Raw genomic sequence first — 55,958 nt, forward strand, 5'->3', positions numbered from 1 at the left:
AATAGCACTGTGGCACCACCTGATCCCATTCCGAACTCAGAAGTGAAACGCAGTAGCGCCGATGGTAGTGTGGGAGTTCCCATGTGAGAGTAGGACATTGCTAGGCTCCTAATTAGAAAAACCCGATTCGAAAGAGTCGGGTTTTTTGCTTTCTGACGTTAAAAAAAGTCAAGATTCGCTAACTAGCATGCACTGATAAAAAGGAAGTCTGGCTTTTAATAAGCATGCTTGTTATAAACGAAACGTTTTTTGTATTTAAGTCTTTGTAAACTTGCTACTAACGCATGTTAAATATCATATCTTTCAGCTCAAAAGCTTATCTTATAACTGGCGATGCTTGTAATATCATATTTATTTTCAATGTAACGTGTGTATCAATGCGTAACTTGCTAAAATCTACACATTAATAAATTACTTAGTGTTGTTATGGCTATTAATTGGTTCCCTGGGCATATGCATAAAGCCCAAAAAGAAATAAAAGAGATTCTTCCACAAATAGATGTGGTCATAGAAGTGTGTGACGCTAGATTGCCGTTTAGCAGTGAAAATCCGATGATCACTGAGATCAGAGGTGATATCCCCCTTATTAAAATTCTCAATAAGTCAGATCTTGCCGATCCTGCTAAAACAAAAATTTGGCTAGAATATTTAGAGTCTCAAAAAAATGTCAAAGCAATTGCTCTAACCACAGATAACCCTTCTGTAGCGAAGACACTCCCTAGTCTTATTCGTAAATTAGTACCGAGTAAAAATGAAACGGGTAAACAGATTAACGTTGTTATCATGGGTATCCCTAACGTAGGTAAATCTACCTTATTAAATACTCTTGTTGGAAAAGCAAAAGCTAAAGTCGGTAATGAGCCTGCTGTGACTAAAGGTCAGCAGCGAATTCGTTTAGACGAAGGTCTTTACTTATATGATACCCCAGGTATGTTGTGGCCAAAAATTGTTAATGAAAACAGTGGTTATCGATTAGCGATTACCAGCGCAGTTAAAGATACCGCCTTTGACCATGAAGATATTGCTTCGTTTGCCGGTGAATATTTATTAGCGCATTACCCGCAACGATTAAAAGAACGTTATCAATTTGACGATACGCCACAAACCGAAGTAGAGTTACTTGAAGAAATAGGTCGTAGACGCGGCTGTGTTAAATCAGGTGGTCGTATTGATTATCATAAAGCCGCAGCAATATTAATCAATGAGATACGTGATAATACCCTGGGCGGCATTACTTTTGAAACACCTGATATGATAGAAATTGAAACACTACATTTTATCGAACTTGAGGCTAAAAAAGTAGCGGCTAGAGAAGCTAAGAAAACTGCCCGCGGTCGCGGTCGTAAAAATAAACGTTAAGAGAGTCTATATGTCTAATACATTTCAACTTCATGCGCTATTACAACGTGACACCATTGAGTTACTTGAGTTACCACTGTCAACACTATTACTAATGAATGATAGTAATTATCCGTGGTTTGTTTTAGTACCTAGGGTCGATGATATTCAAGATATTTATCAACTTGATTGGCAGCAACAACAGCAGTTTCTCAATGAATCAAGTTTGTTAAGTGAAATCTTAATGCAGTTATTTAATGGCACAAAAATGAATGTAGCGGCATTAGGTAATATTTGTCCACAACTTCATGTCCATCACATTGTTCGCTTTGCGGATGATATTGCTTGGCCGAAGCCTGTTTGGGGTGAGTTTGCAATGAAGGCTTATACAGACAGTGAATTAACCTTGTTAAAAGAAAAAGTACTGCCTGCGCTAACTAAAATTATAACGCAGGATTAATACTTTACGGGTAATTATACTTACTCGTTATAAACCGCTAAGTTAGGCAACTTGCTCTTGGCGGTTTTCTATTTGATCTAACGATTGCTTCAGATCGTCAAGTAAATCATTTACGTGTTCTAAACCAACAGATATTCGAATTAAACTATCACTGATACCTGCCGCTACTCTCTCTTCTGGTGTATAAGGTGAATGAGTCATCGAAGCAGGGTGCTGAATAAGAGACTCTGCATCTCCTAGGCTTACTGCGATTGAAAATAAACTCATCCGATTTATAAACTCTTCGCCACCTTTTAAGTCTGCATTTAATTCAAAAGCGATAACTCCACCGGCCGCTTTCATTTGCGTACCAATAAATTTATAACCGTCATGCGATTTAAGGCCAGGGTAATAAACTTTAGCTATCATTGGGTGACTTTCTAAAAACTCAGCGATTGTTTGTGCATTTGAACAGTGGCGTTCCATACGCAATGGTAAAGTTTTTAATCCTCTCATAATTAACCATGCATCATGAGGGCTCATTGTTGCGCCAATATCTTTAAGTGCTGTTAATTTGATGTGTTCTATCATTTCAGCATTACTACAGATAATACCTGCTACCACATCACCATGACCATTTAGATACTTAGTTGCACTGTGAACAACGATATCCGCACCAAATTTTCCAGGTTGCTGTAAAACAGGGGTTAAGAAAGTATTGTCAACGATTGATAGAATACTGTGTTTTTTTGATATCGCTAAAATACGTGCTAAATCTAAAACTACTAAATTTGGGTTTATTGGTGTTTCTAGGAATATAACTTTAGTATTTGGTTTTATCGCTTTTTCAATATTTTCAGGCACTTTCATATCAACAAATGAAACTTCAATCCCGAATTTGGTTAGCATATGACTGATCAATGCATATGAACAGCCATACAAGGCACTAGATGAAATAATATGATCACCACATTGCAAATTAGCTAATAAGGCGCCAGAAACAGCTGCCATGCCTGTTGCTGTGGCAGCGGCATCTTCCATTTCTTCCATGGCAGCAACACGCATTTCTAATTGTCTTACTGTAGGGTTACCTAATCGCCCATAGATGTATCCTTCAGCTTCACCCGCAAAACGGTCGGCGCCTTGTTTAGCGTTTTCAAAAATGAAAGTAGACGTTTGGTAAAGTGGTGTTGCTAAAGAGCCAAATTGCTCATCGTTAATACGTCCTGAATGGATTGCTTGTGTTTCAACATATTTACTATTTTTCATAAATTCTCTCTTTAATAAGCATTTCGATGAAGAAAATTAGCGGCGCACTTTGTTATTATTTATAGGTTAGCGCTGCTAATTTCTTTTATATTGATCCGTTTCTTTTTATGTTTGCAAAAACAGAGCCAGCAATATATAACGCAACTATATCAATGTGTTATGTGACTATTGGTGTGTAAGTCTATTGATTTGTAATTAAATTATTACAAATCGTTCGCTTATCAGTTATTCTGTAATATAATTAATACATTGTAATTAATCTATTACAATATGACTGTGTAACATTGAGATAAACTGATGCGAATTGAAATTAAAGTAAAAGATCGTATTGGCATAAGCCAAGAAATCTTGGCTATTTTTGCTGATAATCGTTGGAATATACGTTCACTTGAAGTGGTTAGTCACTTTATTTATGTCCACTTTATGTCCAATGAATTAGCATTGTCTGACGTGCAAAATTCTCTGTCGCACCGCGATGACATAGTTCATTGTTTATCTGTCGACTTATTACCGACACAAAGACGTGAGGCTCATTTAAAAACCTTATTAGACACTATTCCAGACCCTATACTGGATATCGACCAAAATGGTATTATTGTTATTATTAATACGGCCGCTCAGTCGTTATTAAAAGATTTAGTTATAAAAATTGAGGGACAGCATATCGATCAATATATAGATCAGTCCTTTCAAGACATGCTTAATTCTTCAATGAGTAATTTTTCACTCTCATTCCTCGAACATTCTTATTTAGCTGATATCACGCCAATATTTTCAGAACATAGTTCATCAGGTGTTATTCTCACCTTACGTTCAATGAACCGCGTTGGTCAGCATATCGCATTAATACAGAGTCGAGAGCAAGCTGAATTTGATAATATTATTGGTGAGAACTCAGCTATTCGACTCTTAAAGTCTCAAACACTCAGGTTTTCAGAATTAGAATTACCGGTACTTATCAGTGGTGAAACAGGTACAGGTAAAGAGTTATTAGCTCGTGCTTTGCATAATGCCAGTCGACGTGCCGACGCGCCTTTTTTAGCGCTTAATTGTGCAGCATTACCCGAAAACTTATTAGAAAGTGAACTGTTTGGCTATGCGCCAGGTGCTTTTACCGGGGCTCAAAAAGGGGGGAAACCTGGGCTATTTGAACTGGCAGAAACAGGGACTATCTTTTTAGATGAAATTGCAGAAATGTCAGTATATTTACAAGCTAAGTTATTACGATTCTTACAGGATTATAAATATCGTCGTCTAGGTGGCACGAAAGAGTTAACGGCGAATGTGCGTATAATCAGTGCCAGTCACCAACACTTACCGCAACAGATTGAACGACAATTATTTAGAGAAGACCTATTCTATCGCCTAAATGTATTGAATTTGTCGATACCTCCACTGCGTGAACGACCTGATGATATTATTTTATTAGCGGCACACTTTATTAAAATGGCGGCGCTTCAAGTTGCACGAAAAGTACCTACTTTAACAGAGCAAGCACTTGCGGCCCTTAAGATATGCCAGTGGCCAGGTAATATTCGCCAGTTACAAAATATTTTATTTAGAGCTGTGGCCCTTAATGATAGCGGTGTTATTGAAAAGTCTGATATTGATGGTGCGTTATCACAATTTTCAGCAGTCGATTTACCGATAAGTCATAATATTGCTGGTTCTGCTAGCGATGGTGAAAATTTTGCTGAGCAGCCTCAATGGTCCGACTGGAATAGTGCTCAAGAAAAATTTGAAGGCGATTTGCTTAAAACCTTGTATCCGCTTTACCCAACAACGAGAAAACTAGCAGAGCGGTTAAAGGTTTCACACAATAAAATAGCAATGAAATTACGAAAGTACGATATAAGTTAGCCTGTTAGATGTTTGCTGACTAGCCGCCAACAAACTTTACCTTAAAGCCATTGCTCTCAAGGACCTGTTTTATTTGCTCTCTTTTATCGCCTTGCACTTCGATGACTTCACCGACAACACTGCCACCGGTGCCACAGGTTTTCTTCAATTTTGTAGCAAGCTCTTTTAGCGCTTTTGCATCTAAGCCTAATCCGCTAATGGTGATGACACCTTTACCTTTTCTGCCTTTAGTTTCACGCCTAACTTTAGCAAAGCCATCACTGGCTGTTATTGTTTGGGTGTTATTGTCTTGTTTGATACGGCCACTATCTGTTGAATATACTAATGAACTATCGGCTGGTTGCTGTTTGGCCGAATGCTCAGCTGTAGCACTCTCTCTACCAAATGCACCAGCAAGATCGCTAAGACTAGAAAGTTTATTTTTCATGATGTGGTACCCGAGTGTTAATTGACTGAGTGGTTAAATAAAAGATAAAAATAAAGCCACTATTAAAGTGGCTTTATTATACCTAGAAAATAAGTCTGAAAACGTTATAGTTTACAGTTTACCTTCAAGCTCTGGTAATACTTCAAATAAATCACCAACAATACCGTAATCAGCTACTTGAAAAATAGGCGCTTCGGCATCCTTGTTGATCGCAACAATGATTTTAGAATCTTTCATACCAGCTAAATGCTGTATTGCACCACTTATACCTACAGCTATGTATAGGTCAGGAGCTACAATTTTACCTGTTTGACCGACTTGCATGTCATTAGGTACAAAGCCAGCATCTACAGCGGCGCGTGAAGCACCAATAGCAGCGCCAAGTTTATCTGCAATACCTTCAAGTAACTTGAAGTTATCGCCGTTTTGCATGCCACGACCACCTGAAATAACGATACTTGCTGCGCCTAAGTCAGGACGTTCTGATACAGAAAGTTCATCATTTACATGCGTTGAAATTCCAGCGTCTGTTACTGAGTCTACTGCTACAATCTCAGCACTACCATCAGTGGCAACTGGGTCAAAACCCGTAGGACGAACCGTAATTATTTTTTTACTGTCTAAGCTTTGCACTGTGGCAATAGCATTACCTGCATAAATAGGACGAACAAAAGTATCACTACTTTCTACAGCAATAATATCTGATATTTGTGCAACATCTAATAAAGCGGCAACGCGAGGCATAAAGTTCTTACCTGTTGTTAAAGCTGTTGCTAAGACGTGTTCGTAATCAGCAGCAAGTTCTGTTACCAATAAGCTAATGTTTTCAGCTAACTGATGTTCATAAGCTGGATTATCAGCAACAAGTACTTTACTTACACCGTTAACTTTAGCGGCTTCTTGTGCAACACTCTGACAATTACTACCAGCAACTAATATATGAATGTCACCACCAATTGCTTGAGCTGCAGCAACTGTTTTAAGCGTGTCAGCTTTTAATGTGCTGTTATCATGTTCAGCAAATACTAGAATACTCATGAAATCACCTTCGCTTCATTTTTCAGTTTTTCAATTAATGTATCTACACCATCAACAATAATACCGGCTTTACGTGTTGCAGGTGGTACAACTTTTATTAATTTTGAACGTGGGCTTAAATCAATGCCAAAATCTGCAGCGGGTTTAACCACTAATGGTTTACGCTTTGCTTTCATGATATTAGGTAATGAAGCATAACGAGGTTCATTTAAACGCAGATCGGTAGTAACAATTGCAGGTAGGTTAAGTGATACAGTTTGTAAGCCGCTATCAACTTCACGTGTTACATTAACTTTATCGCCTTCAACTTTTACCACTGATGCGAAAGTACCTTGCGGCATACCTGTTAAGGCAGCGAGCATTTGACCTGTTTGATTATTATCACTGTCAATAGATTGCTTACCTAGAATAACCAATTGTGGCTGTTCTTCTTCAACAATCTTTTGTAAAAGTTTGGCGATATTAAGAGCGTCTAACTTCTCATCAGTTTCGATTTGAATAGCGCGGTCTGCGCCTAATGCTAAAGCCGTTCTTAATTGTTCTTGGCAAGATTTGTCACCAACGGATACCACAATAACTTCAGTGGCAACGCCAGCTTCTTTTAAACGAACCGCTTCTTCTACAGCGATTTCACAAAAAGGGTTAATTGCCATTTTTACATTAGCAAGATCAACATTTGAATTGTCTGCTTTTACGCGAACTTTGACGTTATAGTCAATTACACGTTTAATAGGTACTAATACTTTCATCGTAGCCTCTGATTGCGTTTGTTGTGTTTGTATTTATAGTGTAAAGCTAAGGTTTGATTAATTAAACTAACATTAGCAAGTATTTCTCATTATTGCTCGACAGACTAATACTAGACTACGTGAACGTCAACGTAATACGGTGCTTGTCTCGATAAATTGAGCTTAAATAGCTTTTGTCGCAATATCTTTCAATAGAAGATAGTATTTATCAACAAAATATCTATAATGAGTGATATTATCAAACAGGTGTTTGAAAATCAAACGAGTGTTTGATTTTATTTAAATGAATATTTTTTGGGGAAATTTATGGAACGCGAATCGATGGATTTTGACGTTGTTATTGTTGGTGCTGGTCCGTCTGGCTTAGCAACAGCTTGTCGTTTGATGCAGTTAGCAAAAGAAAAAGATCAAGAACTCTTAGTCTGCGTTGTTGAAAAAGGCTCAGAAGTTGGAGCACATATTTTATCGGGGGCTGTTTTTGAGCCAAGAGCGCTAAATGAATTATTCCCAGATTGGCAAGAAAAAGGCGCGCCACTGAATACAAAAGTTACCGGCGATGATCTTTACTTACTTAACAGTGAAAGCAACTCGATAAAATTACCTAATATATCTGTACCAAAAACTATGCATAACGATGGAAACTATATTGTTAGCATGGGTAACGTATGTCGTTGGTTAGCAGAGCAAGCGGAAGAGTTAGGGGTTGAAATTTTTCCTGGTTTCCCTGCACATGAAGTACTTTATAACGATGATGGTAGTGTTGCGGGTATTATTACCGGTGACATGGGTCTAGATGTTAACGGTAAAGAAAAAGATTCGTTTGTTCCTGGAATGGAACTTCGCGCTAAGTATACTGTTTTTGCTGAAGGTTGCCGTGGTCACTTAGGTAAAGAACTGATCAGTAAATTTAATTTAGATGAAGGTGTCTCTCCACAGCATTACGGTTTAGGTTTTAAAGAAATTTGGGACATTGATCCCGCTAAGCACCAAGAAGGTCTCGTAGTACATACGGCTGGTTGGCCATTAGATCAAGGCGCAACAGGTGGTGGCTATTTATACCATGCAGAAAATAATCAAGTATTTGTAGGTCTTATTGTAGATTTAAATTATAGCAACCCGCATTTAAGTCCATTTGATGAATTTCAACGTTATAAACATCATCCAAAAATTAGTCAGTACCTTGAAGGCGGTAAACGTGTTTCTTATGGAGCACGAGCAATGGCAAAGGGTGGTTTTAACTCATTACCTAAAATGACAATGCCAGGTGGTATTATAGTTGGTTGTGATGCTGGAACGATAAATTTTGCTAAAATCAAAGGTAATCACACCGCAATGAAATCGGGTATGTTAGCCGCTGAAAGTATTTTTCAAGTGATTGTTTCCGGTGATGAAGGCGGTAAAGACCTTGCTGATTATACTGAAAGGTTTAAAGACTCTTGGTTATATGACGAACTTTATAGCTCTCGCAATTTTGGCCCGGCTATGCATAAGTTTGGTATGACCTTGGGTGGTGCTTACAACACCATAGATCAAAACCTATTTAATGGTAAATTACCGTTTAACCTTAAGGACGACACGCTTGACCATGACCAGCTTAAATTAGCCTCGGAGTCGGCGGTTATCAATTATCCAAAACCAGATAATAAACTAAGTTTTGATAAATTAACCTCAGTGTTTTTGTCAAATACTAACCATGAAGAAGAACAACCTTGTCACTTAAGACTGACTGACGTCGATGTTCCAATTACGGTTAATTTAGCTAAGTATGCAGAGCCTGCTCAGCGTTATTGTCCGGCTGGCGTATACGAAATTGAATCGACAGAGCAGGGTGATAAATTAGTGATCAATGCACAAAACTGTATTCACTGTAAAACCTGTGATATTAAAGACCCAAGCCAAAATATAACTTGGGTAACACCAGAAGGCACCGGTGGTCCGAATTATCCAAATATGTAAGTTACTATTTGTGCGATTTTAATTATAAAAACCTGCTGATGCAGGTTTTTTTATGTTTAGGATTAAGTCGTTGTGTTGATGATAGTGATGGTTTCAGAGAGTCGGTGAGCGTTAAGTCCTTTAGTCGTCATGCTGAATTCATTTCAGTATCTGGTTTTTGTGGTTGCAAGTACAGATCCTGAAACAAGTTCAGGATGACGGTTGCTTGTTTCAGGATGATGGAGTTGTGTTCAGGTGATTGTGCTTGTTTTAGGATGATGGCGTTGTGTTCAGAATGGCAGTGATGACATCAGGGAGTCGTGATCATTTAGTCCTTTTGTCGTCATGCTGAATTCATTTCAGTATCTGGTTTTTGTGGTTGTAAGTACAGATCCTGAAACAAGTTCAGGATGACGGTGCTTGTTTCAGGATGACGGTGTTGTGTTCAGGATGACGGAGTTATGTTCAGGTTGGCGCTTTGTTCACTATGACGTTGCTCTTTGGGAGCAACGGAATTACTTTGTCTGTATCAAATCAAATTCACTCAGTGCAGTGATACTTTGCTGTAACTTCGACTCTAGTTGATCTAACTTCTTTAAGCTTTTACAAAACTGCGCAGCTTTTAATTTAACTTCTTGTGCGCGGGGTTCAATGTCAAGCTGCAAATCCTTTTCCATACCTTTGATACGTTGGTCAAAGGTTTCTACGCGCTGTTCACTACTGCTTGCTTCGTTGGTGGTCATTGCTTCACCAACGGCCATTAAAATAGTGCCAATTGATTCGGTTACGATACTTTCAATTTCTTGTTCAAAGGCGCCAGCAAAAATTTCATCAAAATCAGCAAAATCTTGCGAAGCAATATAATAATTAGTATCGCTATGGTTAAAACGTTCTCTTAAACGGTATTGCATCTCATCGAAGCGCTCTTGAATTTTTTGATGTGAGGCGCTATTTTCACCCGTTAAACCCGCAATAACTTTGTTTACTGCTTTTAAATCAATATCAACACCTTCAATCGCTATCGCCACTATTTCAGGGATTTGTTTACGAATGCCTTGGCTGTATTGCGTGAGTAATTGTCTTTGTTCTTCATTGAGGGCTATCTCACGCCCACGAATAAATAATTGTTGATCATTATTAATCTGAACGTAGGTTTGGCTTTCTTTCAAAATACGTACATGAGAAGGGTTGATTACCACACCATGATTAAAGTTTATATCGCATTGCTGTGCTGAAGCTGTACCAGCAATTAAGCTCGTTGCAATTAAAGCAAGAGTATTAATTTTCATCGTTTTCCTAATGTAACTAAAATGATATTGATGGAAAATGTTCAGTAATATTCTATGTATTAACGATAGGATTAAAATGAATTTTTCTTTCTTTATAATTCACCTTAGTTGGTCCATATTCACGGCGAGATCTATCTTGGAAGTCGCCAACAATCATTTGTACACCGTGATAAAGTTTCTCTGTTGCTTCTATATAGACACTTGCCATATAGGTTTGTATTTGCTCTTCAAAAGCTTCTTTTTCGTTAAGGATCTCACCTACGCGATGAGCATGAAACTTATAAGTAGAAACCAGTTTACTGAGCATCTCAGGGTTTACTTTATCGCTAGGCAACTTTTTGAGTTTATTAACGGCTAATTGTAATTCTGTTGATTTATCAGAATCAACTTTTAATTTAAATTCAATGTCTTCTAACTGTTCTTTCATTAGATCCACTTTTTTGGAAAAGCTTATAATGGTGCTGCTTCCTGCTGTTGCGCCTACAATACCGGCATGAACAGATTTTCCCGCTTTTATGTAACCAGCGATAAGCTTACCATTAGCTTTTTCTTCAGTGCCTAACCAAAGTGTCTCTTCAACATCAATAATGCTGTGCATCATTTGGTTTTCAATACGTAAGGAGTGACAAGATATTTCAGCATATTGAGCATATTTTGCGAAAATATCACCTTTAGCAGATATATAAGCACTCATTTTAATATTATCGAGAGATTGACCTTCAACGTCTTGTTTTTTACCAATAATGCCACTACCAATAGTAATGTCACCACCAGCTTCTAAGGTTGCTGACTCAACAAAACCACCAATTGTGATATCGCCGGTTGCCGTTACTTTCATACCCTCACAAATATCACCATCAATAATAACACTGCCTTCAAATTTGATATGCCCAGTACTGATATCAACATTTTTTATGCGATAAACCGGATCAACTTCCATGCCGTTATCAATAATTCTTGGTAAGCCGACCAGTGTCGAGATTAAGACTTTATCATTCTTAGGGCTTATTGTTGTACCTTCGCCAGCGGTTAGCGTGATGTCATCTCCTGGTAAAGGATCTAGGGCAGAGCCAGTCACAGTAAAACCTTTAACACCTTCGGTAAGCATAATTTTTTTCGCGAGCGGATCGCCAACTTTCACACAAATTATGTCACCTAAATCGCGCATATCGACACTTCCATCTTCGCGATCTTTAGGACGTAAAATTCTATCTTGGGCGCTTTGCACTAACCATTTTATTTTTGAATTTTTACCATTAATGGCAATTTTACCGTGGGCAATTTCGCCGGTAATTATAGAGCCAGCAGGTTCTTTCGCGGCTTGATGAGCAAGTTTTAATAATTGCTCTTTGGTAAAACCTTTGCTAACACCAGCTTCTTGAGCAGAGTTGAGAATGGCCTTAGCGGTTAAATGTTTACCACCAAGCGCTGTTGAAATCTCAGCTGTTGCAGACATTTCATCTTTATCAATGGTAATTGAAATAGTCGCGTCTCTGCGCTCAAGCACTTGATAACTAATTTCTCGGCCAGATTTATTCGTTTGAAGGGGTTTTAGGACACTATTAAGTTCGGCGATGGCATTTTTTATATTACCATTATCAACATATAAATCTTTAAATTCAGAATTTTCTATTAGTTCATGGACGCTGGCTTCTGTTACCTGTGTATCATCTTTAACCGGTTGCAAAACAAGGTCAATATTATTTTTTTTATTTGTTACTAAGCTTGCTTGAGTCACGCTAGATTTACTCCAATATTACCACTTAAAATATCGATTAAATGTAGTTTTCCTGGTGAATTTTAATGAAAGAGCCAGTATTTACTTTTGAATAATCAATTTTATATTCTTTGTTATCTAATGCTTGTATAAAAATTAATGTTTTATTCTCTCCAAAAACGTCTGTTGCACTAACATCAACAACATCTTGATAGGCTTTCTTAGCGTCAGCTTTCTTATTTGGAACTTCACCTTTGTAAATACCTATACCACGGTTACTTACAATCACTACAGGGTGACCGCCATTTATAATCAATAAATCAAATTTTCTCATCTTATGGATAATGGTATTACGACCACTCGTGATGAAGTTTTTTTCTATCAAAATATGCTCCTATTTCTACTAAAACGTCTAGCAATATTAGTTACCCAAATAACGAATATGCAGCTTTATAATTCTATTCTAGTTTATTCTGCCTATAAATATATAAAGATTTGATTTATGGCGCAATAAAAATGACATTTCTTTCAATATTATTATAGTTAATACCTAACGTTAACATGCATACAACATATTAAGGCTATATATTAAAAATAAAGTGGTGTTTGACTACTCTCAATTAATAACCGTCTTATTAAATCAAGAGATCTTGCTGCTACCGTACGTTGAAAGTTTTCCCTATTTGCCTTTATACAAAAATATTTGGTGTGTATTTTATCTTTATTACCCCAAGCTATCCAAACTGAGCCAACGGGTTTTTCTTTACTGCCACCCGTTGGGCCAGCTATACCTGAAACGGCAATAACTAAATCAGCTCCTGCTATGGCTAATGCACCTTCTGCCATCGCTATTACTGTCTGTTCACTAACCGCGCCATGTTGTTCAAGTATATTTTCATTAACATGCAATAGTTTGCTTTTCATATTATTTGAGTAAGTTACAAAGCCAGCCTCAAACGAAGATGATGACCCTGAAACTTTGGTTATTTCGCTGGCGATTAAACCGCCGGTACAAGACTCTGCTGTTGTTATTTTAAGATTTTTTTGTTGGCATAACTGCAATACTAGTTCGGCTAAAGAATAAGGTTTATCTTTAATCTCTTCAATGATGTGATCATTTAATAAGGTTTTAATTTTTTGAATAAGATCGATTTTTATTGATAAATGCTCATTTTTTTCAACGGTTAACTTTAATTCTATTAATGGCGAAGATGCACGAAAACCGACTTCAACTTCTTTAGGCCAATCGGGAAAGTTTTTTACCAACATTGACTGAAGGGTTGACTCGCCAATACCAAATAATTGTAAGCGAGTAATATCCATTTCCGCAGTGAAGTTAGATTGTGAGGCCAATTCAGGAATGATTACTTCATCAAGCATTATGTTAAGTTCACTAGGGACCCCCGGCGTACAAAAAATTTGGCAATCATTCAGTGTTAAGGAAAAACCTACTGCGCTGCCTACTCGGTTGGCAATAATATTACAATTTTCCGGCAGCAGGGCTTGCTTTAAATTAGCCTTACCTAAATGAGCATTACGTTGTTCACACCAGGTTTTTAGGTGGGCCAATGCTATAGGATGTTGCTTTAAAAAGCGTTGTGACGCCATCGCTAATGCTTGCGCGGTTAAATCATCTGTTGTTGGACCAAGCCCGCCATTAATAATTAATACATCGGCATCTTTTGTTAAGTGTTCTATTTCCTTTGCAAGTAAATCAAGATCGTCAGCTAAGGTCACTTTTCGACTAATTTTTATGCCAATGGCTTTACATTGTTGAGCGATCATTGCTGAATTACTGTCGACAATATCTCCCGTCATCAATTCATTGCCAGTAAGAAGTAAGTGCACGTTAGCGATGGTCATTTATAAATCCTGTTAATAGGTAAAAATTACCGTTAGGTTACTGTAAAAGTTGAATTGTTGTTAGTTATTAAGAGCAGGAAAGGTCATTTAAAAAAGTAAAATAAAATTTAAACCTTTTCAATGCCATTGTGTACTTAACCATTATAGTCATTAAAATAGTTAATAAAACTCAAGGAAATTTCATGAAACAGTCATTTAAGAAACAACTTACTTTAGCCACAATTTTATCACTTGCTAGTATTAGCACCGTATATGCAGAGGTTAAAGATACCATTGAAAAATCATTTGTTGTTAATGAACAAACAAGTTTACGTTTAGCTAATATAAATGGTGGTGTTGATATTCAAGGTTGGAGTAACGATGAAATTAGAATAACAGCAACAGTGACCGCGGAAAATCAAACTGATAGAGACCGTATAAACCTTGATTTTTCTGAAAGTTCTAGTGGCGTTAGTGTTGAAACTATATACCAAAAACAATCATCTTGGGGGCATAATAATAGCTCTGGCAAAGTTGATTATATTGTAATGGTTCCGTTTGGCGCGGCATTAACCGATATTGAATTAGTAAACGGTTCATTGGTGATTGATAAAGTACGAGGTGACATAAAAGCGAATACAGTCAATGGTACTATTAGTGTGCAAGGCTTAGCTGCAAACCTTGAATTAAATTCAGTTAATGGCAGTATTAATGCGACCTACCAGCAAGTTGGTAACAACATCGACAGCGTGGAGCTAACAACGGTCAACGGCAGTATTAAACTTTATATGCCTGGTGAGCTCAATGCCACGATTAATGCCGAAACCATGCACGGTAGTATCGACACGGCATTTGGGCTTTCAAGTGAGAAAAAAATGTTTAGTGGTCGTCACTTATCTGGGACAGTCGGCAGCGGCGATATTACGATTAATTTAGAAAGTGTCAATGGCAGCATTAAGGTATTAAAAAACTAATTTTTAATAAAACGTCAAGCGCTTTATTTAACCACAACAATCAATGTTGTGGTTTTTTTTATTTGGTTGTCGGTGAAAATAATGCACAATAGTATTTATATCTGACAGAGTTATTAAGGCGTGTTTTAAGTGAGTGAACAATATAACCGAGCATTATTAGCCGGCCGTTGGTATCGTATGGAAATGAACGACGTCGGTCACCAACTTGTTGAGTATGCTGAGCTTTGCCTTGATGGTAGTTTTGAATTTTCTTTTGTTGAACAAACGTCTCAGGGCGAAATTGTTAGCCAAATTATTGAGTTAGGCGATTGGGGATTAGTGGGAGATATTCACTTTACTATCACACAAGAAGAAGTTGTTGACGGTGAGCATTATCGAGCCGATTTAAATGATGAAAATAACTATCAGGCTTATAAAGTTTTAGCCTTAGACAGTCAAATTTTCAAATATCAGCACATTGTTAGTAATGAAGTGTTTATCCTGCGCCGAGTTGTTGATAAAATCGGTCATTGTTAAATTCAGTTATTCTTCAAAAATAAGAAAAATTACCCTTTTACCTAATATGTAGTTGAGAAAAAATGAAAAATATAAAGGCAGCAAGTTTAATTACTGCGATAAAAACCCCTTACAACGCACAGGGTGAAATTGACCTTGTTACTTATGACAAGCTGGTTGCAAAGCAAATAGCGGCGGGTGTTGACGGTATTGTTGTCGGTGGTACTACAGGTGAAGGACACTTATTAAGTTGGGAAGAGCATTTAATGTTAATCGCTCATACCGTTCATCAATATAGTGACAAACTTATTATTGTTGGTAATACCGGTAGTAATAATACCCGAGAGGCAATTAAAGCCACACAAAATGGGTTTGCCATGGGTATGGATGCAGCATTGCAAATTAATCCTTATTACGGGCGAACCTCAATGGCGGGTGTTGCAGCGCATTTTAACAAAGTCTTAGATATTGGTCCTGCGTTTATCTATAACGTACCAGGAAGAACGGGCCAAGACCTTACGCCTGATTTGATCGAACCTTTGTCAAAGCATAAAAACTTTATTGGCGTGAAAGAATGTGGCGGCAATGACCGTATTGCTTATTATGAAAAACAAGGTATTGCTTGTTGGTCAGGTAATGATGATGAATGTTATGTTGGTCGCCACCAATTTGGCTCTCACGGTGTTATTTCTGTAACCTCGAATCTAGTGCCGGGCCTAATGAGAACATTAATGGACAGTGAAGATGACGAACTAAATGAACGTTTACAAAGCCTGATGAAATGGTTGTTTTGTGAGCCTAACCCTATTGCCATAAATACCACGTTAATGATGACAGGTGCCGTTCAAGCTAACTTTAGATTGCCTTATTTAGCGTTGACACTAGAGCAACGTCAAATCGGTTTTGATCTGTTAGCAAAACTTGATGCGGCTGAAATTGTTGGTGATAAATTAGCTCTGCTTAATGATAGTGATTTTAATTACTGTTCATAAACAACACTTAGCCAAGAACATTTAATGAGGGCATTAAATGTTCAGGCACTTTAAACGACCTCTGCTCTGCGGTTAGTGGGCAAATAAAATTAAGTGCCACGGCGCACAGCTGTAAGTTAATACTTTCTTCAATGCTGGCGTCGCCAACTTCCCCGTGTAATCTATCGCCAACCACCGGCATATTAATACTTGCAGCATGACTTCTTATTTGGTGTTTTCTCCCCGTATCAATAATAACTTGCACCAACGAGGTGTTATTTTTTTCATTATAAGCAAGATGGCTAAAATGGCTGCTGGCGCTTTTACCATCGACATCACAGGTTAATGTGTCAGGTTGTGGTCGTAAACGATGATCGCCGTGAATAATAATATGATAAATTTTCTCTAAGTCATGTTTTTCAAACATCGCACTTAATGCGCGCGCTGCTTTTTTACTATGGGCAATTAGAATTAATCCGGTGGCTGCTCTATCTAAACGGTGAACAATAAATGCGGGGCGCTCAGGGGTTAAATGTGTTTGAGCCCAACGGGCAATCGTGCAGTGATCACTCCACTTTGAACCTTGGGATAACATACCGTAAGGTTTATACCATACGCTATAATCAACATCGTCATTAATTAATAACGCTTCATTAGGCTGTTGGCTTAATACTTGTTCGTCATAATAAAAGTGTAGGGTATCGGTTACTTGTAATGGCTTTTTTATGCGTCGCAAACGCTGTGTGCTTTTACCACGGGTTAACCATAACGCACCTCGTTGAATAGCCTGTTTTAATTGAGCATTACTTAATGAGCATGCTTGGTTAAGTTCGCCAATAATGCTGCTGTTTTCTGTATTAACATCAATGTGAAGCTCAAATTTATGTAAGGCTATATTCAAGGTGAGTGATTCGTTGGTAAGTTATATCGCTAGTTTACCAAAAATAATCGCTAACTGAATTGGTATTATGTTTTTCATCAGATAAAATAGCGAATTAATGCCTACAAAGATAAGATGAAAAATAATGAACCGTGATTTAGCCCTATTTCCACAAGACAATGTTGGTGATGCCTTATGGCAAATGATGATTGATGGTGATGATTTAAACCAAGCCCGTGAAATTGAGTTTTCAGTGATATTTCCTAACGAAGAAGCCGCTTTGAAATTTGGTCAGTTACTTTTAGAAAACAATCAAAAACTCTCTTTTTGTCCTTATGAAGGCAATGATGATTTTCCTTGGGAAATTACCGCTTATCCTTTTGTTGGCGCCAGTTATGAAAATATTAGTTCCTACCAAAATTTATTGATTTCAAGCGCTGAGCCGTTAGGTGGTCAATATGACGGGTTTTATTGCGCCGCTGTTTAATTTAGCGCTCTTATATTAATAAAAGTGCAGATCCATTGACTATTACCCAGATGCTGAAGGCTATTTAGCATTAATAAGGCAGCTTTATGCTTGATATAACACAGTTTGACCTATTAAAAAAAAGCAGTGCAAAGTCATTTAACGATCAAAAAGCATTGATTAAAAAAGTGATGGCGGGCCGTGAAATGAAATGTGAAACTTGCGGCAGTATACTGCGTTTAATTGTCCCTGAAGATAAAAGTACTCCGGGTGTTTATTGTGGCAAAGGCTGTACCGATATCTGTTTAGACTTTATTTAAGCGATAAAGTAAATTTAACTCACTGGAGCAGAGCGACAATTTTCTTTTATTAATTTATTATTTTCTATCGGTATTTATACGGTCGCTTCAGTTTCTAAGATTGCTTGCCAATCAGGGAGTATTGAAGCACCAATGCCAGTACAGACTTATTACCAAGCGTATTCAATAGTTTGATATTCACCGGTGGCTAAAACCTTATTGATTCATCGACCATAACCACTTTTAATTTATCGAGTGCATCACAAGGTGCTCGATTGATAAAGGGCATGATTTGTTCTTTCGCAATATAAATTGAAGGTTGCTGAGCAATAAGCCAAGATTTTTCGCAGTAAGTTGATGGTTGTATTGTCAGATAATAGTCTTGTCAGATAGCAAAGACGTTTTTGTAGTTTTCAACTGAATGAGCTGGAATAACACGCCTGTCACAAGGCTTTTGTGAGTCAATCAAGGTTAACTGGATATGATCAATCTCTTCGGTGATTTTATCAATAAATCGGGATTTTCAGAAAACAGAGGGTGAATAGACTTGACGTTGTCAGCGATTTCTTATGCTTTTACCGGTAAAGAAAAAATAGTTAAAGTAAAAAGTGCTTATCATGGCGCTTATGATTATGCTGAGGTCAGTTAGATCGCAGCACCAATAAACTCAAAAGAGAATATATACATGAGTGCCTTTTCAACAAAAACTGAAAACAGCGGACAAAATGAAGTCTTTATTTGTGATGCAATTAGAACTCCCATTGGCCGTTATGGCGGCTCGCTAGCGACTATAAGGGCTGATGACCTAGCCGCCTTACCCTTAAAAGCATTAATGGCACGAAATCCAACTCTAGATTTTAGCCAAGTAGACGATGTTATTTTAGGTTGTGCTAACCAAGCAGGGGAAGACAACCGTAATATTGCTCGTATGGCAACGTTATTAGCCGGCTTACCTTACCAAGTACCCGCAACAACGCTAAACCGTTTATGTGGCTCAGGGTTGAATGCTGTCGGCATTGCTATGCAGGCGATTAAGTCAGGTGAAGCTGAAATGATTATTGCCGGTGGTGTTGAAAGTATGACTCGGGCGCCTTTTGTGATCGGCAAAGCGGAAAGTAATTTTTCGCGTACTCAAGAAATGTTCGATACGACTATGGGCTGGCGCTTTGTTAACAAAGCACTCGATAGCGCTTATGGTACTGAAAGTATGCCACAAACAGCAGAAAACCTTGCCGAAGAGTTTAACATTAGCCGAGCAGACCAAGACAAGTTTGCTTTTGCTAGCCAGCAAAAAGCGGCGAGTGCCCAACAAGCTGGATTTTTTGCCGAAGAAATAATGCCTGTCAGTGTTATAAAAGGTAAAGAAGAGCCGATTATTTTCTCTCAAGATGAGCATCTTCGCCTAACAAGCTTAGAAAAAATGTTAGCACTCAAACCTTTTGTTCATGCCAAAGGCAGTATTACCGCGGGTAATGCCTCAGGGATTAATGATGGCGCTGCCGCAATATTATTGGCGTCAAGTCAATCGGTACAAAAAAACAACTTAACCCCGATAGCTAAAGTGTTAGGTATGGCTGTCACTGGTGTACCGCCACGTATTATGGGGATTGGCCCAGTACCGGCAACACAAAAACTATTAAAACGTTTAAACTTATCGCTTGAAGATATCGACCTTATTGAACTGAACGAAGCTTTTGCAGTACAAGCTTTAGCTTGTATTCGAGAATTAGGTTTACAAGATGACGATCCGCGTATTAACCCACAAGGTGGCGCTATTGCCTTGGGGCATCCTTTGGGCATGAGTGGTGCGCGTTTAATAACGTCTGCGGCTCGACAGCTACAACGTACCAACAAGCGTTATGCACTGTGTACTATGTGCATAGGTGTCGGCCAAGGCATAGCCTTAATTATTGAGAGAGTTTAAGTCATTTAAAAGCCGAATAGCTGAAAAAGGGCGTAGGGTATACTCCCTTTTTTGTCTGTGCTAACAAATAGCGATCACTAGTTTAGCGATATTATCTCGAGCTAAATGATAACTTATTTTCTATTTTTAAGTAGATAGTGATTTTTACCAAAGGTTTATACCAAAGGTTTATACAAAGAAGATGACAGCAATGACCCGATCCCATTTACTTTTATTTTTACTTACTGCCTGTGGCTTTATGGTGAGTATTTTTTTTAAGCCTTATCCGCTGAGCTGGTTAGTAAAAATTTTGCCGATATTAGTGTTATTGCATTTTTCATGGCAAAACAGTAGAGGTACTAAAGAACGCGCTAATAAGTTATTTATGATCGGTTTGGTTTTCTCTATTTTTGGCGATTTCTTTTTAGATTATGACCGAGTTAATTGGTTTGTACTCGGTTTAGCGGCTTTCTTAGTAGCTCATCTTTTTTACATCTTTAGCTTAAAGCCCTTAGTAGCCAAGCCTATTATCAGTAAACGTTTACCACTTATTGGGCTCTATTGTATCTATGGCGTTGGCGTGTTTTTGGTCATATACGCTGGCTTAGGCGAGTTATTTATCCCTGTATTGGTTTATATGACCATACTGCTATTAATGGGGATCACCACCTTACTTTCACAAAAAGCTAATATTTGGCTAATTATCGGCGGGCTCAGTTTTATTCTTTCTGATTCATTAATTGGGCTTAATCAGTTTTATCATCAAATACCTTATGCCAGTGTTTGGATCATGATTAGCTATTACTTCGCCCAACTGGCATTAGTTAACGGCATGTTTACTCAGGATAATAATTTAGCGTAGTTGTGGTTAACTATCGCCTAACTTATCGACAATAAAGTCGATAAAGCATTTCACTTTAGCTGGCATATTTTTTCTGCTGGGATAAACCAAGTAAACACCAATGTTTATTGGCATAAAGTCTTCAAATAAGGGCACTAATTTCCCTGTTGCCACTTCTTCACGTAAATTAAATAATGGCATACGAATAATACCTTGTCCTGCTAAGCATAACGAAATCATCATTTCTGAGTTATTACATGATACTCGACTGGTTACATGTGTTTGCGTTACTTGGCCATTCTGGGAGCTGTACTGCCAAGTTTCGGGCGTTTTTAAGTTACGGTAACTGATCATGTGATGATCGACCAATTCATCGGGATGTTTAGGTCGACCATATTGTGTTAAATACTCAGGAGAAGCGAGTGTTAAGCTAGTTGAGTTCATAAAACGTCGGCTAATTAAGCTTGAGTCTTCAAGTTGCATAGCGGCTCTTATCACAATATCAAAGCCATCAGCAATCAAATCAACTTTATGATCGTTTAAGTCGATATCTAAGGTTACTTTCGGATACTTAGCCATAAATTCAGCGAGGATCGGCCGAATACGAGAAACACCTATACCAATAGGACAGCTTAACTTTAATCGACCTTGCGGTATTTGCTGACGTCCAGAAAGGCTATTTTCAACGTGTAAAGCATCTTCAATGATCTGTTGGCATTGCTGATAATAGACTTCGCCTTCCGATGTTAAACTTAAAGTTCGGGTCGTGCGGTGTAGCAAGCGGACGCCTAAACGGGTTTCTAGCTTACTAACCTCCTTGCTGATATAAGACGTAGAGTGCTGCATTTTTTCAGCGGCATTGACAAAACTTTTGCTTTGCACAACTTGGACAAAAACAGCTATACCATCAAGTAAGTTACTTTGACTTTGTGAAGAAGAAAATAGTGTATTAGCTTTCATATGGAAATAATGTATCTGTAAGTAAGTTATTAATCTTATATAGGAAACAAATTACACTATCTTCACTGAAATACCTATTGTTACCTTTTCTTACCTTTGGAGTTTATATGAAAATTATCGCTTTTGCTGCCAGTAGTAGTCGTCAATCTATTAATAAACAGTTAGTGAGCTATGCCGCTAGTCTCGTTGAGAATGCACAAGTTGAAGTACTCGATATTAATGATTATGAAATGCCTTTATATAGTGCTGATAGAGAAGCTGAACTCGGTAAACCGCAGTTAGCACAAGACTTTCTTGATAAAATAGCCACTGCAGATGCTTTGGTCATAGGTTTTGCCGAGCATAATGGTTCTTATACGGCCGCCTATAAAAACTTATTTGACTGGAGCTCTCGCACGCTACAAAAAGTCTATCAGCATAAACCTATGGTTTTATTAGCGACGTCACCAGGACCTGGTGGAGCTGCAACTGTTCTTGCCGCCGCTGTAGGATCGGCACCCTTTTTTGATGGCGAGGTAAAAGCCCATTTATCTATACCTAGTTTTTATGACAATTTTGATGCCGACAAAGGACAGTTAAAAAAGGGTGAGTTAGCTGAAAAGCTCGCTTCAGCTATGGCTATGCTCAGCCAATAATTTTGCTAATATCTGGTATTGTTCTTGATCAGGTATGCCAAAACGCAAAGCATTTTTTTCGTCGCACAAGCGCACGTAAAGTCCTTGGCAACAGAATTTTTGATAAAGTTCTGTAGCTTGGGGATGAAAGAGAGTTTTAAATAAACCACACCCAGTGATGGTTATGCTTGGGTCATCGCTTTTATTTTGGTTAGGTAAAAAAGTTTTCGCTAATAACGCTTCTAACTTTATTGATAAAGCGATTAACTGCTGTCGTTGTGCTACTTGCCAGACTTTATTCTTTAAGGCTTGCTCAGTAATAAATTGAGCCGGGCCATTAACTTCCCAAGGTGAAGATAACTGCTGTAGTTTATTTATCCAAGAAGGGTGTGCACTTACAAAGCCGATTCTGATCCCCGCTAAGCCAAAAAATTTACCAATTGAACGTAACACAAAAAGATGTTTATTAGCCGTTAAGTGGATCAGCGATTGACTCGGTGTTATGACATCCATAAAAGCTTCATCAACAATTAACCAACCTGACAATGATTCAAGCGTCGTTAACAGTGTGGTTAATGTTTGCTGTTGCTGTAATTCACCGGTTGGATTATTAGGGTTAATCACCACAACAATCGCGTAGCGAGATAGCGCTTCGCAAGTGGGTAACTGCTGATAATTTTTTATGGTAAAACCAGCATCATGCCATGCTCGTTCATGCTCTTTATAGCCCACTTCCGGTAACCATACCTCTACCCCGTTTGCTGGCTGATTGATATGATTAAGATAGAGTGCAGGTAAACGAGCAATAACCGCTTGGCTGCCGCTCGTTACGCTAATATTCTGTGTACCATAATAATTTTTAGCCGCAGATAGCATTGCTTGGTTTGGCTGTGGTAACTGTTGCCAGATATTTGTAGGAATAGTGGGGATCGGGTAATTAATTGGGCTAATACCTGTTGACAAGTCTAGCCATTTTTCGAAAGGAATTTGATAGTGTTGGGCAACTTCATTGAGCTGACCACCGTGTACTAACAGGGGCGAACTTTCATTAGCTTTATTGTCCATCACAAATTTACACTATAAAAATAATGCAGGAATTGATAGCAAAAATAAGTAAAAATCAAAATAATAACCGCTTTATTGACCAGGTTTATACTACGAAAAATATCATTTTTAACAACGCTATTACCGCAACCTAATGGTATCGACGTTACTGCCTTGCCATGATAAGTCGCTGTTCCACCCAGCGTGAAGTTTAGAACGCTGGCGCCCGTCGCCATTACCCAACCGCCATTTAGGCTTTTATAATGCTGGCCTTGTCGATAACCATTATGTAGCGCACTGATCATTTTTGAGTAAGACAAATTTGTTTGGCAAGCATAAAGTAATGCGGTAATTTTTGCACTTGGCCAACCGAGTAAGTCGTCCATGCGGGCAGCACACCAACCAAAATTGATAAAACGTTGATTTTTATAGCCCCACATTGCATCTAATGTATTGGCGAGTCGATGTAAAATCACCAGTGGAATACCACCAATAATAAACCAAAAGAAACTAGCAACAGCCGCGTCATGACCATTTTCTAGGACAGACTCAACGGTTGCACGGGAAATTTCTTGTTCGGATAGGTCTGCTGTATTTCGGCTAACTAAATAACCACAAAAATATCGTGCGGTGGCTAAGTCATTTTTATTAAGGGGATTAAATATTTGTAAAGCATGTAATTTTAGACTTTTTAAACCGATAGCGAAATAAAGGACTAAGGCATCTAAGCACCAAAAAAACAGCTGGTTTTGGTGGAAGTAATAATAAAGAATAGGTAAAGGTAAACATAAGATAAGCCACGATAAAATCCCCAATAATCGAGGCAAAAATATGGAGGTTGTTTTCGGTGTCGCATGCTGAAAGTTAAAGGTATGCTCTATTACGGTACTTAACCAACCAAAGCCTACTAAAGGATGAAATCGTTTTACTTCGCCGAGCCAACGATCTAGTAGGTATGCCATCACCATGATCACAGAACTTGTCATCGCGGCATTATCACTGCTGAAGGTTTAGTGATGTCGTGTGTCGCTATAAGGGTAAATACTTTAGTTTTACACTGGTAGGCAAGCTGAAAAATGCAGCCATTATCAAAGGCTTTTTGTTGACTGTTAATTGCTTGTTTATCAGAAAAATTTTCAACAAACAAAGATAAAAAACAGCGTAATATATCGCCGTGACTAACCACAAGAATACTCTTAATCGCTATGTTGTTGGGCTTAGTGGTCGTTTTATCTTGTGGCGTTTTTTGATCATCACTAGTATTAGCAATCTCAATTAATGCTTGTTGAAAGCGAAGTGCGCAGTCAATACCCGATTCTCCACTCGGCGGTGCGGAGGCGTTTACTTGATGAAAAATAGCATGGAAGTTTTTTTCTAATTTAACTTCGTCAATAACTTTTCCTTGCCAGAGGCCAAAATCTCGCTCGATTAAGGCCGGCGCAAAGTTAAGTGGACAATCTACTGTCACCTGACAAATTTCAGCGGTACTTTTTGCTCTTGGTAATGTTGAGCTTACAATAAGGTCTATCTTGTGATCAACTAGTTGCCTAGCAATTCCATCAGCTTGTCGATAGCCTTTATGGGTTAAAGGGCTATCTAACTGTCCTTGAAACTTCCCTATTTTATTCCACTGTGTTTCGCCGTGGCGCGTAAGATAAAAATTAATAACCGTCATTTATGCTAATACTTACTCATGCATTGATAATATTACAAAATATTTTAGCATAGCTTGATGACGGAATTAGAGAACTTATTGATTAAAAGAAGCTAACTCTAAGGTCACTTGGTCAATGCCACTCTTTTGGATCCGTTGGCTTATTTCAGCTTCTTTACTACTGAGTAAAGAGATACCTTCGATGATCATATCGTAAGCTTTCCATTGACTTGTTTGTCTGTCTTGGCGCATTTGAAAAGTAATGTTAATTTCAGGCGCATTGGCATTACGAATAACTGAATTTACACCAACAATTCTAGCGCCATTTGTTGATTTATGAGATTCAAATGCAACGTCTTGTTGTTTATATTGTTTTAACGCTATTGCGTAAGTTCTTACTAAGTAACTGCGCATAGAAACAACAAATTTTTCACGCTGTTCTGGGGTCATCGTTCTCAAATTTCTACCTAAAACCTTGAATGCGGCGTATTTGTAATCTATTGATGGCATTAACTCTTCTTCAACAATATCACGCATCAGTTCAGGGAATTTTTTCAGTGACTCTTGATCTTTAGCAATACGAGAAAACAAACGTTCTCCTGTTTCAGCAATTACTGTGTATGGAGAGTTTTCAATACTGTAGGCATTGCTGGAAAAGCTTGCCAATGAAGTCATGAATAAGAGAGTAAATATTGCCATTAAGTGTTTCATGTTTTTGTCCGTATTTGAGAGAGCGTATTAAGTGCTGAGTTCATTGTTAATTCATTAGGGGTATTTTACATACCGACCATGCGGTATGTAAATACTTTATTGATATTTTTTATTACTATTTGCTATATCGGCTGTGAAAAGCCAAGGAGATAAGTGAAAAGAGTGGCGTTAATGACTTCTAAGATTTCTAATATAGTTGCACAGTTCTTTGATGACTTTTTCAAAGAGGTCTTTGTTTTTAGAACTTTTACTTAAACTAGAAGAACCATGAAAAGTTGAGACAATAAAATAGGCAACTTGGCTAAAATCAATGTCGTCACGAAGCTGGTTAGCGACACGTTGTAAGTTAATGGCGATAAGTTGATTGAGTTGTTGCTGCATGTTTAAAATACGTAAGCGAAAGCCTTCATCTACGCCAGACATCTCTTGGCAAAGGTTGTTTAAAGGACAACCACAAACAATCTCGTCACAAGATGAGTTGGTATACATAGCGGTAAAAAAGTCGCACAAACCTTCAATAGGATCATCTACCTCTACTGCTGGCTGCCATAACTCTAAAAACATGGGTGTATAAATTTCTTCAAAAACAGCGTAGCCCAGCTCCATTTTATTTTTAAAATGATGATACAAGGCACCTTTTGAAACTTCACAGCGCACTAAAATACAAGATAAGCTTGTTGCGATGAAACCCTTTTTATGAATTTCATCTGCACTTATTTCTAGTATTTTTTGACGAGTTAGCTCTGCGTCTCTCATATTCACGACTTAATTAACTATTAATGATAATTCATTCTAACCGACCGGTGGGTAGGTTGTAAACCCAGCTTTTTTATTGATGAAATATTTGAAGTTGAATAAGAATGTTTTGTGTCATTAAATCATTATTATTTTCACCATAACTATGACAACAAATTTCTTTAGTCTTATGCAAGTTGGTCGTGAAATATTTATTACACTATTAAGGTCCTTTGCTATGCTTGTAGATAATACTCTAGATCTTATCTATGACATTTTTCGTCATTTGAACTATTGAAATAATCACTCTAAGGAAACCAATGAAACATAATCTCATTACCTCAAGTATTAGTGCTTTGTTTCTTATCACTACTGCTACAGCAACATCGAACGCTGCAGCCAATGATAAAGAAGTTGTCGCCAATGATTTTGTTGAAATATTTGAAAAATTGGGTGGGAAACATCCTGGCTATAGAAAAGCACATGCTAAAGGTTTGTGTGCATCAGGTACTTTTGTACCAACACCCAATCAACATTTTACTGGAGCTGCTTTGTTATCGAACGGCGAACTACCGGTATCTATTCGATTTTCCGTTGGCGGTTCAAATCCCAATAGTGATGAAAAAGCGGCTGGCACACGCGGCATGGGCATGCAAATAAAGTTACCTGATGGCTCTTTTCACACTTTTACTGGTAATAACTTTCCGGTGTTTGCCGGTAAAAATCCAGAAGTTTTTCATGGTTTTTTATCGACCTTACTTCCTGATGAAAATGGTAAAACTGATCCCGCTAAAACCATGGCATATATTCAGCAACATCCGAGTGTTCAAGCTAATGCTATGTGGAATAAAACAGCTAAAACAGCCGCTTCATTTGCCAACACTGAGTTCTTTGGTTTGCACACTTTTTACTTTGACCAACCTAATCAACAGAAAACTAAATTTCGCTGGACCATTGAGCCTAATTTAGGGGTTAAAACATTAGAAAAAGCTGAGGCTGCTAAAATGCCTACTGAGTTTTTAGCAGATACCTTTGCGCAACAGCTTAAAAATGAAACGGTTAATTTTAACATTATGGCAAGTTTAGGTGAAGCACAAGACAGTGATATTGACCCATCACAACAATGGCCAAGTGAGCGTCCTCAAGTAATGCTAGGCACAGTGACCGTTAATACCAGTGGCAGCGATGCATGTAAAAATACTAATTTTGATCCTAATATGATGTCTGCAGGCTTTACGCCAAGTGATGATCCGGTATTAAGAATGCGCTCACCAGCTTATGCTATATCTTTTGGCAAAAGGTTGAGTGGTCAATAAGTGACTCGCTAGTAGGTATAAATCAGCATTGCTTTTATGAAATGGGGGGTCAGTAAAACTGACCCCATGTGTCATTGATTTGACAATACATGGTTAGCAAAGGGCAATTGTTTCTTGTTTTATGGTGAATGTTAACAAGTTTAATAATTAATCGCTTCTGGTAAAGTCTTTATGCAGAACAGCTTTATTTACTGTTTACTTCAAACATTATTTTTAGCCATCTTAAGTCTTTAGGCTCAAGACCCGCTTTTTTGTGCAGAGATGGCGTTTGATAAACTTCCTTGTAAACATGACAAATAGCGACCTCAGTTAGTTCTCGCCATCTTTCTCCATCAAGTTCAGGAATACTGCCATCAGCTAAATTGGCGTCAGTTATCGGGTCATGCTGCAATTCTGTGGTACGTAGTGTCAACTCTAATTCTTGTAATATAGGATTAATAACCTGCAGTGTACTTGCATCGGCAAATTCTTTTGCAATATGTGCATCAGCTTCTTCTATAGATTTATTCAGCTGATGTTGGGAAAGTTTCTCTCCCGTAGGACGCAAGCCGTACTTGTTAATTATACCGCCAACACTGGGTAACAACGCTTTTGCCGCAATACCTACGCCCAATAATGGATTTACCACAGCGGCCAAACCACCCACTAATAGCATGCTATATGTGAGTTTTTTATCTAGCGCGTCAATTTGATCAGCCAAAGACTCAATACTGTTTGGATTACTTGCGCTTTTATTTCTTACCATTTCTTCTGCTGATTGGCGCATATAATCTTTAAGCATTTCTTCTGAATGTTGATTGGGAAAGTGAAAAACACGCCTTTTAGGCAGGTTGTTAATTTCTGGAACAGCATTCGGGAGACACCGCATGGTGTGTAAGGCAAATTTATATTCTGATAGTTGGAAAGGTATAACAAAATAGTGTTTTTCGTCATACTGGATATCGTTATATTTGTCTGACTTCTCTGCGGAAATAAAGACGGGTAAGCCATTCACTTTTTCTTTAACAATGGAATAATTAGCCGCTAACTCTTCTGTAGCTTTGTCTGCAACTGAGCGAACGACATTGAGTCCTTTTTTAAAAAAATTTTGCATAAGTTTTGCAATTCCCTTGGTATGTTGTCAGTAACACGATAATGTTTTTTACTATAAGAGTACTAATACCCAATATTTTAGCTTCAGCATAATAATTATGGTCGTTTTGCGCGACAGTAACATTTTTTATATTGGCAAGGTTTCAAAGGCTAGGGAAATTAAAAATATAAGTGTACGCCTTCCTGTTGGCTGTTACTGCTTAGAATACGTTAATTATCTCCAGTTATCAATTTGGCCTAGGTCTGCTTGAACCGCTAGAAAATAAGGACTTTCTTTAACTTTTTATCCTGAAAAATTAACAGTAATTGCGCTTTATTGGGCAGATACAAATCAAAAAGCAGTGCTAATTAGCACTGCTTTTGTTGTTAATGATAAACATCAAACATCAAACATCTCAAATTTTAAGGTGATGTCGAGGCAATATTTACCCGTTTATTGTGTGCCAGTATTAATAAGATAAGTGAGATAACACCGACCACAGCCCCGATTAATTTGCCATATTCACTGGGTAAGTTTAAGCCTATTCCTGCCGTCATAATATAAGAGACACTAACACTAGTACCAACAATGGCAGGTAAACTGACAATCCAATGGAAAGTGCCACGGTCAAACAAAAATTTAGTGGCTAGCCATAATACACTGGTAGAAAGTAGCATGTTTGAAAAAGCAAAATAACGCCATATTATTGAAAAATCTAATTTTGTCATAAAATAAGCAATAATCAAAATAGGCACGGCTAACAAGAGTCGGTTGCGTAAACTTTGTGGGATATTAAATGCATCCACTAAGGTTAGACGCAAGGACCGAAAAGCGGTATCTCCAGAAGTGATAGGGAATATCGCAACGGCTATAATAGCCATAATGCCACCGAGTGCGCCAAGGTAGCTGTTTGCTATATGGTTAACCACTAAGCCAGGACCGCCTTGGTCAAGCAATGCTTTAAGCTCTGAGTAACCTTCAGGAAATGCTGCTATGCCAGCTAAGGCCCAAACACAACCTACAATGCCTTCGCACATCATCGCGCCATAATAGACTGGGCGTACATATTTTTCATTGGTTAAACAACGCGCGATAATCGGTGCTTGTGTCGAATGGAAACCACTAATTGCGCCACAGGTAATTGTTATAAATAATAATGGCCAGACAGGGAGACCGTCAGCATTAGGCTCTAAAAAGTCATGACTGTAATGGTCTGAGTTAAAATACCCCAAAAAATCACCAGCGACAGGTAAGTGTGGCGCATTCATAAGTAATGATACCGCGATAAGCGAGGTCATCACTATCATGAGTAAACCAAAAAGGGGGTAGAGCTTGGTTATTATCTTATCTATGGGTAATAGTGTTGCCATTAAATAGTAGCCTAAAATAACTAAAACCCAAAAGGTATTACCGGCTAAAAATGTGCCTTCAAAATAACTTAAATTACTTAATAATCCGGCAGGACTCATGATAAAAACAACACCAACAAAAAACAGTAGCATGGTGGTGAATATCAACATTATCCCTTTAAAGTAAACGTTGTAATAGTGGCCTGCAATTTCAGGCAAACTTTTACCATCTTCTTTAATACTCATGACCCCAGAAAAGTAATCATGTACTGCGCCACCTAAAATATTACCAAGTACAATCCAAATAAGTGCAACCGGTCCATAGAGTGCACCAAGGATAGGACCAAAAATAGGACCTACCCCAGCAATATTTAAAAACTGAATAAGAAAGGCTTTAACCGGGTGGATGGCAACGTAATCAACCCCTTCTTCAAAACGTGCTTGAGGTGTTTTGATCGTTTCATCAATGCCCGCTTGTTTTTCAATGAAAGGGCTATAAAACTTATAACCCAATATTAATAGAGTGATACAGATAAAAAAGATAATCATGATTGTTTATTACTCCGTTCTAGTGAATAGATCCATTCAGGGGGAGCACAGATTTGTGCAAGCGAATATTTGCTAAGTATTACCTATATATACTGAGTATCAAAGGAGAATTTATGTTTATTCCCCACTTTATTTAGCGCTGGGCAATACTTTATGATCTCTGTTTGGTTATTTTTTTTGGCTTTACATCAAATTTACAAAGTCATACTCAGTATGAAAAATTATTTTGGCGATATATTGATTTTATATTAGGTGAGCAGCGTCGATAAAATGCATACATTCAATGCAACAGTGATTGACTTTAACGGATATCAACTTTCCAACTAAAGCCGATAAGACACAGAATTAATAACGTAAAGCGACCTTACTATAGCTTATAAATAGGCATTACAGTCGTCTACGCTAGCAGGCGACTGTATCATTTTAGGTGGTAACTAGATTATTGATCAAAGCTAAATAAAGTCACTCGCTGGCTGATGAGTTATTTAGTAAGGACTCGATACTTCAGTTTTTAACGCTTCTAATAAATCATGAATTTCAGCTTTTAATTCTTTGTCGACAATTTTATTACAGCTGATTTTTGCTTTTTCTAAGTTTTCAATCGCCTGCTCTTTTTCACCGAGTTCAACTTGTAGTGATGCAACGGAGAAGCCAATTGATGAACGAAAATCTTTTGAATTAATCTCTTCTGCTTTAAGTAATGCTTTCTCGTAAATTGAAATAGCTAAGGGTAAATCGTCGGTAAAGTCAGCCAGTGTTTCCCACTGTACAGGATGGTCTTTATCGGTATTTTCGTTATCATCACAGAGTTGTTTTAATTCACTGTAGCAATTGTCAAAGTTGATTTGATTTCTTTCCTGAGCAGCAAGCATTAACTCTCCAGCCAAAGCAAATACGCGCTTGTAGATTTTTGTATTCATGGTTTTTAGTACTCTTAAGTTGTTTGAGGTCTAGGTGCTAGCGGTTGACTTACAAGGTTTATTCTTGATTTGTGGTTTTTGATGCTATCAAGCCTTATTGTGTCATTATTGAAACCTAAATGGGCTGTTTGATATTTTAACACCAGTTTTAACTTTAGACTAGTTTAGACCTGAAAATTGAAGAGTTATGACTCAGTAATAAACCTAATCACTTTTTAATGGAAGTCAGTCGATAACAACGTTTTGCTTGAACTCACTCAATGGCAATCTTGTGGCGGGTAATCAATTCTTGCTAAAGAACTAAACGCGAATTAATTCATCATTAATTCGCGTTACTATTATTTTATCGATTAAGCGTTAATTATGCGCTTAATCCCAATCATCATAGTAATCTTGAGTGAACCTTCTCAGTTGTCGTTCTTCTTGCAGCTGTTCAATTTTTTTCTTGGCTAAATAGTTACGTTTGTTACTGTGTCTTGATTTTTTTACATCGCTAGGTGAGGTATGTAACTCAAATTCAGCAATGTTATTGTCACTATCGTTATCATTATCATCATCATTGTTATTATCATCTCCTTCGTTTGAAGATAGATCATAGTTAAAACTTATTTCATCAGAAGCTGATAACTCATAATTAGAATTGATATTCATTGTTATATCACCAAAGGATACTCAAGTAAAAACAGCATAATCTACGCTTTTTGCTAACAAGAAAAGTAAAATATTTTTACGTTAACGATAAATCATTTTTACTGAAAATATTTTGAATTTACTGTACTAGTTCGCTATAAATTGCATCTGTTTTTCACGTTACTGGGGGCTCATAATAGCGGGGGCTTCTGGTTCATCTTTTCTCAGTAAATTTTTAATATCAATAATTCGTTCTTCATTCTCATTTTCTTTATGAAAGGCAATAAATAATTCACGTTCAAAAATAGGCAGGGCATTGATTTTAAATAACTTACCTTGCTCGATAAAAGGTTTCGCTAGCATGTCTGGTAGATAGGCACTCCCGCCACATTGCAGCATTAAATCAAGTGCAATACGCGCTGTACTCGTTCTAATTGCAGGAATTGATATGTCAGAAAATTCTTTAGCATGCCAGTGAGTAAAGCTAGTTCCCCAATCAATCATAATATAACGTTGTAAGTCTGCGGGGCTTGTTACTTTGTTATTAAAAGTCGTCACGGGAATTAAATTAAACATATGTAAAGATTCAATTTTTAGTTCTTCTACTTTTGGGGGATCAAATAGAATCGCAACATCTAAAGTACGCTCAAGTAATTGTCTGGTTAATTGCTCTCGCGATAATATTTCAGCGATTAAACTGATTTGTGGTTCATTGCTATATATCTTTGAAATGGCATCATGTATATAAACATCCCAAGTATTAGGTGTGCCGGCAATATAAATGTGCGCAACTTTTTCAGTGCTTATGGCAATATCTTGTTTTGCCATTCGAAGGGTATTGATCATAAGCTCCGCGTAGGGGACAAGCTTTTCTCCTGCGGGTGTTAATTGAATGTTGTTTCTGGTGCGCTGAAACAAGGTCACATTAAAGTATTTCTCTAACTGACGAACTCTAGTACTAACCGCCGCTTGGGTCAGATATAGGTTTTCTGCCGCTTTACCAAAGTGACGACAATCCTTAACTTCTAAGAAGGTTTTAATTAACTCAATATCCATACTGCAATCTCTTATCGATACGATAATTATTATTTGTTTTACAGCCTTGCTTGTTAGCCGCATAATCCGCTAAAACCTATACCCTGTCAATAGAGGCGCAAATGACTTTAATACATGGATTTATTGCTGCAACACAATTTTACGATGATGTACATTTTCCACGTGGTTTCAGAAAATCTGGAGATTTCAATATCGCCGAAGCAGAATTATTAACACAGGTAGGCAAACGTTTACTGATGTTAGAAAAAGCTATTTGTTCGCCAGAAAATGAAGTTGAAATACAGTTTGTAAACATGTGTGAATCACAACTTGAAGGTCAAACTAAAGTTGAACTGTTGTGGAAAAAATACATAAAAATAACCAGGCATAAGTCGTTTCACTGTTTAAATGGCAGCATATTTACTCAAGCAGCAGCCAGTTAGTCGATAAAATAATTAATATGCAGTAGATTTAAGGATAAACTTACCGATAAGTTTATCCTCTTCTTAACAAATTCTCAGTTGAGACTTTTAAAATTATCCTATTTGTCCTCAGGTAATAACGTCGGCTTAGTTTTGCGCTGAAATGTTAGCCAATTTACCCAACCAAAAGCCATACACAGTACCCATATAAAATAATCAATCAGCAGTAGTTCGTTTCTTTCTATACCGACTTTGCGGATCAGTGTTGACCATTTTAAAAAACCATAGCCTTCTTTAAATTTAAATATTTTATCATCCTGCTTCGCCCATAAATAATTATACTCAAAGCAAAAGTCATGCAAAATAACCGGGATGAGTAATAACCCTGTTGGCGAGAAGAAAAGCCAGACTATTGCCGGGTACGAACTACCATCAAAAATAAAGCCTTTCGGAATTATAACGATTCTTTTGTTAGGTAAGGTATAATGCCAATCTTCGATAAGTTGCCATTGCCGCTTCTTAAAAAGTAATCGCCACAATTTGGAATAAAATGAAAACTTTTGCGTTTTTATAGCAAAAGGCTGTAACTTTGGCATTTTCATTAGTTGTCTAGTTTAATGATTAGAGAATAATGCGATTCTATAGTTAAATAACCCATAAAATAAAACGCAAAATTTTACTTAGTTTGATTCAAAAAATTTGTTGAAATCTTTATTAGGAAATTAAATGTCCCTAGAACTACTCCCTACTTATATTGAAAAAATCGAAGAACTATTAGCCAACGATCTTCAATTAAATGAATTAGCTGCTGAAATTGAAGATACGCTCATGCCAGAGCACGTAGCAATTCTTTTAGAAGCTTTTCCTATCAAACCTCGATTAAGTCTTTGGGCGTTGTTGAGCGCAGATTATCAACAAAATATTTTTCTAGAGATGAAAAATGAATCTCGGCAGATGTTATTAAATGCAATGGATGACGATGCCTGTTTTCCTTTATTTGATAAATTAGATGCCAACAGTTTAATAGAACTTACTGAAGATTTAAGCGATCGCTTCATTGAATATGCTGTCACAAAAATGACAGCTAAACAAAGAGAGTATTTAAAAAAGGCTCAAGATTATTCTGAAGATGAAGTAGGGCGCTGGCAAAGCTTTGACGAAAAAAGAATTTCGCAAAAATTGAAAGTAGCAGCAGCAAAGAAAGTGTGTGCAAAAAATTTATTACCATTAACTGAAGTTATTTATGTTGTTGATAATAATGCCCAATTACTTGGTGAGATCCCCATCAATAAACTATTGCTTTTAGATGGGGATACTCCCTTAGCCAGTGTAGAGTATCAAGATGTTCAAGTTTTAGAAGCCAGTAAAGATATAGATGAATCAATTGACGAAGTGATCCTTTCTGGAAAATCAGCATTACCTATCGTTGATGAAAATGGCCATTTAACCGGCCGTTTAGATTTGCACTCTGCTTATAGATACAAAGACCAGCATAAAGATAATCAATTAATGCAATCGGCTGGTTTGAGTGATGAAGAAGATTTATTTGCCAGTGTTTGGTTAAGTAGTAAAAACCGAGCGATTTGGCTGGGTATTAACCTAGTGACTGCATTTTTAGCTTCTTGGTTTATTGGTTTATTTGAAGCGACCTTACAACAAGTTGTTGCACTTGCCGTGCTTATGCCGGTGGTTGCATCGATGGGCGGTATTTCCGGTAGTCAAACGTTAACCTTGATTATACGTGGTTTAGCGTTAGGGCAAATTAGTGATGCTAATAGGCAGGCTATCGTTAAAAAAGAGCTTAAAGTTGGCGCAATTAATGGCATGTTATGGGCGACGGTCATCGGCATCATCACTTTTTACTGGTTTGAAAATCCAATGCTATCAGTCACCATTTGTATCGCTATTTTAGGTAATATTTTAGTTGCTTCGTTATCAGGGGTATGGATACCTTGGATATTAAATAAATTTAACATCGACCCAGCATTATCTGGAGCTGTTATTTTAACAACCGTAACAGATATATTTGGTTTTATAGCCTTTCTTGGCTGCGGTACCTTATTACTGCTTTAGAAAAATCAGCTTAATTAACGTTTTTATTGTTATTTTAGCGATAAAAATAGTGGCTATTCTCAGCGCTGAAAAGAATAATGTTGCTGCTTCTTGCAGACCAATTTAATTTTTTAAGCCGCTGGGAATTATTTTATTGTTAACAAATAATCGATTTAAATAATCTGTTTTAAATATAACCTCTTGTTTTCAATGGGTTTGTTGTTTTTTTTATTCTCTCCCCGTCACGCTTTAATCTTCCAGTACTCACACTCATTATATCAAGGGTTAGCTATTTTCCTTGTTTAACAAAAAAAATTGATTAGTTAAACGAAAATATTTTGCTTTTCAATTCTCAAATAGTGGAACATTATCCATCCAGAATCTAATTATGATTTTTTTGAAGGCAAAAAATGAATATTGATACATACGAAAGTACTGGCATAGGTAGCAATTTGAATTTCAATCCTGGTATCTCCGGATTCGAAGTAACGAGTGGCTCTGCAAATAAAAAAGAAATTAGCAATATCGCCAAACAGAAATATCTGGTTAAAGAAAGATTAGATATTTTAAATGAAAAAAGGTTCCTTGACCGTCAACTTAATTCATTAAGTGACTATTGGGATATGTAAGTAATTTTAATGTAAAGAGAATATTTATGAAAAAAACAATTTTAGCTATCGCTTTATTAGCCCTAACTTCAGGCATAGCGCACAGTGAAGAAGCAGAACCTGCTTTAATGGATGCACCTAGTGACTACGTATCAAGTCTTTTAAGTCAATGTAAAGAATACGCTATTGAAGATGAAATAGCAGAAACTGATATGAAAACTTATTTATTAAATTGTATCAATGATGAATTAAAAGAAGGCGATTACAAAGCAATAAAGGTTTTACCTAAAGACGAGTAATCGTTTTGTATTACCAGCTTGTCTAAGTCACTCAAATTATTTAGACCACTTAATATAAGTGGTTTTTATAATTTGAGTTCACTTACTTCACTTCATCTATTCGTAAATAAACACAGCTATTGATTATTCTCAACAAACTTCCCCCTCATTTTTTGTTCTAAAACTCTACCAGTATTGCCATTTTAAAAATCATATACAAAATAATCTGCCATTATTCATTTAAGCCATTTTTCCTGGGAAAATCACAGTTTAGTCCAATGTTGTAGAGCCCATAAATTTGTCTAAACAAGTAAAATTTGCTCAGTGATTTATCCTAATAAATTTTAATCGTTATTTTTTCAACTATTGACGTAAAATATTCTATAATAACGACTTTATAATTATATAAATCGCCGTCTAATCATTTTATTTGATTAAACGTATCGAAATATAGCGCTTTATTATTTAATGAGCTAGCTATACACTCGATATTACTTATTACCTCACTCTTTAACCTTAAATAAAGGTGAGCACTACAGGACTTATTATGAAAGTTGCTATCTTATCTAGAAACAAAAATCTTTACTCTACGCGCCGTTTAAAAGAAGCCGGCGAAGCTATGGGACATGAAGTTGATATTATCGATACATTACACTGTTATATGGATATCACGAGTACTCGTTCAGCTGTGCGTTACAAGGGTAAAGAATTGCCAAAGTATGATGCAATTATTCCTCGTATCGGCGCCTCTGTAACTTTTTACGGCACGGCTGTGGCAAGACAATTTGAAATGATGGGTACCTTCAATATTAATGAGTCTGTCGCTATCAGCCGCTCACGCGATAAATTGCGGTCATTACAGTTGCTATCGCGTAAAGGTTTGGGTTTACCGCGAACGGGTTTTGCAAACAAGCCTGATAATGCCAAAGATCTGATTAAAAATGTTGGCGGCGCGCCGGTGGTTATTAAATTGCTCGAAGGCACGCAGGGCATAGGCGTAGTATTAGCCGATACCGCTAAATCGGCTGAAGCCATCATCGAAGCATTCATGGGCTTAAAAGCGAACATCTTAGTACAAGAATTTGTTAAAGAAGCCGGTGGTGCTGACATTCGCTGTTTAGTCATTGGCGGTAAAGTGGTTGCGGCGATGAAACGTCAAGGCGCTGAAGGTGAATTTCGTTCTAATTTACATCGCGGCGGCTCTGCTACTGTGGTTAAATTATCGAAAGAAGAGCGTGACACAGCAGTTAAAGCGGCAAAGGCGATGGGCTTGAACATGTGTGGCGTTGATTTACTGCGTTCACAAAATGGTCCTATGGTCATGGAAGTTAATTCATCTCCTGGCCTTGAAGGTATTGAAAAAGCGACGGGTAAAAATGTTGCCGGGATGGTGTTTGAGTTTTTAGAAAAAAATGCAAAACCTCATGATACTAAGACACGTGGCAAAGGATAATTAAAGAGAGTTTTATGGACATATTACGTATAGGTGAGTTCGAAATTTTACCTGGAGAGCAGCGCAAAATAGAGTTGCCGGTTGCTAAGTTATATACCGATGCAGACGTTTCTTTGCCCGTTCATATTATTCGCGCTAAAAAACCAGGGCCCACTATTTTTTTGAGTGCGGCGGTACATGGCGACGAATTAAATGGTATTGAAATTATTCGACGCTTGATCCACGAAAAGAAACTTAAAATAACGCGAGGCACGGTTATTGCTGTTCCTATGGTTAATGTTTATGGCGTAGTCAATCAAAGTCGCTATATGCCTGACCGTCGTGATCTAAATCGCTGTTTTCCCGGCTCTGCGAAAGGCTCTTTAGCAGGACGCGTTGCTTATATATTTCTCAATGAAATCGTTAAGCATTGTGATTACGGTATCGATTTACATACCGGGGCCATTCATCGTTCAAACCTGCCACAAATTAGGGCGGATATGTCTGATCCCGATACCAAAGCCTTGGCGGAAGTGTTTGGCGTGCCGGTTGTGTTGAATTCTACTTTAGTTGACGGCTCGTTAAGAGAATCAGCCGTTAAAAACGAAACGAAAATACTCTTATATGAAGCGGGTGAAGCGCTGCGTTTTGATGAGTTTTCAATTCGAGCGGGCATGAAAGGTATCTTAAATGTATTACAGCATTTAGGTATGACCAGAAAAGTTGTCCGCACCAAGAAGAAAAAACGTATGCCGTTTATTGCTAATGGCAGCCAATGGGTACGCGCTAACGCTAGTGGTATTGTTCATAATATTGTAAATTTGGGCGATCAGATTACTAAAGGTCAAGTATTAGCCGAAATTGGTAGTCCATACGGTGCAATATTTGATTCGGTTAAAGCAACACGCTCAGGCATTTTAATTGGTAAGCAAAACATACCTTTAGTTCAAGAAGGTGAAGCCATGTTTCATGTCGCTTATTTTAGTGAAGATGATGAAGAAATTGCAGGTCATATTGAAAATGTGCAAGAGCAGCTTTTACCTGAAAATGACGACAGTTAGAGAAGCGTATGAAAAAAGCGAATAAAGTTGTTATCGGGCGTTTAGAGTCAATAGCTTTGCCAGACTTAGCTATTGATGACTTACAAGTACGAGTTGATACCGGCGCAAAAACGTCGTCGTTACATGTTGATAATATTAAAAAATTAATTATTGATGGCGTACATAGTGTGACGTTTGATCTACACCCTGATATGCATAATGTGGATGCCATGCAGAAATGTACGGCGCCCATTAGCGATATGCGTAAAGTTAAATCTTCAAATGGCACTACAGAGCAACGCTACGTTATAGAAACACCCATCGTACTTGGCGAAGACAGGTGGTCAATTGAAATAACCTTAACGGACCGCTCTGATATGAGTTATTTAATGCTGTTAGGAAGAGAAGCACTGGGTAAACGCTTTCTCGTTGACCCATCAAAAGTCTTTTTAGGATCAAAATAAAAAGTCGTTAAATTAAGGGATTTTATGGATTTTACACAAATAAAAGAAATCTTATCTACTAAGGTTATTACTATTGCTGAGCAACCGGTAACATTGGGTGGGTTACTGTTAATTCCGCTAATTATTTACCTTGGGTTGTTACTCACTAAGTGGGGCGTAAGGTTTATAACCAAGCGTTTAACGACCAAAAAAACTGATCCAAATATTATACACTTATTGCAGCGTGTTTTTTATGTGATTGCGATAGTTATATTGTTGATCACCACCTTAGATTTGATTAATGTGCCGATCACCGCTTTTGCCTTTTTATCGGGTGCAATCGCGATTGGTTTTGGTTTTGGCGCGCAAAACATTATTAACAACTTTATCAGTGGTTGGATTTTAATGTGGGAACGACCTATTAAAATTGGTGACTTTTTAGAAGTTGAAAATGCCAAAGGTGTCGTAGAAGAAATTAACACCCGTTCAACCCGTATTAGACGTGTTGATGGTGTTCATCTGCTTATTCCTAACAGTAAACTACTTGAAAATACGGTAGTGAATTGGACGCTTCGAGACAGTTTAGTGAGAACAAGTGTTTCTGTTGGGGTTGCTTATGGTACTCGGGCTAGAAAAGTAGCGGATCTTATTTTAGAAGCGACACTGGCACAAAAAGAAGTATTGACCGCGCCAATGCCCGTCGTTGTTTTTGAAGACTTTGGTGATAATTCATTAGTGTTTTATGTAAATTTTTGGATAAACTCAACTGGAGAAACGGCTTTAAGAGTGACTAGAAGTAATATTCGATTTCGATTAGAGGAATTGTTTGAAGAGAATAATATTGTTGTTGCTTTTCCGCAACGCGATGTGCACCTCGATGGCACGCTTACTTTATTGAATAACGATAAAAAATAATTTAATTTATCAAAATGTTAGCGTCTAAAAAGTCACTCAGTCAAGAAGTAAATCGTGACTGAGTGACTTAATAATTAGTGATATTACATTAGTTTGATAAAGTTGACGAAACCATTTTTTGCTTAAACCACAATGTCATAAAATCAGCAGTTAACTTCTGCTCTATTTCTAATGCTATCTCTGTTGGGCAAAATATAGTAAAAAATATTTGCGTATCTCCAACCTCAGAAGTTGCTACTTGAATATGTGGCTCAGGGCCTGTGATGTTAACCTCTAAACGGTTTTCAATCAGTTGGTTATAGCGGATTGCAACTTCTTTAAAGTCACTACAATATAAACTTGCTCTAGTATACAACTCATCAATAAACTCGAAGGGATTAACACTGTCATCTCTGACAATGGTAAAATGATGCATTGCATATCGTTTTAAAAAGTTAAGGTTTTTAATAACCGAAGTAATTAGCTGGCTATTGGGTAGGTATAGCGTTTTACCTGTGTATTGATAATCATCTACATTTACCTCTAACAGTGTTAGTTTTGCCCAGTCTGTTGAATGCACTTCGCCGTAATGATTGCCAACTTGTACCCAATCACCAATACGAAATGGTCGACTTGACAGGATATAAACAAAACCAATAAAACATTGAATAAACTCTCTGGTTGCTAAGACAATTGCTACAATAAAAGCAGCAATCGAAAAAGCAAATTTTTGAATTTCTTCAGACCAAATATTAAAAACCATCACGATTATTAATACCGTAAATATATTATTGACTACATTGATTTGTAATCTTTTATCTTGTTTTGATTTTCGTTTTATTCTTCTTACAATGAGATATTTAATCATATAAAAAATAGAAATAAACAATAGCGCAATAACAAATTTATTATTAGCGAGTACTGCTGAAAGTGCTTTGAAATTATTCGTATGATTAAGCCATTCCATTAGAACGATTGTACCTACCTTGATTTTTATAAAGAAGTGAGACTTCTTTGATTTATATTTTTTAGATGTAACAGTGTACCTTCAACACCTAACTTACTGAAACTTGAATTTATTTCTTTTTGCTTTGCATCTAATAAACTAATGCCTTCAATGATGATATCAAAGAACTGCCAAGTGCCTTCTTTTGATATCAGTAACTTTACTACCGCTTTGTTGACTTTACTTTCACCGGTAATCGTTATGTTGACCATCGACATTTTACCACTTTTTGATAATGACCCTGTACCGATGGTCATTGACTCACCACTATATTTACTTAATAAGTTGGTATAAGTATTTATTAATTGATTTGATAACTCAGTCACAAACTCAGTCCTAAGTTCGGCAGATAGTTTGGGCAAATTTTGATTAATAACTTTATAACTAAAATATTGAATATCTACCTCAGGCAGAAGGTATTGGGTTAATACACTTCTGATATTGCTTTTAGTGAATTGATTGTTACTTTTTAAAATTAATAAAGCCGATTCTATTTGACCAAAAACTGCTTTAGTCTTCATCTCTGGGGTATCTGTTTTCGCTACCGCTAAATAGGAAATACAAAGACTTAGCAACAAAAAAATGACAAGATATATATTTACGTTTTTTTTGTAAGATTTTTTCATTTATATTGTGGTTAGTTATATAATAATTATGCGGATTATAGACTTACGAGAGAAACAATCAAGCGTAATAAATCACAACCTTTAATCAAAATAAGTGATTAAACTTAGAATTATCAAATAATATATTCTCTTTGTAGGAAAGTTATGGTGAACATTGAACATTGAACATTGAACATTGAATATGAGGCAGTGGCGGTTTTGTCGACCAATAAGATGGGCATTCATTAAGTAATATTATTAAAAAAGTAACAATAATTCATCATTGCTCTGGGCTATTAAAATAGAGACTGTTTACTCAGAGGCATTCACTGTATAATAATTTTTTAAGCAGGCTAGTTATACTGACTTGCTTCTCCTGTAAAATGATAGCCTGTTGGCATTATCAGATAATATTATAAGAGCTAAATAATTTAATGAAACCATATTCAGATATTGCCGAATTAATAGAAATGTTAGGATCGGAAATAACATTACTTACCAATACTATTGCTACTTTAAAGCAAGAACCACAAAGTTTTAATGAACAAATTATTTTTAAGTATATTGATACGGGTAGTACAGGTAAAACAAAAGATTTTGTAAGATCATTAGGCGTAAAAGCTGAGCGTGGCTCATTCTTTTCATCCGGTGATGTGAGTAAACTAATAAAAGATGGTGCTGAAGATGTTTCACCTGAATTACTTGATATAGCTCGAAAAGTAGTCAATATGAAAAAGAAAGGTGGCGCGCACCGTTAATTATAAATACAGTCTATAATGTTAAATATAGTTTGTATTAATAAGATTCAAATCCTGACTTGTAATGGTGATAGCAAGTTAGGTTTATATTTTTCACCAATGATAAAGAGAGTGTTATGAGTAAAGGTATAGTTAAGTGGTTTAATGCGGATAAAGGTTTCGGATTTATTACTCCAGAAGACGGCAGTAAAGATTTGTTTGTTCATCATTCAGAAATCCAATCTGGCGGTGAATACGCTACATTGGCTGACGGCCAAGCTGTTGAGTTTGAAGTTGGACAAGGACAAAAAGGTCCATGTGCAAATAAAGTTGTTGCTATCTAAGCAATAATATATAACAAATGGGTAAGATGGGAGGGCTATGTTCACCCACTTACCTATGCGTTATAGATATTTTTCTACGCGTTATCCCCATGTGAAATGATACATCTACCCAGCCTTCTTTGATCTTTGGCACTACCAAGGGTTAAGTCATCCAGCCTCTATATTTAGTACTTAAAACTCCTATATTAATAATAAGCGCCCTTAGGTGATTTTCTATTATAACTTTGTGATATAACATCTGAGCATTTAAGTGAAAATAGCTTGAAATTTAACCTGTCTCTCAAACAATTAAGAGCAAAATAACAATGAATGTAGACATACTACCAGCCTTAACTATTTTTGCCTTTGTGTCTTCAATAACACCAGGGCCAAATAACTTAATGTTAATGAATTCTGGTGCAAATTATGGTTTCAAAAAAACAACCCCTCACTTATTAGGAGTTGGCATTGGATTTACACTGATGATTGCTTTAGTTGGGCTAGGTGTTATTCAATTATTTGATCGTTTCCCGGTGAGTTATCAAATACTAAAAGTGGTCAGCATTGTTTATTTACTCTACTTAGCATTCAAAATAGCTAGCTCTACCAGTCATGTCGAACAACAAACGTCAAATCATAAACCTTTTAGCTTTATTCAAGCTGTTTTATTTCAATGGGTTAACCCTAAAGCTTGGACAATGGCGCTAACGTCAATAAGCCTTTATGCTCCATCTAAGAGTTTTACCTCGGTGTTGTTAGTGGCGATTGTCTTTGGGCTAATCAATTTACCCTGCATCAGTTCTTGGGTTGTTTTAGGGCAGAAAATACAAGTGTTGTTAACTAACCAAAAACGCTTGAGAGTTTTTAATATTACCATGGCACTTTTATTGGTTATTTCATTGTATCCTGCGTTATAAAAACAGGAGGAGTAAGGAAGATCCGTTACTCCTTTTTTTTAGGATAAAGTGAAGCCACTGTTACTGATGAGTTTGCTAAAAAACAGTCTACTGTAGATTATAAATAGTGTGTTAAGCGAGTTTAGCAAGCTTACCTAACGGAGAATCTAGCGAGTCTGGGGGAATAGTAAACCACTGTGGGCCTTTATCGGTCATGTAAATACAGTCTTCAAGTCTTACACCAAATTCGCCAGGTATATAAATGCCAGGCTCATTAGAAAAACACATACCAGCTGTTAACTTTTCTTGTTCACCATGAACAAAATTAACGCTTTCATGACCTTCCATACCTATGCCATGACCAGTTCTGTGCGACAAACCTGGTAATTTATAATCAGGACCGAATCCTTGTGCTTGATAGTATTTTCGTACCGCATCGTCAACAGTACCCGCAGCATTACCTATTTGCGCTTGCTCAAAGGCTATTTTTTGGCCGGTACGTACCGTTTGCCAAACATCACGTTGACGCTTTGTTGGCTCACCCATCACAAAGGTTCGGCTAATGTCTGACTGATAACCATGGACATTACAGCCACAGTCCATTAATACAATAGAACCTTCTTTAATTAGATGCTTCTTTTTACTGCCATGAGGGAAAGCACTTGCTTGATCTATTAAGGCCATATTCCACGCGCCTTTTCCCCCTAACGTAGCTTGTGCATTACTCATCAAGCTTTTAACCTGTGCAGAAGTCATACCCACTTCTAACTTTGAATATACCTCGCTATAGGCTAATAGTGTTACCTCATTAGCTTTATGCATCAGTTGCAATTCATGGTGACTTTTAATAATGCGACAACCACGCGTAACGGGTTCTGCGCTGACATGTTGAAGAGTTGATAATAAACTCATTACACCGTGTTGAACAAAATAACGTACCGAGTTTTCAAAACCAATCGTCCCTTTGGTAAGGCTAATACCTCGGTCTGCTAGTATTTGTTTGATACGCTCGAACGGGCTTTCATGCTCTTGCCAAACACGAATGTCGCCATCAATAGCTAAACTTTCTTGAATACTAGGCTCTTCAAAAAAGGGACAAACTACCGCCACTTTACCTTGTTGAGGGATCACTAAAGCTGTTAAGCGTTCGCTGCGCCACCATTGAATACCAGAGAAATAATCCATGGCGGCACCGGGCTCAATAATAAGCGCAGAAATATTCATTTGCTGCATTAATTGCTGAGCTTTTACTATCCGAGCTTCACGCTCTGCAGAAGTAATGCCAGCAACATCTTTGGTGATGTCTTTTAGTACTTGGCTATTTGACTGACTTTCTTTCGTTGATGAGGCAAATGCTGAAGCTGATACGGATAACGCAGCAATGCTTGCACCACCCGCTTTTAAAAAAGATCTTTTATTCATGTTCATAACTATCTTCCTGAAATTTTATGGTGATCACGCTAACGGTTTTTGACTTACTCAACAAGGAATAGGCGCTAAAGTGTGCTTTATATCAGCTAGACTTAACGGAGAAATACTTTTACGCGCTAAATTACTTTTCTTTTGCTGATAGCTCATTGCGCTGTTGCGCTAAAACCTGCAACTGTTTTGATTGCTGATGAAGACTACAACGTACTAATATTTCACGGTCTTCTTCTCTAATATGATGATAAATAACTTTGTAGCTAGTGAGTTCATCGCTTGTAGTTGTTGCTGAAATTATTTCCCCACAACAGTAAATTGCACAATTATCATCAAGGAGAAATATTTTCAAGGTAATAAATTGGCCGGTATCAAAAAGATTTTTACTGGTAAAAATAACGCCGCCACCACCAAAATGAGTGCCTTGGTAACGTTGCATTTCGTTGTCTTGCTCGCTCAAAATATAACTAACCAGTAAGTCTATTTTTTTAGCTTGATGATGTAAATAATCAACTAATTGTCCCGCAACGCTACCAAGGGTTTGCAGTGGGCGCAATGCAGCTTGGTCAAGGGTGACTATTTCAGAGGCCATTTTAAACGGCATCGGCATGGTGTTCATAAAACATTGATAACTTGGCGCTGTATCGGTTTCAATGATAGTTGCATTGACATTGAAAGGATAACTAATAGAAAAAAACTGGTCAAACTGAGCGGTTTTATTGTTATTGTCTTCAGACATGCCTAACCCTTATTATAATTTTTGTTGGTGAATAAAAACCTTGACGACACATTCACACATTTCATCAATATGGCTGGTATCAAGGTAAATTCCATCAATTAGTAAACGCACAATACCGTGCAATGTACCCCAAGTTACCTGTGCTAAACGTAAGCTATTTTCGTCTTCAATCAATAAGCCTTGTTGCTGCCAAGTTTTGGTCATTTCTAGTTGGTAATTAAAACTAGGATAAGCGATATCACGCAAAGCTTGATCGCTATTGTTTTTTTTCCAAATTGTTTTACCAAACATTAATTCGTAAATTGAAGAATTTTCGGTAGCAAATGTTATGTACTGATGAACAAACTGACGAAATTTTTCTTCTCCTGAAAGCTCTTTATCGTCAAATATAGCATTAGAAATACTTGTCCATTGAATAAACCCCAGTGCAGCTATCGCACAAAGTAAATCATTTTTATTTTTGAAGTGGTGATAGGTTGCTGTACGAGAAACACCAATACGCTCAGCAAGTTTACGTAATGACAGTCCTTCAATTCCTGCCTCTTCAATCATCTCGGCGCCCGTTTCAACGAGAGAACTGCGTAAGTCGCCATGGTGATATGCTGTCTTTTTGTTAACTGGTTTCATTAGCGTACTTTATTACAACGTTTTACGAGAAGGTAAGGCAACATTTGAAAAAACAAGGCCAGCGACAAGCGACATAAAAATTAGGAAGGCTTCAGAACCAATATTATTAGTATTTAACATATTCACTCCGGATACCGCACTGTTTAAGCCGATATAAACTTTACTTCCAGGCACCAGCACGACTAAACCTAATAGCTTAACAATGCTTGAAGGTAATCTCATAATGCGTGAGAATAAATTAGCATACATACCTAAAACAAAGGCACCAACGAAAGCGCCAAGTGCAGGGCCTAAGTAAGCGGCACCAATAATGCTAGCACCAAATGCAACATAGCCAGAAATAATTCCCCATGGAGCGTCTTTTTTACGGACGCGAAATAATATAACTAAGCTTATAGATAAAGTGGTTACTGCCGCCCATGCTGTCCAAACAGGCATGCTGGCGGGGGTAACATATAACACTTCGCCCCAAAATAACTTTCCTAATGCCATGCCTAATACCGCGCCAAAATAAAGCTTAAATAGCATCATTACCGCGTCCATAATACGCGCAGTACCCGACATCAGATGTCGAGCGGCCAATTCAGCTAAGCCTAGCGTTAATGCTAAGCCGGGTATAAAAGCAATGATGGCTGAAAGAATAACCAAGGGCATATTAATACTTGGGTCAATTAGCGTAATGGCCGAGGCCAGTAGGGCGGTGGTAATGGCTGCAATTGGTTCTAAAGTTTCGGTAACTCGGCGTGAGTATTCGGCCCAAAAGGTAAATAAGCAAACAACAAAGCCTAATAATACCGACCAAAATACATCATTCCAGCTGGTGTGCATTAGCATCGAAAAAGCACCACTTGAAGCACCAAACGCTAAAAAGGTAAGAAAACGACCGTAAGGGTTGGGTTTATTAGCGATATCATCAAGTCGTTCAATGGCCTCAGATAACGTGCGTTGACCCGAACTTAATTCATCAACTAGTTCATCTGTTCGTGCCAGTGAACCTAAATCAAGATCACCTGGCTTTACTCGAATAACATGATTATATTGTTGGTTCTCTTCATCTTCAGATAAGACAAAAGTCAGAGCCGTGGGTGTGATGATAAAACATGCTTTTAATTCGAGAAATGTCGAAACATCTTGAAGATGTGCTTCAAGACGATAAGCAGGCGTGCCAAACTTATGCAAAGCTTTGCCTAATCTTATAATAAAGCGTCGCTTCTCAGCAAAGTTATCAGGTGCAGTCATATTGTTGTTTACATATTTTTGCTTGTTATCTTGCTATGGTAATTGAATAATTAGCTAATGCAATGTGCAATTGGTTTAGAGATTAATAATAGGAGAAATAATGACTTTAATCATGATTTTATTAGCTGTTTTTGCCGGTATTGCCTTAATGGTTATTTTAGGTGAGCGTTTTGGCAAACCTATGGGTGAAGAAGAGCAAGCTAAGTATTCAAAAATCATTCCTATTTTGGTGTTTATTTTACTCATTGGTAGTTTAATTAAGATGTTTATTTAATTGATACCAATTTGCTTAACTTAGCTGATTTTTATCTAGCCTTTAATTGTAATTTATTACACTAGCGGTTTGATTTGTATTATCGATGATTTAAAATTATAGAATAATAATTCTTTAAAGGACTTTAATGTTAACTATCCCACAGATTAACTTAAAAAATAAAGTGTCAGCACAAGAGTGGCAAACACGCATCGATTTAGCGGCTTGTTATCGTCTTATCGCTATGCATGGCTGGGATGATTTGATTTACACTCATATCTCCGCACGCATACCTGATTCTGAGCATTTACTCATTAATGCTTTCGGTTTAGCTTTTGATGAAATTACCGCATCGAATCTGGTTAAAATAGATATAGCAGGTAATATTATTGACCCAGCATGTCCTTTTGAAATTAACCCTGCAGGTTTTACTATTCATAGCGCTGTCCATGAAGCTCGCCATGACGCGCAATGTGTCTTGCATTTACACACTAATGAAACCATTGCGGTGGCAAGTTTACAAGAAGGTTTGTTGCCGTTAAGTCAATACGCTATGTTCGCACTGGCTTCTCTTAGCTATCATGATTACGAAGGTTTAGCGGTAAATGCTGACGAAAAACTTCGCTTACAAAATAACTTGGGCTCGGCAAACTTTATGTTATTAAGAAACCATGGTGGTTTAACTTTAGGTGAAACCATTGGCGATGCTTTTATGCATATGTATGATTTAACACGTGCTTGTCAAGTGCAACTACAAGTAATGGCAACCGGTATGGCAACCATTTTAGTCGATCAAAGCATTGTTGATGGTATAAAAGCGCAAGCAAATATTGTTCATACGGGCAGTACCGGCGGTCAAAAGGCTTGGCCGGCGATGGTCAGGAAAGTCTATCGCGCTGATCCTAGCTTTGCGACCTAATAATAAAGTTGTCTTTACACCTCGTTATGCCGCTATTGAAATAAGTTCTCTGCGACAAACACTCACATATTTAGAGAAGATAAAATGAAAGTCACTCACGTAGAAATTTTTGATATTGAATGTCCAGATCGCGCCGGTTGGAACCCTGTTTTTATTCGTGTTCATACCGATGAAGGTATCTCGGGGGTTGGTGAAGCAGGTCTTGCTTACGATTGGGGGCATAGTGCTGCAGCGGCGATGATTAAAGAAATTACCGAAGCGGTTTTAATTGGTTTTGACCCTTTTAGAACCGAATTGTTATGGTCTCGAATGCTGCGCGAAAGTTTCTGGGGATTAGGTGGTGGGCCGGTGCTTTATTCTGCAATGAGTGCTATTGATACCGCACTTTGGGATATTAAAGGTAAGGCATTAGGTGTGCCTGTCTATCAACTGCTTGGCGGCAAAGTTAATGATAAATTACGTACCTACGCTAGCCAATTACAGTTTGATTGGGACGTTGAAGTTAAGAAGTTATTTTTACCAGAAGAATATGCTGAAGCTGCATTAAAAGCGGTAGCTGAAGGCTACGACGCGGTAAAAGTAGACCCTATTGTTTATAATGCCGATGGCACATCATCGTTCGATCGCACTAAATTATTTACCAAGCCGCAGATGCGTTTATTTGGAGACCGATTACGCGCTATTCGTGATGCCGTCGGTGAAGATGTTGATATTATTTTCGAATCACATTCATTAATGGGCGCTGCTTCTGCGATTCAAATGGGCGAAATTGTTGAAGAAGTTGGCTGTATGATGTACGAAGAGCCGGTTAATTATTTAAACGCGAAAGTGCATAAAAAAGTGGCTGAACGGGTTAATGTCCCCATTGCCGGTGGTGAACGTTTATATCATCGTTGGGATGTACGCCAGTATTTTGAAGATCAAAGTATTGATGTGCTTCAACCCGATGTGGGTTTATGTGGTGGTTTTACCGAGTCTAAAAAAGTCTGTGACTATGCTGATGTCTATGATATTCGTATTCAAGCCCATGTTTGTGGCGGCCCAGTAGCAACAGCAGCGTCTTTGCATTTAGAAACAGCAATTCCTAACTTTTTAATTCATGAGCATCATACTTATGCGACTAAGCATTGGAATCGTGAATTGTGTTTGCAAGACCCACAACCGATAAATGGCTTTTTCCAAGTGACAGAAGTACCAGGTTTAGGCATTGAATTAAATGACGAAGTCGTGAAACGCTCACCGCATGTTACGGTTAATTCATTAAAGTAATCAGCTTCAATATCTGAAGGTAAAAAGGATGGCTAATCGCCATCCTTTTTTATCACGCGTTAGATATAATCAACGGGTAGTGCGGTCGTATATTTAATTTCTTCCATGGCAAAGCTTGAGCTAATATCGGCAAAGCTGGCTTGGCCGATGAGTTTTTTATAAAAAGCATCGTAGGCTTTCATATCAGAAACAACGACACGTAGTAAATAGTCTACTTCGCCACTCATTCGATAAAACTCGGTAATTTCTGGAAACGCTTTTGAATTGATACTGAAATCATCAAGCCAATCAGAATTATGCTGGTTGGTTTTAATCATCACAAAAACGGTTAAGCCAACATTTAACTTTTCAGGATCGGCCAAGGCAACCCGCCCTTTTATAACACCATTTTTCTCCATAGTTTGAATACGTCGCCAGCATGGGGTTGTTGAAAGCCCCACTTGAGCGGCAACCTCACTGACTGGCTGCGTACAGTCATTTTGTAATATTTTAAGAATTTTTCTGTCGAAGTTATCCATTAATTCACCATGAAAGTGCGAAGTAATGAAATAGTATTTTATCCAAGGTCTTATGGGTAGATTTTTCTTCTTAATTTATAGCTTAAATAGGAATTTGATAGATGCGCAAGGCATTTTTATAACATAATAATTCAAGCTCAGTTGTTGATAATGGTTGGTTTTCGAAATGGGTTATCCAGTTTTTTTGATAACTACTTTTAAATAAACACAAAGGAAAATTACTGGCTAGCATGGTTTTATCTAAACCAAAGGTAGCTAAACAATGTTTGATCACATGCTGTTGCCACGAGGCACTATATTGACGATTAACCATTTCAAACCCCGAGCATTTAATGGCAACATTTTCATAACCACTTAGTGCTTGTATGCCACTTTGCCAATCTTGCCATTGTTTACTGTCAATATCTTCGGGTGGCCAACCTGCATGATTAATGACTAATTTTAGTGTCGGCAGTTCATTGATAATAGCTATTAATTGTTCGGTCGCTACCACATCAGTTAACGCCATTTGGCATTCAAAAATCAACTGCTGCTGGGCAAGTCGGGCTAAGTTTTCCTTAACGTGCGAATTTGATAAATATGCGCAGGCATTTTCATCTAGAATGTCACGAACACCGACTACGGACTCAAATTTATCAAGCTTATCTAGTATTTGTTGAAACTCGCTTGTTGGTAAAAGTAAATTAACGCCAGCAATAGCTCTAAAGGGTAGGGAACAGCTATCTTCTAACCAAGCAATTTCTCGCCAAGGCTGTTGATTATCAAATCCGGCTTCGATGTGAACAAAACCCGCAAGTTGCAGAGGAACAGATAAAGCTAAGTCCTTTTCTGTGAAACTTTGTCTAATGGTTTTTTTATCTGACCAGTAAGGTGGACTATCAGCTTTTAACCACTGATAGTGGCCTTGTTCAAGGTTAAATAAATGCAAGTGAGGATCAATTATTTTCATATTACCCTATGTTCATTAACGCCTGAACTGAAATGTATCAATGAAAACATCCTGCTGAATTTTCCTTCAGAGAAGTTGCCACTTAGTTGTTATTACCAATAAAAAAAAGGGTATCGCAATTTCTAGTATTCTCTTTGAACTGTCGTTAAACGCTAGCTGTTGTTATACCTACCAAGTGAATTATTGCGCAGTATAACCACCATCAATCACTTGTAAACTACCAGTGATAAACTTAGCTTTATCTGATGCTAAAAAATAAACTAATTCAGCGACTTCTTCGGGTTGACCTAAACGACCTAACGGCTGTAAAGCCGCTTCTTCAGCGTGAACCTCTGCTTTGTTAGCGCCAGAGCGTTGACAATAATTATCAATCGCTTGATGATACAAAGGGGTCTCTATTGTGCCGGGGCACACAGCATTGGCACGAATGTTAAAGCTAGCGTAATCAAGCGCGGTGGTTTTTGCTATCGAAGCGAGCGCGACTTTACTAATGTTATAGGCAAATGAATTTTGCTTGGCAATTAATGCTTGGTCAGATGCCATTAAGATAATAGCGCCATTTTTATTGGCTTTCATATGGGGGAGTACCGCTTTTATCGCGGCATACGCGCCCTTAACATTAATGTTAAGGACTTTATCTAAATCAGCGGCTGAGGTGTTCTCAATATTTCCTGAAAAGTGAATGCCAGCATTCGAGACTAAAACATCAATAGTCGCTGTTTTAGCTATATTACTGATAATACTTTGTACTTGCTCAACATTACTGATGTCACAGTTAATATCAGCACCGCGCAGTGTGGCAAGGTTGCTTGGTTGTAAGTCTAAATTAAAAACCTGATAGCCTTTATCCGTAAATAATTGCACTATGCTTAGACCAATACCTGAACTTCCACCGGTAACAATACATGTTTTTTTCATAACCTCTCCTGTTCTTTAGTGCTGCACTACTCGTTACTGTGTTTTGGCTGCAGCCATTTCAACTAAAGCGGCGGTGTACATTTTTAAATTTAAAACGAACTGTTTCATGGTAATAAATTCATGCTCAGAATGGCCGGTATAATTAGCATTTGGCATTGATGGCCCAAAGCTTACTGCATTTGGAAATAAGCGTGAATTTGTGCCGCCACCGATAGCAATAGGCTTAGCGTCCTTTATACCGGTAAAGTGTAAAAATACAGCCAGTAATGTGTCAATATGTGGTGCATCGTTTTGAATAAAAGGGTCACCAATATAATGTTCAAGCTCGGTAATGTCAGCCATATTTGTTAGTTTCCAAGTCGCGATGACGTGATTAATTTCTTCCGTTAGCTGTTGCGCTGATTTACCACGCGGACGACGAATATTAATATTCAATTCAATATTATTTTTCAATTGCTTAATAACAGTGGGTGAAACCGTCATAGGTCCCATAAAGTCATCACTGTAGGCTATATTACCAAACTTTTTCCCTTCTAAGCCTAAACCAATATTGTCATTAATAAAGTTAACTAATGTACCTGCACCATTGCTAGGCCAGCGAGTTTGCGATAATAAACCCGCTAAAAATGGAATGGCATTTAGGCCTTCTTCTGGCTTCGATGAATGAGCTGATTTTCCTAGTGCTGTAATCGTTAAGGTGCTTCCTTTTAATTCTAAATCAAAACTAACACCTTGGTATTCTCTTGCCTTATCCATCAGTTGTTGCAGTAAACTAAGGTCAGCATTTTCAATCACCGCTTTAGCATCTTCAGGTATTTGACTACCAAAAAAACCACCACTAAATTCACTGAGGTAAGCATCTAAACCGGTATATTTATTTTTATTAAAGGCTATTTTTATTGTCCCGTAGCCTTTTTCAGCGGTGACAACAGGGTATTCAGCGTCAATGGTAATATTGATTTGTGGCAATGTATGGGTCTTAATATAAGCTTCTAATGGACCCCAGTCTGATTCCTCTGCCATGTAAACATACAATTCAATACGCTTGTCGAGCGTTATATTTTTGTCTTTAATGGCTTTCATTGCAAAGAGCGCGGTTGATATTGGCCCTTTATCATCTTCGGTACCGCGAGCGATAAGTTTGCCGGGCTCTGAAGTTGTATCAAGTTCAAACGGAGATTTTTGCCATTTTTTGGGGTTTACTGGTTGTACGTCACCGTGGGTAATTATTCCTAAGCGCTCTGTGCTTTCGCCTAAGCCAATAACAACAACATAACCGTCGTCGGTATAATCAAAGCCTAAATCTTCAGCTTGTTTTTTTAACTCGGCTTTAAAAGCTATATGTTCAGGGTTGTCATTAGCCGAAACACCATCAATTGCTAAGGTATTGTATTTTACTAACTCGGCTAAGCTAGCAACCATAGATTTTTGATAGGTTTGCACGGCGTAATCGGCGGTTAACTTTGCTGTCGAGCTGACCTCTGCTGAAAATACCGGTAAAGTGATAAAGGTGAATAAGGCGAGTGAAGCTATTTTATTGAACACAGACTTTCCTTTTTTAATGGCGATAACTCATTTGTTATATTGTATCGATAAAGTGATTTACTAAACAGAGACAAACTTTAAAAAGTTTACCAGAAGTGTTTAATTATCTTTTAATCTCTTACTTAGAGCTAATTTTTGATATTAGTTCAACCTTGTTGTTTATTTATGTGGCATTGCAGAGCAGGTGTTTAAATATCTTGGTACTGGTATGCTATGGAAAAAATTAATGAAGAAAATAAGGAAGTAAAATGTCTGAGATAACGATACGTGAAGCAAGCATAGATGATGCCGAGCTTTTATTCACTTTTATTAAAGAACTCGCTATTTATGAAAAAGCTGAACATGAAGTGTACGCAACAGTTGAAACCATAAAAGACAGTATGTTTAGTACAAATACACAAGTACACGGCTTAATTTGTGAACTCGATGGTGTGGCTATTGGTATGGCGATTTATTTTTATAATTATTCAACGTGGTTAGCAAAGTCAGGTTTATACCTTGAAGATTTATACGTAACGCCAGAGCATAGAGGGAAAGGAGCGGGTTTAAAATTATTAAAAAACATGGCAAAAACCGCTATTGATAATGATTGTGCACGTTTTGAATGGAGCTGTTTAGATTGGAATAAGCCCTCACGTGACTTTTATCAAGCGATAGGTGCTGTGTCTCAAGATGAATGGGTAGGTTACCGTATGACGGGCAAAACCTTGGTTGATTTTGCCCAATCATAACGGATTAAATTATGCAGAGTTTGGAGTAATGTCTACTTACTCCAAACGCTAATGATTAAGACGAGTAATCTTGTAAATCATGAAGCTCTTGGCGTAATCGTTTTCTATCTTTATACGTTTCAATTTCTCGCCACTTTCTTTTTCGTGAGCGCGATTCTTTTTGATCCGTGAGTAAACCGTCGAAAAGGCTAAATATTTCATCATATTCATCAAAGTTATTATGTTCCATGAGTATCCCTTGTTGAGCTTTATTTAGTTAACGTGAGGCACTTTACAAGTTGAATATGACTTTTTTCTTACTAAATTGTGACAATTAAAATACCTTTAGCTTTATCGATGTTGAGCAAAAAAATAAAGCTTGGCTATACTTGTTTTTATAGTGTTTTTTTAAAGAGTTAGCGATGAAAAAAAGTAGTGATATAGAAATAATTTCTCAAGCAGAATTAGACAACCTATTACGTATTAATGAGTTTATAGAGCAAGTCGATGAGAATTCGTTAGTCAGTGAACTAAAACTCGCCATATTAGACTCGGGTAAATTAGAATTAACGCAATGGGAAAGCTTGCGGGATCATATTCGAGAAATAGAAGAGCTTATTCCTCATATCGACTTGATTATTAAACTCAAGAAAGAACGCCCATCTAGTTGATTTTAAAAACTTATCGTCAATTGATATTTAACAAGTAAGAAAGTGAATCAAAACCGACTATTGGTAAATAATCGGTTTTTTTAATTTTATCTTCAACCAGTATATCGATGAACTCTTATCGA

General features: G+C 37.4%; 61 protein-coding genes and 1 rRNA gene. 30 read left to right on the plus strand and 32 right to left on the minus strand.

The features are described 5' to 3' along the window. The 3 genes from rrf to H4J70_RS16775 form a co-directional block, all read left to right on the plus strand. A 5S ribosomal RNA gene (rrf, locus tag H4J70_RS16765) occupies positions 1 to 106 on the plus strand; the annotation flags it as partial. A gap of 320 nt (positions 107 to 426) precedes the next feature. After that, positions 427 to 1,359: a ribosome biogenesis GTPase YlqF gene (ylqF, locus tag H4J70_RS16770; protein WP_070374465.1), complete on the plus strand. Its 933-nt coding sequence runs from the start codon at positions 427 to 429 to the stop codon at positions 1,357 to 1,359. 10 nt (positions 1,360 to 1,369) lie between these two features. Continuing rightward, the gene (locus H4J70_RS16775) at positions 1,370 to 1,798 is read left to right on the plus strand and encodes an HIT domain-containing protein (RefSeq protein ID WP_182222813.1); all 429 of its coding nucleotides are present in this window, start codon (positions 1,370 to 1,372) and stop codon (positions 1,796 to 1,798) included. A gap of 42 nt (positions 1,799 to 1,840) precedes the next feature. Here the strand turns inward: H4J70_RS16775 and megL are convergent, their stop codons facing one another. Further along, a complete protein-coding gene (gene megL, locus H4J70_RS16780) occupies positions 1,841 to 3,046 on the minus strand; it encodes a methionine gamma-lyase (protein WP_070374463.1) in 1,206 nt (401 codons plus the stop codon). A gap of 297 nt (positions 3,047 to 3,343) precedes the next feature. Here megL and H4J70_RS16785 point away from each other — a divergent pair, with 297 nt between their 5' ends. Further along, positions 3,344 to 4,906, plus strand: a complete 1,563-nt coding sequence (locus tag H4J70_RS16785) for a sigma 54-interacting transcriptional regulator (protein WP_182251513.1) — start codon at positions 3,344 to 3,346, stop codon at positions 4,904 to 4,906. 19 nt (positions 4,907 to 4,925) lie between these two features. Here H4J70_RS16785 and H4J70_RS16790 read toward each other — a convergent pair whose 3' ends face one another. The 3 genes from H4J70_RS16790 to H4J70_RS16800 all read right to left on the minus strand — a co-directional run bounded on the left by H4J70_RS16790 (position 4,926) and on the right by H4J70_RS16800 (position 7,120). Further along, the gene (locus H4J70_RS16790) at positions 4,926 to 5,333 is read right to left on the minus strand and encodes a translation initiation factor (RefSeq protein WP_182251514.1); all 408 of its coding nucleotides are present in this window, start codon (positions 5,331 to 5,333) and stop codon (positions 4,926 to 4,928) included. Positions 5,334 to 5,444: 111 nt separating this feature from the next. Beyond that, positions 5,445 to 6,371 (minus strand): electron transfer flavoprotein subunit alpha/FixB family protein, encoded by a 927-nt coding sequence (locus tag H4J70_RS16795; protein ID WP_070374462.1) that lies wholly within the window; start codon positions 6,369 to 6,371, stop codon positions 5,445 to 5,447. Next, positions 6,368 to 7,120 carry an electron transfer flavoprotein subunit beta/FixA family protein gene (locus H4J70_RS16800; protein WP_070374461.1) on the minus strand — a complete coding sequence of 251 codons (753 nt, stop codon included), beginning with the start codon at positions 7,118 to 7,120 and terminating at the stop codon, positions 6,368 to 6,370. Before H4J70_RS16800 ends, H4J70_RS16795 begins: the two co-directional genes overlap by 4 nt. Positions 7,121 to 7,426: 306 nt before the next feature. On the opposite strand from H4J70_RS16800, the gene H4J70_RS16805 reads away from it, so the two are divergent. After that, a complete protein-coding gene (locus tag H4J70_RS16805; protein WP_182251515.1) occupies positions 7,427 to 9,076 on the plus strand; it encodes an electron transfer flavoprotein-ubiquinone oxidoreductase in 1,650 nt (549 codons plus the stop codon). A gap of 494 nt (positions 9,077 to 9,570) precedes the next feature. Here the strand turns inward: H4J70_RS16805 and H4J70_RS16810 are convergent, their stop codons facing one another. The 4 genes from H4J70_RS16810 to H4J70_RS16825 form a co-directional block, all read right to left on the minus strand. Beyond that, entirely contained in the window at positions 9,571 to 10,344 is a 774-nt protein-coding gene (locus H4J70_RS16810; protein WP_182217855.1) for a DUF2884 family protein, read from the minus strand. Positions 10,345 to 10,396: 52 nt separating this feature from the next. Next, on the minus strand, positions 10,397 to 12,082 hold the full coding sequence (locus H4J70_RS16815; RefSeq protein WP_182217857.1) for a DUF342 domain-containing protein: 1,686 nt from the start codon (positions 12,080 to 12,082) through the stop codon (positions 10,397 to 10,399). 37 nt (positions 12,083 to 12,119) lie between these two features. Beyond that, positions 12,120 to 12,446 carry a hypothetical protein gene (locus H4J70_RS16820; RefSeq protein WP_146800730.1) on the minus strand — a complete coding sequence of 109 codons (327 nt, stop codon included), beginning with the start codon at positions 12,444 to 12,446 and terminating at the stop codon, positions 12,120 to 12,122. Between the two features lie 203 nt (positions 12,447 to 12,649). Next, the gene (locus tag H4J70_RS16825; RefSeq protein ID WP_182217858.1) at positions 12,650 to 13,924 is read right to left on the minus strand and encodes a CinA family nicotinamide mononucleotide deamidase-related protein; all 1,275 of its coding nucleotides are present in this window, start codon (positions 13,922 to 13,924) and stop codon (positions 12,650 to 12,652) included. Between the two features lie 182 nt (positions 13,925 to 14,106). Between H4J70_RS16825 and H4J70_RS16830 the strand changes: the two genes are divergently transcribed. The 3 genes from H4J70_RS16830 to dapA all read left to right on the plus strand — a co-directional run bounded on the left by H4J70_RS16830 (position 14,107) and on the right by dapA (position 16,364). Continuing rightward, positions 14,107 to 14,877, plus strand: coding sequence for a DUF4097 family beta strand repeat-containing protein (locus tag H4J70_RS16830; protein WP_182217860.1), 771 nt, complete (start codon positions 14,107 to 14,109; stop codon positions 14,875 to 14,877). Between the two features lie 129 nt (positions 14,878 to 15,006). Then, a complete protein-coding gene (locus H4J70_RS16835; RefSeq protein WP_070374454.1) occupies positions 15,007 to 15,393 on the plus strand; it encodes a hypothetical protein in 387 nt (128 codons plus the stop codon). A gap of 62 nt (positions 15,394 to 15,455) precedes the next feature. Further along, a complete protein-coding gene (dapA, locus tag H4J70_RS16840) occupies positions 15,456 to 16,364 on the plus strand; it encodes a 4-hydroxy-tetrahydrodipicolinate synthase (RefSeq protein WP_182217862.1) in 909 nt (302 codons plus the stop codon). 7 nt (positions 16,365 to 16,371) lie between these two features. Here the strand turns inward: dapA and H4J70_RS16845 are convergent, their stop codons facing one another. Next, positions 16,372 to 17,244 carry an RluA family pseudouridine synthase gene (locus H4J70_RS16845; protein WP_182251516.1) on the minus strand — a complete coding sequence of 291 codons (873 nt, stop codon included), beginning with the start codon at positions 17,242 to 17,244 and terminating at the stop codon, positions 16,372 to 16,374. Between the two features lie 124 nt (positions 17,245 to 17,368). Here H4J70_RS16845 and H4J70_RS16850 point away from each other — a divergent pair, with 124 nt between their 5' ends. The 4 genes from H4J70_RS16850 to H4J70_RS16865 all read left to right on the plus strand — a co-directional run bounded on the left by H4J70_RS16850 (position 17,369) and on the right by H4J70_RS16865 (position 20,753). Next, positions 17,369 to 17,710: a ribonuclease E inhibitor RraB gene (locus tag H4J70_RS16850; protein ID WP_070374451.1), complete on the plus strand. Its 342-nt coding sequence runs from the start codon at positions 17,369 to 17,371 to the stop codon at positions 17,708 to 17,710. Positions 17,711 to 17,796: 86 nt separating this feature from the next. Continuing rightward, positions 17,797 to 18,009 (plus strand): hypothetical protein, encoded by a 213-nt coding sequence (locus H4J70_RS16855; RefSeq protein WP_070374450.1) that lies wholly within the window; start codon positions 17,797 to 17,799, stop codon positions 18,007 to 18,009. A 664-nt stretch (positions 18,010 to 18,673) separates the two neighbouring features. Continuing rightward, complete coding sequence (pcaF, locus tag H4J70_RS16860) at positions 18,674 to 19,912, plus strand: 3-oxoadipyl-CoA thiolase (protein ID WP_182204376.1); 1,239 nt, start codon at positions 18,674 to 18,676, stop codon at positions 19,910 to 19,912. 190 nt (positions 19,913 to 20,102) lie between these two features. After that, positions 20,103 to 20,753, plus strand: a complete 651-nt coding sequence (locus H4J70_RS16865; protein WP_182231355.1) for a lysoplasmalogenase — start codon at positions 20,103 to 20,105, stop codon at positions 20,751 to 20,753. Between the two features lie 6 nt (positions 20,754 to 20,759). Here H4J70_RS16865 and H4J70_RS16870 read toward each other — a convergent pair whose 3' ends face one another. Continuing rightward, the gene (locus H4J70_RS16870; protein ID WP_182217868.1) at positions 20,760 to 21,692 is read right to left on the minus strand and encodes a LysR family transcriptional regulator; all 933 of its coding nucleotides are present in this window, start codon (positions 21,690 to 21,692) and stop codon (positions 20,760 to 20,762) included. Between the two features lie 107 nt (positions 21,693 to 21,799). Here H4J70_RS16870 and H4J70_RS16875 point away from each other — a divergent pair, with 107 nt between their 5' ends. Beyond that, a complete protein-coding gene (locus H4J70_RS16875) occupies positions 21,800 to 22,327 on the plus strand; it encodes an NADPH-dependent FMN reductase (protein WP_182217870.1) in 528 nt (175 codons plus the stop codon). Here H4J70_RS16875 and cobD read toward each other — a convergent pair. From cobD to H4J70_RS16900, 5 genes are all read right to left on the minus strand, one after another. Continuing rightward, complete coding sequence (cobD, locus tag H4J70_RS16880; RefSeq protein WP_182251517.1) at positions 22,301 to 23,371, minus strand: threonine-phosphate decarboxylase CobD; 1,071 nt, start codon at positions 23,369 to 23,371, stop codon at positions 22,301 to 22,303. The genes H4J70_RS16875 and cobD overlap by 27 nt on opposite strands. After that, on the minus strand, positions 23,371 to 24,336 hold the full coding sequence (locus H4J70_RS16885; protein WP_182251518.1) for a CobD/CbiB family cobalamin biosynthesis protein: 966 nt from the start codon (positions 24,334 to 24,336) through the stop codon (positions 23,371 to 23,373). The genes cobD and H4J70_RS16885 overlap by 1 nt, the downstream gene beginning before the upstream one ends. After that, positions 24,333 to 25,025 (minus strand): histidine phosphatase family protein, encoded by a 693-nt coding sequence (locus H4J70_RS16890; RefSeq protein WP_182217875.1) that lies wholly within the window; start codon positions 25,023 to 25,025, stop codon positions 24,333 to 24,335. The genes H4J70_RS16885 and H4J70_RS16890 overlap by 4 nt, the downstream gene beginning before the upstream one ends. A gap of 75 nt (positions 25,026 to 25,100) precedes the next feature. Further along, the gene (locus H4J70_RS16895; protein ID WP_182217877.1) at positions 25,101 to 25,715 is read right to left on the minus strand and encodes a phospholipid-binding protein MlaC; all 615 of its coding nucleotides are present in this window, start codon (positions 25,713 to 25,715) and stop codon (positions 25,101 to 25,103) included. Positions 25,716 to 25,883: 168 nt separating this feature from the next. After that, positions 25,884 to 26,471: a TetR/AcrR family transcriptional regulator gene (locus tag H4J70_RS16900; RefSeq protein WP_070374442.1), complete on the minus strand. Its 588-nt coding sequence runs from the start codon at positions 26,469 to 26,471 to the stop codon at positions 25,884 to 25,886. A 299-nt stretch (positions 26,472 to 26,770) separates the two neighbouring features. Here H4J70_RS16900 and H4J70_RS16905 point away from each other — a divergent pair, with 299 nt between their 5' ends. Next, positions 26,771 to 27,766 (plus strand): catalase family peroxidase, encoded by a 996-nt coding sequence (locus H4J70_RS16905; RefSeq protein WP_182251519.1) that lies wholly within the window; start codon positions 26,771 to 26,773, stop codon positions 27,764 to 27,766. A 184-nt stretch (positions 27,767 to 27,950) separates the two neighbouring features. Here H4J70_RS16905 and H4J70_RS16910 read toward each other — a convergent pair whose 3' ends face one another. From H4J70_RS16910 to H4J70_RS16930, 5 genes are all read right to left on the minus strand, one after another. Further along, positions 27,951 to 28,859, minus strand: coding sequence for a hypothetical protein (locus tag H4J70_RS16910; protein WP_182244930.1), 909 nt, complete (start codon positions 28,857 to 28,859; stop codon positions 27,951 to 27,953). Between the two features lie 401 nt (positions 28,860 to 29,260). Next, the gene (locus tag H4J70_RS16915) at positions 29,261 to 30,736 is read right to left on the minus strand and encodes a carbon starvation protein A (RefSeq protein WP_182244929.1); all 1,476 of its coding nucleotides are present in this window, start codon (positions 30,734 to 30,736) and stop codon (positions 29,261 to 29,263) included. 485 nt (positions 30,737 to 31,221) lie between these two features. Further along, positions 31,222 to 31,656 (minus strand): tetratricopeptide repeat protein, encoded by a 435-nt coding sequence (locus H4J70_RS16920; RefSeq protein ID WP_182217882.1) that lies wholly within the window; start codon positions 31,654 to 31,656, stop codon positions 31,222 to 31,224. Between the two features lie 369 nt (positions 31,657 to 32,025). Continuing rightward, a complete protein-coding gene (locus H4J70_RS16925; RefSeq protein WP_182217884.1) occupies positions 32,026 to 32,307 on the minus strand; it encodes a hypothetical protein in 282 nt (93 codons plus the stop codon). Positions 32,308 to 32,466: 159 nt separating this feature from the next. Next, entirely contained in the window at positions 32,467 to 33,342 is an 876-nt protein-coding gene (locus H4J70_RS16930) for a LysR family transcriptional regulator (RefSeq protein ID WP_182217886.1), read from the minus strand. A gap of 101 nt (positions 33,343 to 33,443) precedes the next feature. Here H4J70_RS16930 and maoP point away from each other — a divergent pair, with 101 nt between their 5' ends. After that, positions 33,444 to 33,764 carry a DUF413 domain-containing protein gene (maoP, locus tag H4J70_RS16935; protein WP_182222827.1) on the plus strand — a complete coding sequence of 107 codons (321 nt, stop codon included), beginning with the start codon at positions 33,444 to 33,446 and terminating at the stop codon, positions 33,762 to 33,764. A gap of 98 nt (positions 33,765 to 33,862) precedes the next feature. Here the strand turns inward: maoP and H4J70_RS16940 are convergent, their stop codons facing one another. Next, on the minus strand, positions 33,863 to 34,345 hold the full coding sequence (locus H4J70_RS16940) for a DUF1353 domain-containing protein (protein WP_070374435.1): 483 nt from the start codon (positions 34,343 to 34,345) through the stop codon (positions 33,863 to 33,865). 124 nt (positions 34,346 to 34,469) lie between these two features. Here H4J70_RS16940 and H4J70_RS16945 point away from each other — a divergent pair, with 124 nt between their 5' ends. The 7 genes from H4J70_RS16945 (at position 34,470) to H4J70_RS16975 (ending at position 40,511) form a co-directional block, all read left to right on the plus strand. Continuing rightward, a complete protein-coding gene (locus tag H4J70_RS16945; protein ID WP_182217891.1) occupies positions 34,470 to 35,816 on the plus strand; it encodes a magnesium transporter in 1,347 nt (448 codons plus the stop codon). A 389-nt stretch (positions 35,817 to 36,205) separates the two neighbouring features. Beyond that, on the plus strand, positions 36,206 to 36,424 hold the full coding sequence (locus tag H4J70_RS16950) for a hypothetical protein (RefSeq protein WP_182217893.1): 219 nt from the start codon (positions 36,206 to 36,208) through the stop codon (positions 36,422 to 36,424). A 26-nt stretch (positions 36,425 to 36,450) separates the two neighbouring features. Further along, complete coding sequence (locus H4J70_RS16955; protein WP_182243812.1) at positions 36,451 to 36,702, plus strand: hypothetical protein; 252 nt, start codon at positions 36,451 to 36,453, stop codon at positions 36,700 to 36,702. Positions 36,703 to 37,228: 526 nt separating this feature from the next. After that, positions 37,229 to 38,134, plus strand: coding sequence for a 30S ribosomal protein S6--L-glutamate ligase (rimK, locus tag H4J70_RS16960; protein WP_070374431.1), 906 nt, complete (start codon positions 37,229 to 37,231; stop codon positions 38,132 to 38,134). A gap of 14 nt (positions 38,135 to 38,148) precedes the next feature. Beyond that, positions 38,149 to 39,174 (plus strand): succinylglutamate desuccinylase/aspartoacylase family protein, encoded by a 1,026-nt coding sequence (locus H4J70_RS16965; protein ID WP_182231002.1) that lies wholly within the window; start codon positions 38,149 to 38,151, stop codon positions 39,172 to 39,174. Between the two features lie 8 nt (positions 39,175 to 39,182). Then, positions 39,183 to 39,617, plus strand: coding sequence for a RimK/LysX family protein (locus tag H4J70_RS16970; RefSeq protein WP_182218225.1), 435 nt, complete (start codon positions 39,183 to 39,185; stop codon positions 39,615 to 39,617). A 24-nt stretch (positions 39,618 to 39,641) separates the two neighbouring features. Then, positions 39,642 to 40,511, plus strand: coding sequence for a mechanosensitive ion channel family protein (locus H4J70_RS16975; RefSeq protein WP_182251520.1), 870 nt, complete (start codon positions 39,642 to 39,644; stop codon positions 40,509 to 40,511). Positions 40,512 to 40,599: 88 nt separating this feature from the next. Here the strand turns inward: H4J70_RS16975 and H4J70_RS16980 are convergent, their stop codons facing one another. Both H4J70_RS16980 and H4J70_RS16985 read right to left on the minus strand, forming a co-directional pair. Next, positions 40,600 to 41,457: a mechanosensitive ion channel family protein gene (locus tag H4J70_RS16980; protein ID WP_182231000.1), complete on the minus strand. Its 858-nt coding sequence runs from the start codon at positions 41,455 to 41,457 to the stop codon at positions 40,600 to 40,602. 26 nt (positions 41,458 to 41,483) lie between these two features. Beyond that, the gene (locus tag H4J70_RS16985) at positions 41,484 to 42,017 is read right to left on the minus strand and encodes a phospholipid-binding protein MlaC (RefSeq protein WP_182251521.1); all 534 of its coding nucleotides are present in this window, start codon (positions 42,015 to 42,017) and stop codon (positions 41,484 to 41,486) included. Between the two features lie 518 nt (positions 42,018 to 42,535). Between H4J70_RS16985 and H4J70_RS16990 the strand changes: the two genes are divergently transcribed. The 3 genes from H4J70_RS16990 (at position 42,536) to H4J70_RS17000 (ending at position 44,078) form a co-directional block, all read left to right on the plus strand. After that, positions 42,536 to 42,859 (plus strand): hypothetical protein, encoded by a 324-nt coding sequence (locus tag H4J70_RS16990; protein WP_182218218.1) that lies wholly within the window; start codon positions 42,536 to 42,538, stop codon positions 42,857 to 42,859. Positions 42,860 to 42,975: 116 nt separating this feature from the next. Beyond that, positions 42,976 to 43,182 carry a cold-shock protein gene (locus H4J70_RS16995; RefSeq protein ID WP_070374424.1) on the plus strand — a complete coding sequence of 69 codons (207 nt, stop codon included), beginning with the start codon at positions 42,976 to 42,978 and terminating at the stop codon, positions 43,180 to 43,182. Positions 43,183 to 43,487: 305 nt separating this feature from the next. After that, a complete protein-coding gene (locus H4J70_RS17000; protein ID WP_182251522.1) occupies positions 43,488 to 44,078 on the plus strand; it encodes a LysE family translocator in 591 nt (196 codons plus the stop codon). Between the two features lie 111 nt (positions 44,079 to 44,189). Here the strand turns inward: H4J70_RS17000 and H4J70_RS17005 are convergent, their stop codons facing one another. From H4J70_RS17005 to H4J70_RS17020, 4 genes are all read right to left on the minus strand, one after another. Beyond that, positions 44,190 to 45,485, minus strand: coding sequence for a Xaa-Pro peptidase family protein (locus H4J70_RS17005; RefSeq protein ID WP_182218215.1), 1,296 nt, complete (start codon positions 45,483 to 45,485; stop codon positions 44,190 to 44,192). A gap of 124 nt (positions 45,486 to 45,609) precedes the next feature. Next, positions 45,610 to 46,218, minus strand: a complete 609-nt coding sequence (locus H4J70_RS17010; protein WP_070374421.1) for a PilZ domain-containing protein — start codon at positions 46,216 to 46,218, stop codon at positions 45,610 to 45,612. A gap of 12 nt (positions 46,219 to 46,230) precedes the next feature. Further along, complete coding sequence (locus tag H4J70_RS17015) at positions 46,231 to 46,845, minus strand: TetR/AcrR family transcriptional regulator (RefSeq protein ID WP_182251523.1); 615 nt, start codon at positions 46,843 to 46,845, stop codon at positions 46,231 to 46,233. Between the two features lie 12 nt (positions 46,846 to 46,857). Next, positions 46,858 to 48,084 (minus strand): threonine/serine exporter ThrE family protein, encoded by a 1,227-nt coding sequence (locus tag H4J70_RS17020; RefSeq protein ID WP_070374419.1) that lies wholly within the window; start codon positions 48,082 to 48,084, stop codon positions 46,858 to 46,860. Between the two features lie 100 nt (positions 48,085 to 48,184). On the opposite strand from H4J70_RS17020, the gene H4J70_RS17025 reads away from it, so the two are divergent. The 3 genes from H4J70_RS17025 to H4J70_RS17035 all read left to right on the plus strand — a co-directional run bounded on the left by H4J70_RS17025 (position 48,185) and on the right by H4J70_RS17035 (position 50,525). Continuing rightward, entirely contained in the window at positions 48,185 to 48,358 is a 174-nt protein-coding gene (locus tag H4J70_RS17025; RefSeq protein ID WP_182170842.1) for a hypothetical protein, read from the plus strand. A gap of 127 nt (positions 48,359 to 48,485) precedes the next feature. Continuing rightward, positions 48,486 to 49,256, plus strand: coding sequence for a class II aldolase/adducin family protein (locus H4J70_RS17030; protein WP_182170845.1), 771 nt, complete (start codon positions 48,486 to 48,488; stop codon positions 49,254 to 49,256). 84 nt (positions 49,257 to 49,340) lie between these two features. Next, a complete protein-coding gene (locus H4J70_RS17035; RefSeq protein WP_182218212.1) occupies positions 49,341 to 50,525 on the plus strand; it encodes a mandelate racemase/muconate lactonizing enzyme family protein in 1,185 nt (394 codons plus the stop codon). A gap of 59 nt (positions 50,526 to 50,584) precedes the next feature. On the opposite strand, the gene H4J70_RS17040 is transcribed toward H4J70_RS17035, so the two are convergent. The 4 genes from H4J70_RS17040 to H4J70_RS17055 all read right to left on the minus strand — a co-directional run bounded on the left by H4J70_RS17040 (position 50,585) and on the right by H4J70_RS17055 (position 54,455). Then, on the minus strand, positions 50,585 to 51,043 hold the full coding sequence (locus H4J70_RS17040; RefSeq protein WP_182218210.1) for an Lrp/AsnC family transcriptional regulator: 459 nt from the start codon (positions 51,041 to 51,043) through the stop codon (positions 50,585 to 50,587). Between the two features lie 82 nt (positions 51,044 to 51,125). Continuing rightward, on the minus strand, positions 51,126 to 51,992 hold the full coding sequence (locus tag H4J70_RS17045) for an amidohydrolase (protein ID WP_182218208.1): 867 nt from the start codon (positions 51,990 to 51,992) through the stop codon (positions 51,126 to 51,128). Positions 51,993 to 52,172: 180 nt separating this feature from the next. Further along, the gene (locus tag H4J70_RS17050) at positions 52,173 to 52,910 is read right to left on the minus strand and encodes an SDR family NAD(P)-dependent oxidoreductase (protein ID WP_182218206.1); all 738 of its coding nucleotides are present in this window, start codon (positions 52,908 to 52,910) and stop codon (positions 52,173 to 52,175) included. Positions 52,911 to 52,943: 33 nt separating this feature from the next. Beyond that, positions 52,944 to 54,455: a dipeptidase gene (locus H4J70_RS17055; RefSeq protein ID WP_182251524.1), complete on the minus strand. Its 1,512-nt coding sequence runs from the start codon at positions 54,453 to 54,455 to the stop codon at positions 52,944 to 52,946. Positions 54,456 to 54,703: 248 nt separating this feature from the next. Between H4J70_RS17055 and H4J70_RS17060 the strand changes: the two genes are divergently transcribed. Beyond that, positions 54,704 to 55,186, plus strand: a complete 483-nt coding sequence (locus H4J70_RS17060; RefSeq protein ID WP_182218202.1) for a GNAT family N-acetyltransferase — start codon at positions 54,704 to 54,706, stop codon at positions 55,184 to 55,186. 55 nt (positions 55,187 to 55,241) lie between these two features. Here the strand turns inward: H4J70_RS17060 and H4J70_RS17065 are convergent, their stop codons facing one another. Then, positions 55,242 to 55,415, minus strand: a complete 174-nt coding sequence (locus H4J70_RS17065) for a DUF3545 family protein (protein ID WP_157470826.1) — start codon at positions 55,413 to 55,415, stop codon at positions 55,242 to 55,244. 172 nt (positions 55,416 to 55,587) lie between these two features. Here H4J70_RS17065 and H4J70_RS17070 point away from each other — a divergent pair, with 172 nt between their 5' ends. Beyond that, complete coding sequence (locus tag H4J70_RS17070; RefSeq protein WP_182218200.1) at positions 55,588 to 55,836, plus strand: hypothetical protein; 249 nt, start codon at positions 55,588 to 55,590, stop codon at positions 55,834 to 55,836. The last annotated feature ends 122 nt before the right edge of the window (positions 55,837 to 55,958 follow it).

This window comes from Colwellia sp. BRX8-9 (assembly GCF_014077245.1).
Taxonomy (GTDB): domain Bacteria; phylum Pseudomonadota; class Gammaproteobacteria; order Enterobacterales; family Alteromonadaceae; genus Colwellia_A.

Excerpts from the sequence above, each read along its gene's own strand:
- H4J70_RS17045 (WP_182218208.1), bottom strand. The coding sequence starts at position 51,992 with ATGAAAATAATTGATCCTCACTTGCATTTATTTAACCTTGAACAAGGC.
- H4J70_RS16895 (WP_182217877.1), bottom strand. The coding sequence starts at position 25,715 with ATGAAACACTTAATGGCAATATTTACTCTCTTATTCATGACTTCATTG.
- H4J70_RS17020 (WP_070374419.1), bottom strand. The coding sequence starts at position 48,084 with ATGACTGCACCTGATAACTTTGCTGAGAAGCGACGCTTTATTATAAGA.
- H4J70_RS16910 (WP_182244930.1), bottom strand. The coding sequence starts at position 28,859 with ATGCAAAATTTTTTTAAAAAAGGACTCAATGTCGTTCGCTCAGTTGCA.
- H4J70_RS17060 (WP_182218202.1), top strand. The coding sequence starts at position 54,704 with ATGTCTGAGATAACGATACGTGAAGCAAGCATAGATGATGCCGAGCTT.
- H4J70_RS16865 (WP_182231355.1), top strand. The coding sequence starts at position 20,103 with ATGACCCGATCCCATTTACTTTTATTTTTACTTACTGCCTGTGGCTTT.
- H4J70_RS16970 (WP_182218225.1), top strand. The coding sequence starts at position 39,183 with ATGAAAAAAGCGAATAAAGTTGTTATCGGGCGTTTAGAGTCAATAGCT.
- H4J70_RS17000 (WP_182251522.1), top strand. The coding sequence starts at position 43,488 with ATGAATGTAGACATACTACCAGCCTTAACTATTTTTGCCTTTGTGTCT.
- rimK (WP_070374431.1), top strand. The coding sequence starts at position 37,229 with ATGAAAGTTGCTATCTTATCTAGAAACAAAAATCTTTACTCTACGCGC.
- H4J70_RS16790 (WP_182251514.1), bottom strand. The coding sequence starts at position 5,333 with ATGAAAAATAAACTTTCTAGTCTTAGCGATCTTGCTGGTGCATTTGGT.
- H4J70_RS16915 (WP_182244929.1), bottom strand. The coding sequence starts at position 30,736 with ATGATTATCTTTTTTATCTGTATCACTCTATTAATATTGGGTTATAAG.
- H4J70_RS17010 (WP_070374421.1), bottom strand. The coding sequence starts at position 46,218 with ATGTCTGAAGACAATAACAATAAAACCGCTCAGTTTGACCAGTTTTTT.
- H4J70_RS16945 (WP_182217891.1), top strand. The coding sequence starts at position 34,470 with ATGTCCCTAGAACTACTCCCTACTTATATTGAAAAAATCGAAGAACTA.
- H4J70_RS16930 (WP_182217886.1), bottom strand. The coding sequence starts at position 33,342 with ATGGATATTGAGTTAATTAAAACCTTCTTAGAAGTTAAGGATTGTCGT.
- H4J70_RS17025 (WP_182170842.1), top strand. The coding sequence starts at position 48,185 with ATGACTTTAATCATGATTTTATTAGCTGTTTTTGCCGGTATTGCCTTA.
- H4J70_RS16920 (WP_182217882.1), bottom strand. The coding sequence starts at position 31,656 with ATGAATACAAAAATCTACAAGCGCGTATTTGCTTTGGCTGGAGAGTTA.
- H4J70_RS16775 (WP_182222813.1), top strand. The coding sequence starts at position 1,370 with ATGTCTAATACATTTCAACTTCATGCGCTATTACAACGTGACACCATT.
- H4J70_RS16990 (WP_182218218.1), top strand. The coding sequence starts at position 42,536 with ATGAAACCATATTCAGATATTGCCGAATTAATAGAAATGTTAGGATCG.
- megL (WP_070374463.1), bottom strand. The coding sequence starts at position 3,046 with ATGAAAAATAGTAAATATGTTGAAACACAAGCAATCCATTCAGGACGT.
- H4J70_RS16810 (WP_182217855.1), bottom strand. The coding sequence starts at position 10,344 with ATGAAAATTAATACTCTTGCTTTAATTGCAACGAGCTTAATTGCTGGT.
- H4J70_RS16900 (WP_070374442.1), bottom strand. The coding sequence starts at position 26,471 with ATGAGAGACGCAGAGCTAACTCGTCAAAAAATACTAGAAATAAGTGCA.
- H4J70_RS16890 (WP_182217875.1), bottom strand. The coding sequence starts at position 25,025 with ATGACGGTTATTAATTTTTATCTTACGCGCCACGGCGAAACACAGTGG.
- H4J70_RS16980 (WP_182231000.1), bottom strand. The coding sequence starts at position 41,457 with ATGGAATGGCTTAATCATACGAATAATTTCAAAGCACTTTCAGCAGTA.
- cobD (WP_182251517.1), bottom strand. The coding sequence starts at position 23,371 with ATGGACAATAAAGCTAATGAAAGTTCGCCCCTGTTAGTACACGGTGGT.
- H4J70_RS16785 (WP_182251513.1), top strand. The coding sequence starts at position 3,344 with ATGCGAATTGAAATTAAAGTAAAAGATCGTATTGGCATAAGCCAAGAA.
- H4J70_RS16805 (WP_182251515.1), top strand. The coding sequence starts at position 7,427 with ATGGAACGCGAATCGATGGATTTTGACGTTGTTATTGTTGGTGCTGGT.
- H4J70_RS16850 (WP_070374451.1), top strand. The coding sequence starts at position 17,369 with ATGAACCGTGATTTAGCCCTATTTCCACAAGACAATGTTGGTGATGCC.
- H4J70_RS16975 (WP_182251520.1), top strand. The coding sequence starts at position 39,642 with ATGGATTTTACACAAATAAAAGAAATCTTATCTACTAAGGTTATTACT.
- H4J70_RS16885 (WP_182251518.1), bottom strand. The coding sequence starts at position 24,336 with ATGACAAGTTCTGTGATCATGGTGATGGCATACCTACTAGATCGTTGG.
- H4J70_RS16905 (WP_182251519.1), top strand. The coding sequence starts at position 26,771 with ATGAAACATAATCTCATTACCTCAAGTATTAGTGCTTTGTTTCTTATC.
- H4J70_RS17070 (WP_182218200.1), top strand. The coding sequence starts at position 55,588 with ATGAAAAAAAGTAGTGATATAGAAATAATTTCTCAAGCAGAATTAGAC.
- H4J70_RS16950 (WP_182217893.1), top strand. The coding sequence starts at position 36,206 with ATGAATATTGATACATACGAAAGTACTGGCATAGGTAGCAATTTGAAT.
- H4J70_RS17035 (WP_182218212.1), top strand. The coding sequence starts at position 49,341 with ATGAAAGTCACTCACGTAGAAATTTTTGATATTGAATGTCCAGATCGC.
- H4J70_RS16825 (WP_182217858.1), bottom strand. The coding sequence starts at position 13,924 with ATGACCATCGCTAACGTGCACTTACTTCTTACTGGCAATGAATTGATG.
- H4J70_RS16800 (WP_070374461.1), bottom strand. The coding sequence starts at position 7,120 with ATGAAAGTATTAGTACCTATTAAACGTGTAATTGACTATAACGTCAAA.
- maoP (WP_182222827.1), top strand. The coding sequence starts at position 33,444 with ATGACTTTAATACATGGATTTATTGCTGCAACACAATTTTACGATGAT.
- pcaF (WP_182204376.1), top strand. The coding sequence starts at position 18,674 with ATGAGTGCCTTTTCAACAAAAACTGAAAACAGCGGACAAAATGAAGTC.
- H4J70_RS17050 (WP_182218206.1), bottom strand. The coding sequence starts at position 52,910 with ATGAAAAAAACATGTATTGTTACCGGTGGAAGTTCAGGTATTGGTCTA.
- H4J70_RS17065 (WP_157470826.1), bottom strand. The coding sequence starts at position 55,415 with ATGGAACATAATAACTTTGATGAATATGATGAAATATTTAGCCTTTTC.
- H4J70_RS16965 (WP_182231002.1), top strand. The coding sequence starts at position 38,149 with ATGGACATATTACGTATAGGTGAGTTCGAAATTTTACCTGGAGAGCAG.
- H4J70_RS16940 (WP_070374435.1), bottom strand. The coding sequence starts at position 34,345 with ATGAAAATGCCAAAGTTACAGCCTTTTGCTATAAAAACGCAAAAGTTT.
- H4J70_RS16925 (WP_182217884.1), bottom strand. The coding sequence starts at position 32,307 with ATGAATATCAATTCTAATTATGAGTTATCAGCTTCTGATGAAATAAGT.
- H4J70_RS17015 (WP_182251523.1), bottom strand. The coding sequence starts at position 46,845 with ATGAAACCAGTTAACAAAAAGACAGCATATCACCATGGCGACTTACGC.
- H4J70_RS16795 (WP_070374462.1), bottom strand. The coding sequence starts at position 6,371 with ATGAGTATTCTAGTATTTGCTGAACATGATAACAGCACATTAAAAGCT.
- dapA (WP_182217862.1), top strand. The coding sequence starts at position 15,456 with ATGAAAAATATAAAGGCAGCAAGTTTAATTACTGCGATAAAAACCCCT.
- H4J70_RS17005 (WP_182218215.1), bottom strand. The coding sequence starts at position 45,485 with ATGAACATGAATAAAAGATCTTTTTTAAAAGCGGGTGGTGCAAGCATT.
- H4J70_RS16875 (WP_182217870.1), top strand. The coding sequence starts at position 21,800 with ATGAAAATTATCGCTTTTGCTGCCAGTAGTAGTCGTCAATCTATTAAT.
- H4J70_RS16995 (WP_070374424.1), top strand. The coding sequence starts at position 42,976 with ATGAGTAAAGGTATAGTTAAGTGGTTTAATGCGGATAAAGGTTTCGGA.
- H4J70_RS17040 (WP_182218210.1), bottom strand. The coding sequence starts at position 51,043 with ATGGATAACTTCGACAGAAAAATTCTTAAAATATTACAAAATGACTGT.
- H4J70_RS16985 (WP_182251521.1), bottom strand. The coding sequence starts at position 42,017 with ATGAAGACTAAAGCAGTTTTTGGTCAAATAGAATCGGCTTTATTAATT.
- H4J70_RS17030 (WP_182170845.1), top strand. The coding sequence starts at position 48,486 with ATGTTAACTATCCCACAGATTAACTTAAAAAATAAAGTGTCAGCACAA.
- H4J70_RS16955 (WP_182243812.1), top strand. The coding sequence starts at position 36,451 with ATGAAAAAAACAATTTTAGCTATCGCTTTATTAGCCCTAACTTCAGGC.
- H4J70_RS16870 (WP_182217868.1), bottom strand. The coding sequence starts at position 21,692 with ATGAAAGCTAATACACTATTTTCTTCTTCACAAAGTCAAAGTAACTTA.
- H4J70_RS16830 (WP_182217860.1), top strand. The coding sequence starts at position 14,107 with ATGAAACAGTCATTTAAGAAACAACTTACTTTAGCCACAATTTTATCA.
- ylqF (WP_070374465.1), top strand. The coding sequence starts at position 427 with ATGGCTATTAATTGGTTCCCTGGGCATATGCATAAAGCCCAAAAAGAA.
- H4J70_RS16855 (WP_070374450.1), top strand. The coding sequence starts at position 17,797 with ATGCTTGATATAACACAGTTTGACCTATTAAAAAAAAGCAGTGCAAAG.